Genomic DNA, 53,433 nt, shown 5'->3' with positions numbered 1-53,433 from the left:
ACGCGCTGCGGCGCGCTTTTGATCGCGCGCGGCGAGAGGCTATTGAGGCGCGGAGCGGCGTCCCGCCGCGAGCTCTTCCTGCCAGATCGCGCAAAGCCAAAAGCTATAACAGCCCGAGCGTTCGCCACCCGGACGCGCTGCGGCGCGCTTTTGATCGCGCGCGGCGAGAGGCTATTGAGGCGCGGAGCGGCGTCCCGCCGCGAGCTCTTGCTGCCAGATCGCGATAGAAGCGAAAAGCTCGCGTCGGGACGGCGCTCCTACACTCAGGGAGTGCTGGCGGCATCGCGGACGTTTGGCCCATGCCACAATCGTCGGCATGAACGACACCTTCTTGCACTTCGAAGATTCCGTTGAAGCGCTGGTCGAGCGCGGTCTGGTGAGCTTGCGCGGAGCATCGCCGGCCACCGCCTCTCTTCTTGATGATGCAAAGCTGGCCGAGCGAGTAGGAAAAGTAATCCTCGCCAGTGATTTCGCGACAGAAACCCTGCGCAGGCAGCCGGACCTACTGGTGTCGCTGGCGGGCGATGACGGTGCCGCTGCCGTCCCACCGCCGATTCTGCAGCCCGACGATTCTTCGCGTTGGCAGGAGCAGCTCCGCCTCTACCGCACTGCGGAATCTACGCGCCTGATTTGGCGGGACGTGCATGGTCTTGACGACGTGGATGCGACCTTGGCGGGCAGTACGCGTCTGGCGGAAATCTGCTTGCAGGCCGGCCTCGAAGCGCTGGAGCGCGAGTTCGCCGCGCGACATGGCGTAGTGCGCGCCGCCGAGGGCAGCGAGCAGCGGCTGGTGGTATTCGGCTTGGGCAAGCTGGGCGGCGGCGAACTGAATTTTTCTTCCGACATCGATCTGGTCTACGCCTATCCGCAAGGCGGCGAGTCCGACGGCCCACGGCCACTAGCGGCCGAGGACTATTTCGCACGGCTAGGTCAGCGCCTGGCAAAACTGCTGGACGAACCGACCGTGGATGGCTTCTGCCATCGCGTGGACCTGCGCTTGCGGCCCTTCGGCAACGCCGGTCGCGTGGCGTTGTCGTTCGCCGGCATGGACCAGTATTTCCAGCGGGAGGGTCGTGACTGGGAGCGCTACGCCTGGCTCAAGGCACGCGCGGTCGCCGGCGATATCGAAGCGGGCGAGCGTTGGCTGCAATCGTTGCGGCCGTTCGTTTATCGCCGCTATCTGGATTTCACCGCGTTGGATGGCTTGCGCGAGATGAAGGCCGCCATCGCCGCCGAAGTGGCGCGGCGCGAACTGGCTGACGACATCAAGCGCGGCCCCGGCGGCATACGCGAAATCGAATTCCTGGTGCAGGCGCTGCAGCTGATTCGCGGCGGCCGCGAGGCCACGCTGCGCGAACGCCGGCTGCAACATGCGCTGCAAGCCTTGGTCGAAACACGGCAGGTGCTGCCGGAAGATGGCGCGGTGCTAGCGTCGGCGTATCGTTTCCTGCGCCGTCTCGAGAACCGGCTGCAAATGCTGCGCGACGCGCAGACGCATGCACTTCCGGAACACGCGACCGACCGCGAGCGGATCGCGCGCGGCCTTGGTCATGGCGATTGGCAGGCGCTCCTGATCGCGTTGGACGCACATCGGGAACGCGTAAACGGCGAGTTCGCCGAGCTGCTGGCGGTCGAACGGCACGAGGCCGCGCCAGACGCATTGAATGGGTATTGGCGGGCACTGCCCGAGAATGGCGATGCGCAAACGCTGGCGGCAGCAGGTTTCATGGACGCGGCCAGCGCTGACGCCGTACTGCGCGATTTCGCCCAATCTTCGGGCGTACGTGGCTTGTCCGATTCGGCGCGTACGCGACTGGATCGCGTAGTGCCGGCACTACTGGAAGCCGCCGTGCGGTCCACGCATCCCGATGCTGCGTTGAAGCGCGTACTGACGCTGCTGCAGGCGATCCTGCGCCGCGCCAGTTACCTTGCCTTGCTCGACGAACAGCCCAGTGCTCTCGCTCGATTGGTCGATGTATTGGCCCGAAGCGCGTTGTTGGCGGAGCGGCTGGCCTTGCATCCCCTGCTGTTGGACGAGCTGCTGGATATGCGCGTGTCCGGGCCCATGCCGGACCGTGGACAGATGCGAGCCGAGTGCGAAAGCGCGGTGCAGGAGGACGATCCGGAACTCGCGCTGCGTTCGCTCAGCGAGCGGCGATTGGCGCTGAGTTTCCGGACCGCATTGGCCACGCTCGACCAACGCCAGCCGCCGCGTGACAGTACCCGCCAGTTGGCGTGGCTGGCCGATGAAGTCGTGCGGGTGGTGCTGCGGATGGCGGAGGCCGAAGTCGCCGCGGCACATGGCCAGGTACCGGATGGTCGTTTCGCCATCATCGGCTATGGCAGTTTGGGAGGCGAAGAACTGGGCTTCGGTTCCGATCTGGATCTGGTTTTTTTGTACGATGCCGACAGTGCGGCGGTGTCCGATGGTGCTCGCCCGTTGGAAGCGGGGCGGTGGTATGCACGCTTGGCACAGAAGATCGTGGCGCTGTTAGGTGCCGAGACTGGCGCGGGGCGCCTCTACGAAGTGGATGTGCGCCTGCGTCCGGATGGCGCCAAGGGATTGCTGGTTTCTTCGCTGTCCAGCTACGGTGATTATCAGCGCGATCGCGCATGGACCTGGGAACACCAGGCGCTGGTGCGCGCCCGTGGCGTCGCGGGAGATGCAGGTTTGTTGGCAGCCTTCGAGACTATCCGCAGCCTCACTTTGTCGCGGCCAAGAGAGCGGCAGCAGCTGCGCGATGACGTGATGAAAATGCGCAAGCGCATGCGCGAGGAACTGGACCGCTCGGATGCGGCCCGTTTCGATCTGAAGCAGGGCGAGGGCGGTTTGGTCGATCTGGAATTCCTGTTGCAGTACTGCGTGCTGCGGGAGTCGTCCGCGATTCCTGCGCTGTTGACGCCACGTAATACGGGCTCGTTGATTACTGCCCTGCACGCCGGAGGCTGCATTGACGCACCCACCGCTCATGCGTTGGCCGAGGCGCACGCGGTATTCCTGGCGGAAGGATTGACCTGCACGCTCGATCGCCGTCCACGATTGGTACCTGAGAGCGATGCGATTGCCGCAGCGCGCTTGGCGGTGAGGACGGCGTTGCATTCGCATGATCTTGAATTCGGCTCATCGTAGAGCCGAACTGCGTCTCGCGATGGCGCCGAGCCAGTGGCATTGAAGCCGTCGCAACGGCAAGCGACAACGAATAGCTGCCTAAAGCGCTTTTTGTAGAGCCGAGCTGCGCCTCGCGATGGCGCCGAGCCAATGGCATCGAGGCCGTCGCAACGGCAGGTGACAACGAATAGCTGCTTAAAGCTCTCTCTGTAGAGCCGAGCTTGCTCGGCTGCTTTTTCGCGATCTACTCAAGTGTGCAGGCGAAGAGCAGCGGAGCAAGCTCCGCTCTACGACGACCTTGGTGCTGTAAGCCGCAACCTGCTAGCGACACTCAAAGCAGTTGTCGCATAATCGAGTCATCCGCATGACTGGCGCGGCCGGAGGGAGCACCCTCAGGGAGTGCGGATCTTTGTCGCCGTGCGCCTGGGCATCCGCATTCCATTTCATTTCTGGAGATCGCCGTGCCCGACATTTCCCATTTGCTCGCTTTTTCGTTGGTCTCGCTGGGCATGGTGCTCACGCCAGGACCCAACATGATCTATCTGATCTCTCGCTCCATCAGCCAGGGTCCGATGGCCGGATTGATATCGCTGGCCGGCGTGGCGTTGGGTTTTGTGTTCTACATGCTATGCGCTGCATTCGGCATCACGGTGTTGGTGATGGCCATTCCCTACGCCTACGATGCATTGCGTTTTGGCGGCGCGCTGTATCTGCTGTATCTGGCATGGCAGGCGGTGAAGCCCGGTGGTCGCTCGCCATTGCAGGTGCGCGAGCTGCCCAAGGATAGTCCGCGCCGGCTGTTCGCGATGGGCCTGCTGACCAACCTACTGAATCCGAAGGCGGCAGTGCTGTACCTGTCGCTGTTGCCGCAGTTCATAGTGCCTGAGCAGGGCAGCGTGTTGACGCAATCGATGGCGCTTGGATTCACGCAGATCGCGGTCAGCGTGACGGTCAACGCGATGATCGCGTTGATGGCAGGATCGATTGCCGCGTTCCTGGCGTCACGTCCACTATGGCTCACCGTCCAGCGCTGGTTGATGGGTACGGTGCTGGCCGGCCTTGCCGTTCGCATGGCGACGGACGCGCGGCGGTAGGAATTCTCTTTGACCGGTAGGAGCGCCGTCCCGGCGCTCCTACATGAGGCGATGCGCGGCGTTACGACATCCGCAGTTTCTCGCGCACGATAGCGGCGACGCGAACTGTTTCGCGCAACGGCTCGACCTGGAAGTCGGCCAGTGCGCCATCCATCGCACGGATGCGTCCGCTGCGCAGCAGCGCATCTAGAAAGCGACGTGGGCGGCCGCGGACGCGTGCGGGATCGAAGACGTGCACGGGCACACGGGTGGCGCAGGCTTCGGAAATCATGTTCACCGAATCGGGCGAGCAAACGATTCGATCCGCCCAGGCCAGCAAACCGGCGTATGGATTCTCCCCGTCGGCTTCGTCGCACCAGACCAAGCCTGGCGTTTCGACAAAGCGGTGGCGAAGTGGCCCGATGACTTTTTTGGAGGTGCGTCGCGAGGTAGTAACGAGCAAGCTGCCGCCGTCGCGTGCCAATGCGGTTTCCAATCTCGCGGACAGCATCTCAAAGGCGCCGCGGTCAAACCGCGCATGCGCACTGTTGCCGCCCAGCAAAACAGCTGTCCGCGGTTGCGGCAGATCGGCGAAGGCGGCGAAGTGCTGGCGCGCTTCCATCAGCCACGCATCGTCCACCGGATTCAGGCTGCCCTGCACCTGCACCACGTTGTGGCCTTGCAGGCCATCGTGTTCGGGTGCGATCACCAGGTCCCAGTGATGCGGATCGATCCGCGGGTCGAGTATCTGCACGGTTTTCGTGCCTAGTTCGCCCACTAGGCGGGTAGCCAACGCACCCTGGCGGCCGCAGCCGATGGCAACCTCCGGGGCTGCTGCGAGCGCATGGGCGAACGCCGTCCCGAAAGCCTGCTGGGCGGCTGGCCCTCGTCTGGGAGCCCACCAGCGCCACGGCGCGTGCGGGGCCAATTTCCAGTGTTTGACCGACCCGTCGAACTCCAATGCGTGCGCCAGAGCCTGTGCTTGACGCAGATTGCCGGCGTTGCCGTCGGTCAACGTCCAGAGACGTGCGGAATCCAAGGCTGGGGCAGGTGTTTGTTCCATCTATTAAAACAATCCGTTCCGGAGCGGTTGCATCTTGCCATAGCCAGGACGCTCTACACTGGCTGCTTGTTCGCGGCGGTCGCAATCCGATCACCGAATTCCCACTCTCTAGGAAATGGCATGTCAGAAGTTCTCGACTCCACCGCTTTGGATCAGCTGTTCCGTACCGCTCGCACTCAGAATGCCTTCCTCGATAAGCCGGTGGAGGATTCGCAGCTGCATGCGCTGTACGACCTGCTGAAGTGGGGTCCCACCGCGGCGAACTCGACGCCGGCGCGCTTTGTGTTCGTAAAATCGCAGGCCGCCAAGGCCAAGCTGGGCCCGGCGCTGGATGCGGGCAACTACAAGAAGACCATGGCCGCTCCAGTCACTGTGATTGTCGGCTATGACCTGGATTTCCACGAGAAGATCAACTATCTGTTTCCGCACGTGCCGGATGCCAAGGATTGGTTCGCCGGTCCGCGTGAAGCCCGCTACGAGCGAGCGATTCGCAACGGCAGCCTGCAAGGCGCCTATCTGATCCTGGCGGCGCGTTCGCTGGGGCTGGATGCCGGGCCGATGTCCGGGTTCGACAACGCCCAGGTCGATGAAGCCTTCTTCGCGGGTACCGCCATCAAGTCCAACTTCCTGGTCAACCTGGGATATGGCGATCCCGCGGGCGTGTTCCCGCGGCTGCCGCGACTCAGTTTTGACGAAGCTTGCCGTATCGATTGACCTGCCGCGCCATACCCCTCACACCAAGGAGATACCTCATGCGCAAGACCCTGCTCGCCGCCGCTCTGCTGGCCTTCGCCGGTTCCGTTTTCGCGGCTCCGGTCACCTACAAGATCGACCCCAATCACACCGACGTACTGGCGCAGTGGAGCCACTTCGGCTTCTCCAATCCCAGCGCTCATTTCGGCAAGGCCGACGGCACCATTGTGTACGACGCCGAAAACGTGTCCGCTTCCAGCGTGCAGGTGACCTTGCCGCTGTCCGGTCTGAACAGCTTCGTCGCCGACTTCGACGCGCACCTGCGCAGCGGTGATTTCTTCGACGCTGAGAAGTTTCCCGCCGCCACCTTCAAGAGCACCAAGGTGGAATCCGCCGGTAAGGGCAAGCTGAAGGTCACCGGCAATCTGACCATCAAGGACATCACCAAGCCGGTGGTGCTGGATGTGACGCTGAACAAGGCCGGTGAGCAGCCGATGGCCAAGCGCGCCGCGATCGGTTTCGACGCCACCGCCACCGTCAGCCGCACGGCCTTCGGCGTGGGCAAGTACGTGCCCAACGTCAGCGATGAAGTGAAGCTGCGCATCACCACCGAGGCGCTCGTGCCCAAGGCCGAATAAGTCTTCCGCGGCTGAGGTTCCTCTCAGTGCGCAACATGCGTTTTGCCGCCGCCCCCCGATTTCGTGGGGCGGCTTTTTTTCGCCTGTATGCGCTCACCGGAGGCCGCGCGGCACAGGTGGTAAACTCGCGGTCCTCGTTTCCCAGCTACCCACGCCGCCATGAGCCAGACCGCCGACGCGCCCGCCAATGCCGAGAAGCGCTACACCGTGCACCGCGCCGACCTGCCGCTGAGCTGCCCGTTGCCGTCGATGGCGTTGTGGAACTCGCATCCGCGCGTTTATCTGCCTATCGAGGACGCACCGGGCGGTGATGTGCAGTGCCCTTACTGCGGTTCGCATTTCGTCCTCGCTGATTAGGATCCACTAACGCTTATGGCGTTTGCCGCTCTAAGCGTTAGCAGGCCTTGTCGAAGGGTTAGGCGCCGATGCGTCGCCTGACGGTCATCCAGCTGTTGCCGGCGCTCGAGTCCGGTGGCGTCGAGCGATCCACGATCGAGATTGCTGAAGCGCTGGTACGCGACGGACATCGCGCCATCGTGGTGTCCGCTGGTGGCCGCTTGCTGCCTGTGCTGGAAGAGACCGGGGCAGAACACATCACGCTGGATATCGGCCGCAAGTCGCTGCTGACGCTGCGCCATATTCGCGCGCTGCGGGATTTATTCCAACGTGAGCGCGTGGATATCGTGCACGCTCGCTCGCGCCTGCCCGCGTGGCTGGGTTGGAAGGCCGTGAATGCGATTGCATCGGCGCAACGGCCACGTTTCGTCACTACCGTGCACGGACTCAATTCTCCGGGCATGTACAGCGCCGTGATGACCTATGGCGAACGCGTGATCTGTGTTTCCGATACCGTGCGCCGTTATGTACTGGAGCACTATCCGCGCACCCGGAACGAGAAACTGCGCGTCATCCCGCGTGGTATCGATACAACGCAGTTCCCACGCGTACCGTGGCCTGACCGCGCTACGCGGACGCAGATCGCTAGCCGGTTTCCACAGCTCGGTGGCGAAGGACCGTTGCTGTTGTTGCCCGGCCGCGGCACGCGCCTGAAAGGACACGCGGATGCGTTGCGTTTGCTGGCGGGTCTGCGACAGGCCGGCAGCGACGCCCGCCTGTGGTTGCCAGGTGCGCGCGAGCCGGGGCGCGAAGCCTATATTCAGGAGATGGAAGACGAAGCGCGAAGGCTGGGCATTGCCGAGGCAGTCTTGTTCGCGGCGCCTACCTCGCGCATCGCCGAAGCCTATGCGGCGTCGGATATGGTGCTGCAGCTCTCGCGCAAGCCCGAGGCCTTCGGGCGTACCGTGATCGAAGCGCTGTCGGTGGGCCGATCGGTAATGGGTTGGGCGCATGGCGGTGTCGGCGAGCTGCTGGCGGAGTTGCAGCCGCAGGGCGCGGTGCCCGCGTTCGATGAAAACGCACTGCTGAGCACTTGCCAAGCGTTGCTAAAGCATCCGCCATCGCCTTTGGCTACGATGGACGCCTATACGTTGCGTGCGATGCAGGACGCCACGCTAGCCCTCTACTGCGAACTCGCCGATGACTCAAAGCCACGTCCTTCCCACTGATTCCGTCGCTCGCCGCCCCGCGCAGGGCTGGCGCTGGGCGCCGGCGTGGATACTGACCTTCGTGGCCTTGTGGCCTGCGCCGGGCTATGCCGAAGGGGTGATGGTGCTTGGCGCGATGGCGGCAATCGTTCGGTTGTTGTTCGCACGGTTCCGCGGCGGCACACAGTTGCTGAGCGGGCCGGCCTGGGCACTGACCAGCGCGTTGTTCTTCGCTTACTGGCTCCCGCAGCTGATCTCGGCGGTAGATTCAGTGGACATTGGCCGGGCCTTGCGTGAATCGGTCGTGGATTTGCGTTATCTGCCATTCCTGTGGCTGACGGCTGCCGCAGTAGCCAACTCACGTGGCCGTCGTGTCACGCTGGGCGGCCTGGCAGTCATCGTCGCTATCTGGACCTTGGATGCGTTGGTGCAGGTGGTATTCGGCACCAGTCCACTGTTCTGGGGGTTGGATCAGTTGAAGCAGCTGGTCAGCGATCACGGCATGTGCACGCCGGAAGAAGTGGCGCAGCTCGATCGCCTCAGTGGTTTCATGGGGCCGTGCAACCTGAAACTCGGCGTGGTGATGGCCAGCATGTCGCCGTTCCTCATGTTCGCGGCTGCCAAACGCTTCGGTGCCGTGGGTTGGTTATTGTCGGCGGCCGCCGTTGGCATCGTGGTGCTGCTGGCGGGCGCACGCGCCGCTTGGATTACCTATGCACTGGTACTGCTGTTTTCCGGCTGGCGACTGCTAGGTTGGAAGCGGCTGCTGTCGGTGTTCGCCTTTGGCGCTTTGGTTCTGGCTGCATTGGGTCTGACGTCGGTGCAGTTCCGGGAGCGCTTGCAGCGCACCACGCATGCATTGACCGCGGACGAAGCGGGTGTCGACGCGGCACTCTCAGGACGCGGCCAGATTTGGAGCGCGGCGTGGTGCATGGTGCGGCAGCATCCCGTCAATGGGGTGGGCGCGCGCAGCTTCCGCGAGGTTTTCCCGGCCTGCGATCCCGCCCCGGGCGGCAACCCGATCTGGGGAGGCGGCCCAGCATTGCATGCGCATCAGATCGTGCTGGAAATCCTGAGTGAAACCGGTGCGATTGGTTTGTTGCTATGGCTGGCGGGTGCGGCGCTGGCTTGGCGCGCTTGGCGCTTTGCGACCCCTGTGGCGAAGGAACGGGCGCGTCCGGCAATGCTGGCGCTGGCGGTGACCGTGTTTCCCATCAACACCCATCTGGCGTTCTATTCCACTTTCTGGGGCGGGTTGTCGCTGATGTTGGCCGCGCTGTACGCCGGCAGCCTGCTGGCACGCGATGAAGAAGAGGCTCAGGCCAATAGCGCGTAGTCTCAACCTCGATCGTAAAACGCGCTGCGCCCACCCGGCTGGCGCTTGAAGCGACGGTGGATCCATAGATACTGCGCCGGCGCTTCCCGCACCATCGCCTCGATCTGCGCGTTGACCCGCGCACTGTCAGCCACCGGATCGGACGAAGGAAATTCTTCCAGCGGTGGCGCCACGCGCAATATGTAGCGGCCGCCTTCACGACGATGGAAGAACGGCACCACCGCGCATCCGGTCAGACGCGCCAGCTGATGCGTGGCGGTAATCGTAGCCGCGGGCACGCCGAAGAAGGGTGCGAATACCGTGTCCTTGCCGCGCATGTCCTGGTCCGGCGCGTACCACAGAAAGCCGCCTTGCTTCAGATGGCGCACGGCACCACGAATCTCTTCGTTGGTGAACATGTGCACCGCGTAACGCAGACGGCCACGTTTGACCGCCCATTCGAACACCGGGTTCCGGTGGCGCCGGTACATGCCGGCCAATGGCACGTAGTCGCACATCAGGCGGCCGCATAGCTCCAGTGTCATGAAATGGCCTGACACCATGAGCACGCCGCGGCCCTGATCGCGTAGCGCTTGCAGATGCTCCAAGCCTTCGATGCGCAGCCCGCGCCGCATCGGCGCTACCGGACCCCACCAAGCGCGGATGAACTCGAACAGCCCGATTCCCAGCGCTTCGAAGCTTTCATCCAGCAACTGTTTGCGCTGCGCGTCGTCCCAATCGGGAAAACACAGCCGCAGGTTTACCTCGGCAGCGTGCCGCCGCGACGAAGCCAAATAAGGTGCCAACCCACCAACGAGCCGCCCCAGGAGCCGTTGCAGCGGCCACGCCAGATGCGCCGCGGCAACCATGACACCGAGTGCCAACCACATCGGCCAGTGCCGGGGAGATAAAGGAGGGCGTTCAGTCTTGTTTGCATCGGCCATGGCGTAATTCTAGCGGCTTGGAACCTGTTCAAAGTCTGTCGCGAGCGCAGCCGTGTGGCGCGTGGCGGAGCGCAGAAAGCGCAGTGTACGTACCAATACGTGAGCATTTCGAGCACCGCACGCGCGCCACACCGTATCAAGTACTGGGCAGGCTATGGCAAGCGCAGCAAGACTTTGAACAGGTTCTTACCTATCCTTATCCCGATGGGGAGCGACCTGACCGAAAAATTGCTGCGCGGCCTGTATTCGGTCGTGCTGTATCTGTTACTCCCGGTTACGGTGTATCACCTGATATGGCGCGGCTTTCGCTTCCGGGAATATTTCCAGCGCTGGGATGAACGCTATGGTGTTTACGACCAAATGCCGCCCAAGGCCGATATCTGGTTACACGCCGTCTCCGTGGGCGAAGTCAACGCCGCGGCACCTGTAATCGACGCCTTGCGTCGTCAGCGCCCGGACCTTCGCTGGGTCGTCACCACCATTACGCCCACAGGCTCCGATCGGGCTCGCGCCTTGTGGGACGAAGGTGTCCAGCATGTCTATGTGCCTTACGATCTGCCCGGCGCGGTAGGTCGCTTTCTTGACCACTACAAGCCCAGGGTGGCATTGGTGATGGAAACCGAACTGTGGCCGAATCTATTGTTCGGCTGTCAGGATCGCGGCATTCCCACCTATATCCTCAATGCGCGGCTGTCAGCGCGTTCGTTGCGTGGCTACAGCATCCTGCGGCCACTGATCGCGCGTGCGCTGCGCACCGTCAAACGAATCGCAGCACAGTCCGCCGCCGACGCCGAACGTTTCGTTGCGCTGGGTGCCGTGCCGGAGCAGGTGGCCGACATCGGAAATCTCAAATTCGACGTGCGCGTGCCGGACAACGTGGACACATTGGCTGCCGAGTTTCGCCAACATATGGGACGCGCACGGCCGGTATGGATCGCAGCCAGCACGCATGAAGACGAGGAAGCGGCGGTGTTGGATGTTCACCGCCAGCTACGCGAGCGCTGGCCGGATCTATTGATGCTGTGGGCGCCGCGCCATCCCGAGCGTTTTCCGCGCGTGCTGGAGCAGGCGCAGGAAGCCGGTTTTCGCACCGCCGCGCGGCGTGCGTCCGGGTGGCCGGAGGAGACGACCGATGTTTTCGTCATCGACACCTTGGGCGAACTGACCGCGTTCTATGCCTGTGCCGATATCGCATTCGTCGGCGGTAGCCTGCAGGCCATCGGGGGGCACAACCTGCTGGAGCCGGCAGCAGTGGGAACACCCATGGTGACGGGCCCGCATCTGCATAATTTCGCCGAGATTTCCAAGCAACTGCGGGAAGCCGGTGCGCTGGATATCGAACCTGATGCCAACGGCATTGCAAGAGCGCTCGAGCGGCTATTGGCTGACGTTGCGCTACGCACGGCGATGGCGAAAGCGGGGCGCTCGCTGGTGGAGCATGGACGCGGAGCGTTACCACGCACGCTGGACCTGATCGCACCTGATCTGCCTTCGCCTGGCACGATCTAGTACATGGCGTCGTCAGAGGACCAATTTGCCGGAGCCGGATTTTTCGCAGGCCGAGGCCGCGTCTTCAACATGTCGTCCTAAACGAACAACGGCGAGCCAAGGCTCGCCGTTGGATATCGCATCGGAAGCACGCTGCAATCGCAGCGCGATGCCTTACTGGACGACCGGAATCGGCGCCAATCTTGCTTCGGCGTCGGCGGTGAGCAGCCGGTTGATATCCTGCAAGTCGTTGACATCCAGCGTGCCGGCAGCCTGCTCGAGCGACAGGCGATTCTGCAGGAACTGGTACTTGGAGCTTGCGTATTCCACCTGCGCCTGGAACAGCGTGCGCTGGTTCTGCAACACGTCCAATACGGTGCGGGTACCCACTTCCAAGCCCACCTGCGAGGCATCCAACGCAGCCTGCGCGGATACCACGGCCAGACGGCGTGCTTCCACTTCGCTCACACCCGCAACCAGTGCTTGGTAGGCGTTGCTGGTGCTGCGCACCAGCGCGCGCTTCTGCTGTTCGTAGGTGTCTTGTGCGATATCGCGCTGGGCGAGGGCCTGACGTACCTGCGACTGGGTGATGCCGCCGGAGAAGATCGGCACGCTGAGGGTTACCCCGATCGTCTGCGAATCGCCGTCGAAAGACTGGTTGCCCACCGGGCTGGAACCGCCCCAGGCCGCATCACGGCCGTAGGTGCCGCGCAAGGCGAGGGTTGGGTAATGGCCGGCACGGGCGCTGGAGACGCCGTATTCGGCGGATTGCACCTGATATTCGCTGGATTTCAATGCCGGATTCTGCTCGACCGCGCGGGCAACCCAGCTCTCTGCGTTTTGCTCAGGCGGCAGCTCGGGGCGGAAATCGTCAGGCAGGCCCTTGAGGTTGACGAGCGGCTGGCCCGTGATCTCGGTCAGTGCACGGTAGGCATCATCCAGCGCGTTGCGGGCCAGGATAGTGTCGGCTCGCGCGCTGTCGTACTGCGCGCGCGCTTCGTGCACGTCGGTGATCGGGGCAAGACCGACGTCAAGGCGCTTCTGCGCGTAATCGAATTGCTTCTTCGACGCGGCTTCGTTGGTCTCGGCGGCAGCAAGCGACTCGATGCTTACCAAGACGTTGAAGTAGGCCGCCGAAGTCCGCGTGATCAGGTCATTGTTGGCAGACGCCAGATCGTAGTCCGCGGCCTGGCTGATGGCCTTCTGGCCTTTCAGGTTGGCGATACGGCTCCAATCGAACAGGGTTTGGCTCGCCACCAGGCCGTAGGATCGCGACGTGCTGCTGTCGGTCCATGAACCGCCATCGGGCTTGGACTTGCTGCGAGTCAGGCTCGCGTCGCCACTGATCTGCGGCAACAGCGCTCCGCGTGCCTGCACGGCGCCTTCCTTGTTGAACAGGCGGTTGGATTCTGCGGCGGACAGCTGCGGATCGCCGGTGCGCGCCAGCTCATAGGTCTGCAACAGATCGGCAGCGTTGGCGGTAAACGGCAATGCCAGGGCGAGCGCGAGTACGAGGGGGCGACGGCTCATGCGGTTTCCTTTTTGTCTCTATTAGAAAACGAACTGCGGGGCCGGGGCGGCACCGACAAGGTAGGGGATATCGGTCTCAAACAACGATTCGATGCGCGGTCCGTTGACATCGTTGACCTGCAGCACGGATTCCATGGCCGGCGAGCGGCCGCGAACGACGAACAAACGACCGCCAGGTCGCAGCCATTGCGCGAAGCGTGCCGGAATAACCGCCACCGCGCCGGTCACGCAGACTGCATCGAAACGGCGGTCGGTTTCGTAATGCAACGCATCGGCGGTTTCGATGCGGATATTGCCGCCCAAACGGTGGGCATCCAGACGCGCGCGTGCAGCCGCAGCGAATTCGGGTCGAATCTCCAGGCTCACCACCTCGCGAGCCAGGCTGCCCAGGCATGCGCTGAGATAACCGCTGCCAGTGCCGATTTCCAGCACATCCTCATCGGCCTGCAACTTCAGCGCTTGCAACGTGCGCCCCTCGACGACCGGCTTCATCATCTTCTCGCCATGACCCAGCGGAATTTCCAGATCGGCGTAGGCCAACGCGCGATGTATTTCGGGTACGAAGACCTCGCGCGGCACGCTGGACAGCGCTTCCAGCACACGGCCATCCAGTACGTCCCAGGGACGCACCTGCTGTTCCACCATCATTTCGCGGGCTAGGGTGTAATCGATCGTCATAAGGTCATCCGACGCGGGGAGCTGGGCCGCACAGTTTACCGGGCCCGGCCTTCATATCGCTGCGCAAGGATCGCGGCTTGAGCCCGGAGCGCGCAGTGCCGGAAGTCACCGCCACCTCCGGTGCCATCGCCGGTTCCACTTCCGGGACCGAAGTCTGGAGGGCCTCAGCGTGGTCCATAGGCCCGCAGGAACATATCCACCGTGGCGTCGATATGGCTGCTGACGTCGCCGCGCGCCGGCTTGTCGCACAGGCCGCACATCATCCGGCCATGCAGTTCGCCCTTGATCAGGGTGAAGAACTGTTCTGACGCGCGCATTACATCCGGGATGTCCAATTCCCTGTTGTCCACCCGCGCCTGAAGAAACGCCGAAAACGCATCATGGGTGCGCTGCGGGCCGGCCTCCCAGAAGATCCTCTTCAGCGTGTCGTCGGTATTGCCCGGCGTCAGCATCATCCGATGGGTGCTGATGGCTTCGTCGCTGGTGACCAGCGCAAAGAACGCAGTCGCGATGGCTTTCAGCTGATTGCGCAGGCTGCCTTTCAGCTCCAGCTGGAAAAGATCCTGGGGCAGCATCTCTTCGCACTTTGCCTGGATAGCCGCACGGAACAACGCTTCTTTATCACCGAAATGGCTATAAACGGTCAGTTTGGACACGCCGGCCTCAGCCGCGATCTGGTCCATGCTGACGCCGGCGAAGCCCTCGCGCGCGAACAGAAGCTTGGCAGCCTCCAGAATGGAAGCGCGTTTGCTCAGGTCCTTGGGGCGGCCGGGACCCGTGGCGGATTTGGTGTCGCCTTTGCGGCTGGCGGGGGAAACAGGACTGACCATATTCGAATACTAGACTACCCGGTTCGATATTTATACTATACCGCCAAGTCCACTAATTATCGAATCGCGACGGAGCGGTTATGCCAAGCATGCGCTGGAACAGTTTGTTCTTATTCATCGTGGTTGGACTTTCCGCCTGCGGGGGCGGCGATAAGCCCGCCGAAGCGCCCAGGCCGGCTTTGGTGGTCACGCCCGGAGGCGGCGCCGAAGCCGCATTGTCGGCCTATGCCGGCGAAATCCGCGCACGGGAAGAAAGCGCTCTGTCCTTCCGGGTCGGCGGCAATCTGATCCGGCGCAACGTGGATACCGGCGCGCAGGTTCGGCGCGGCGAAGTGCTGGCGCTGCTTGATCCGGGCGACCTGAGCCTGCAGGCGCAGGCCGCGCAAGCGCAACTGGCTGCCGCCGAAGCTGATCTGGCCCGCGCCCGCGGGGACCGCGACCGCTTCGCCAAACTGGTCGACGAACAAATGGTCAGCCGCTCCGCCTACGACGCGCAGGTCGCGGCTTACAAAGCGGCCGAAGGCCAGGCCCGTGCTGCCCGCGCGCAAATGGACGTCGCCCAGAATCAAGCCGCGTACTCGCAGCTGCGCGCGCCCCGCGATGGCGTCATCGCCAGCCGCCAGGCCGAAGCAGGTCAAGTGGTTTCCGCCGGACAGACCATCTACACCTTGGCGGCGGACGGCAGCCGTGAGGTGGCGATCGGTTTGCCGGAGAACCGCATTCGCGACTTCAGCGTAGGCCAGCCGGTCTTGGTGGAATTGTGGAACGACCCGGAGCGGCGTCTGTCCGGCGTCATCCGTGAAATCTCTCCCGCGGCCGATCCGCAGACCCGCACTTATGCGGCGCGTGTCAGCCTGGCGGGCGACGCCGCCGAAGCGGTCGAGCTTGGCCAGAGCGCACGCGTTTACGTGCAGGAGAACGGCACCAAAGCAGCGCTGACGTTGCCGCTGTCGGCAATACAGCCTGGGAAGGACGACAGCACGGCGGTGTGGGTGGTCGACAGGCAGACCGGCAAGGTCAGCCTGCGACCGGTAAAGCTCGGACGTTATGGCGAAACCAACGTACCGGTGTTGTCTGGGGTGGCGGCGAGCGACTGGGTGGTTGCCGGCGGCGGGCACCTGCTGCGCGAAGGGCAGGCAGTGACGCCGGTGGACCGGAACAACCGGCCGCTGCTGAAACCGGCGGGAAACTCAACTGCCTCTGCAAAGGCGGAATGAGCCATGCGCCGTTTCAATCTATCCGAGTGGGCGCTGACCAATCGCAGCCTCGTGCTGTTCGCGATGATCGTCCTTGGCCTGATCGGCGCCTGGTCGTATCGGCATTTGGGCCAGTCCGAAGATCCTCCTTTCACCTTCAAGGTGATGGTGGTGCGGACGGTGTGGCCGGGCGCCACGGCAGAGGAAGTTTCCAGGCAAGTCACCGAGCGCGTGGAAAAAGCGCTGATGACGACTGGCAAGTACGAGTTCATCCGCTCGTACTCCCGTCCCGGCGAATCGCAGGTGATCTTCGCCGCGCGCGATTCCCTGGGCGCCAAAGACATACCCGAACTCTGGTACCAGGTGCGCAAGAAAGTCGGCGACATCCGCGCGACATTGCCGCAGGGCGTCATCGGACCGTTCTTCAACGATGAGTTCGGCGACACGTTCGGCAATATCTATGCGCTGACCGGCGAAGGATTCGACTACGCGGTAATGAAGGACTACGCCGATCGCGTGCAGTTGGAACTGCAACGCGTCGATGACGTGGGCAAAGTCGAGTTGGTCGGGTTGCAGGACGAGAAGATCTGGATCGAGCTGTCCAACACCAAGCTCGCCACATTAGGTATCCCGCTGACAGCCGTGCAACAGGCGATCGACGAACAGAACGCCATGACCAACGCAGGCTTCTTCGAAACCGTCAGCGACCGCGTGCGGTTGCGCGTCAGTGGCGAGTTCGAGTCGGTGGAAGAGATCCGCGATTTCCCCATCCGCGCCGGCGGTCGCACCATTCGCTTGGGCGACATTGCCGAGGTGAAGCGTGGCTTCGCCGATCCGGCTGCGCCAAAAATGCGCTTCATGGGCCAAGAGGCCATCGGCATTGCGGTGGCGATGAAGGACGGCGGCGACATCCTGAGGCTGGGCGAAACCTTGGAGCACGAATTCCAGCGCCTGCAAAAAACCCTGCCGCTGGGCATGGAGCTACGCAAGGTGTCCGACCAGCCGCACGCGGTCCAGGAGTCGGTCGGCGAGTTCGTCAAAGTGCTGACCGAGGCGGTGGTGATCGTGCTGTTGGTCAGCTTCTTCTCGCTGGGCCTGCGCACCGGCCTGGTGGTGGCGGTGTCGATTCCGTTGGTGCTCGCGATGACATTCGCGGTGATGCATTACTTCGGCATCGGCCTGCACAAGATATCGCTGGGTGCACTGGTGCTGGCGCTGGGCTTGTTGGTGGACGATGCGATCATTGCCGTGGAAATGATGGCGATAAAGATGGAGCAGGGCTTCGACCGTCTGAAGGCAGCGAGCTTTGCCTATGAATCGACCGCGTTCCCGATGCTGACCGGCACGCTGGTGACCGCGGCTGGTTTTCTCCCCATTGCCACCGCGGCGTCCAGTACCGGCGAGTACACGCGCTCGCTATTCCAGGTGGTCACTATCGCACTGGTGGTGTCGTGGATTGCGGCGGTGCTGTTCATTCCATACCTGGGCGACAAGATGCTGCCGGACCTGGGTCAGCCACGGCCGGTCAAGCCCGGCTCGCTGGCCGCGCGCTGGCACTCGCTGCGCACGAACCTGGCCGATCGCTATCCGGCCTTCTCCAGCGTGCTGGCACCCAAGGCTCATGACGCGCATGACCATGATCCGTATCAGCGACCGTTCTATCAGCGATTCCGAAAATTGCTTGACGCTTGCTTGCGCCATCGTTGGCTGGTGATTGGGCTGACCGTGGTCGCGTTCGTGTTGTCCATCGTGATGTTCCGCTTCGTCCCACAGCAGTTCTTTCCGGATTCGGTGCGTCCTGAACTGATGGTAGATCTGGAGTTGCCCGAAGGCAGTTCGTTGCGGACCACCGAGGCGCAAGCCAAGCAGCTCGAGAAGCTGCTGGCCAAGCGCGATGGTATTCAGAACTACGTCGCCTATGTCGGTACCGGTTCGCCACGCTTCTATCTGCCGCTGGATCAGCAGCTGCCACAAACCAACTTCTCCCAGTTCGTGGTGTTGACCAACGACGCCGTTGCGCGCGAAGAGATACGAGAGTGGCTGATCAACGACGTGGCGCCGCAGTTCCCGCAGCTGCAGTTCCGCGTAACCCGTTTGGAGAATGGTCCGCCGGTCGGCTATCCCGTGCAGTTCCGGGTGTCCGGCGAGCACATCGAGCGGGTGCAGGCACTCGCGCAGCAGGTAGCGGAAAAGGTGCGTGCCAACGCGCATGTTTCCAACGTCAATCTGGACTGGGACGAACCCAGCAAGATCGTGCGTCTGAACATCGATCAGCAGCGCGCTCGTGCGTTGGGTGTCAGCACCGCCCAAGTGTCGCAGTTCCTGACAGGCTCGCTATCCGGACTCTCGGTCAGTACGTATCGCGAAGACAACGAACTGGTTGAGATCCTGTTGCGCGGTCCGGAACAGGAACGCATGCGCTTGGACTTGTTGGGCAGCCTGGCGGTGCCGACCAGCACCGGCGGCAGCGTGCCGTTGTCGCAGATCGCCAACCTGGAGTACGCCTTCGAAGACGGCATTATCTGGCATCGCGATCGTCTGCCGACCGTCACCGTGCGCGCCGACATCCGGGACAACCTGACGCCGCCCACGGTAGTGGCGCAGATACTGCCCACATTGGAAGAAGTCCGTGCGCAACTACCACAGGGATACTTGCTGGAAACCGGCGGTACGGTGGAGGACTCCGCGCGCGGTCAGGACTCGATCAAGGCGGGCATGCCGCTGTTCCTGCTGGTGGTCGCCACCTTGCTGATGTTGCAGCTGCGCAGCTTCTCGCGTTTCGCGCTGGTGATGCTGACTGCGCCGCTGGGCTTGATCGGCGTGACCTTGGCGCTGCTGATCTTCCGTGTACCGTTCGGTTTCGTTGCCTTGCTGGGAACGATCGCGCTGGCGGGCATGATCATGCGCAACTCGGTGATCCTGGTGGACCAGATCCAGCAGGACATCGACGCCGGTCACGATCGCTGGCACGCGATCATCGACGCGACCGTGCGCCGCTTCCGTCCCATCGTGCTGACCGCGTTGGCCGCCGTGCTTGCGATGATCCCGCTGTCGCGCAGCGCCTTCTTCGGCCCGATGGCCGTGGCGATCATGGGCGGGCTGACAGTAGCGACCGTGCTGACGCTGCTGTTCTTGCCGGCGCTGTATGCGGCATGGTTCAAGGTGAAGCCGGACGAGGCGGTGGGTTGAGCCGAGCAAGCTCGGCTCTACGGAAGGATGCGGCGGTTGATGGTCGGCGGTTTGTCGTAGAGCGGAGCTTGCTCCGCTGCTTTTCTCCACCAGGCCACCATCCATGAGTGTTTCGCGGAGAGCAGCCGAGCAAGCTCGGCTCTACAACGGGTCGGTTGATGCTTGATGGCGTCTCGTAGAGCGGAGCTTGCTCCGCTGCTTTTCTCCACCAGGCCACCGTCCATGAGTGTTTCGCGAAGAGCAGCCGAGCAAGCTCGGCTCTACGGAAGGACGCGGCAGTTGATGGTCGGCGGTTGGTCGTAGAGCGGAGCTTGCTCCGCTGCTCTGTCCATCAAGCCACCATCCACGAGTGTTTCGCGAAGAGCAGCGGAGCAAGCTCCGCTCTACGTGGGGGGGCCGGCTTTTTGCGGCGGAATCCGTGGCGCGGATTACGCCCTGCAACCTGTCAGTCCCGCAACTCCGCCACATAACAATGCGCCTGCATCTGTTCGATGACGGCTTGTGCGGCGGCGCTGGTGGAAATGCCGCGGCCGTTCGGCGCCAGATCAGCGGTGAAAGCCTGGGCATTCAGCGCGCCATCGACGGCGCGTTCCAGGCAGTCGGCTTCGTCGTACAGCCCCAGAGAATGGCGCAGCAGCATGGCGCAGCTCAGGATGGTGGCATAAGGATTGGCGATGCCCTTGCCGGCGATGTCCGGTGCGGAACCGTGGATAGGCTCATACAGGCCGATCTTGCCATCGCCCAATGACGCCGAAGGCAGTAGCCCTAACGAACCGGCCAGCATCGATGCCTCGTCGGTCAGGATGTCGCCGAACATGTTCTCGGTGACGATCACATCGTACTCGCGCGGCTTGGACAGCAAGTGCATCGCCATGGCATCGACCAGCACGTGCTCAAGCTTTACATCGGCGAACTCTTCGCGACCGATTCGAGCGGTCACATCGCGCCACAGGCGAGAGGTTTCCAAGACATTCGCCTTGTCGACTGATACCAGATAGCCACGGCGCTGCCGTGCAAGCTTGAAGGCACTGCGCACCACGCGCTCGATCTCGGCCGTGCTGTAGGTGCACAGGTCGCTGGCGCTTTCCGCGCTTCGGGTTTTCTCACCAAAGTAAATACCGCCGGTCAGCTCGCGCACCACCATGATGTCCACGCCGGTGAGCAGATGCGGCTTGATCGGCGACGCGTTCAAGGCGGCGGCATGCGGACGTACCGGCCGCAGATTGGCGAACAGGCCAAGTCCTTTACGCAGCGCCAGCAAACCTTGTTCCGGTCGGACCTTGGCGTTGGGGTCGGACCACTTAGGGCCGCCTACCGCACCTAGCAATACTGCATCGGCCTTACGGCAAGCCTCCAGTGTCGCCGCGGGCAGTGGTTCGCCGGTTTTGTCGATGGCGATGCCGCCGATGTCGTATTCACCGAACTGGAAAGTGTGGCCATAACGGCGCGCGACGGTACGTAGTACCGAAAGCGCTGCAGCGACGACTTCGGGGCCGATGCCGTCGCCCGGCAGAACGGCGATCTCAGCGTGCATAGCGGGTTGCCTCATAGGTTGCGATGTCGGAATGGCGGGCCAGCAGATAGCCCATTTCATCGACCCCTTCGATCAGGCAGGTCTGAGCAAAGGAATCCAGCGGGAAAGTAAATACGGAGCCGTCAGGAGCACGCAATTCACGTGTCGCGATATCGACGACCAGTTCGTCGTCGGGCCGCGCCATCAGCGATTGCACGATCTCCTCTTCCAGCACGATCGGCAGCAGTCCGTTCTTCAGGCTGTTGTTGCGGAAGATGTCGGCGATTTCGCTGCTGATCACCGCGCGTAGGCCAAGATCCGTGAGCGCCCAGGGCGCGTGTTCGCGCGAGGAACCGCAGCCGAAGTTTCGGCCGGCCAACAGGATGTTGCGGCCGGCATTCTCGGGCTGGTTGAACGGAAAACTGGGATTGGGCGAACCATCGGCCTGCCAGCGCCAATCGTTGAAGGCGTGCTTGCCCAAGCCGGTGCGCTCAGTGGTGGACAGGAAGCGCGCGGGAATGATCTGGTCGGTGTCGATGTTGGTTTCGCGCAGGACCACGCTCTTCGATTTCAGTGCCTTGAAGCCGGACATCACGCTACCTCCTTCTGGCCGACGAACAGTTCGCGCGGGTCGCTGACCCGGCCATTCACCGCTGCCCAGGCTGCCGTCAAAGGCGAAGCCAGCAGCGTGCGCGAACCAGGCCCTTGGCGACCTTCGAAGTTACGATTGCTGGTGCTGACCGCCAGTTGGCCGGGCGCCACCAGATCGCCATTCATCGCGATGCACATCGAGCAGCCGGGTTCGCGCCATTCCGCACCGGCGGCACGCACGATCACATCGATGCCTTCGGCTTCGGCCTGACGCTTGACCTGCTCGGAGCCGGGCACCACCAGCATGCGTACGCGCGCATCGACCTTGCGCCCGTTCAGCACCGACGCGACCTCGCGCATGTCGCTCAAGCGGCCGTTGGTGCAAGAGCCCACGAACACCACATCCACCGGCGTGCCCGCCAACGCATGGCCGGATTCGAATGCCATGTAGTCGAGCGATTTCTGCGCAGCGGCGTCGTTCGCGGCCGGAATGGGTTTATCCACTGCGATGGCAGTGCCGGGATGCGTGCCCCAGGTCAGCGTCGGGCGAATGTCGCGCGCATCGATCCGGACTTCCACATCGAAGTGCGCACCATCGTCGCTGTGCAGCTGCGACCAGCGTGCCTTGGCGGCTTCGAATGCTTCACCCTTCGGCGCGCGCGGCGCGTTGGCCAGCCAGGCGAACGTGGTGTCGTCCGGCGCCACCATGCCGGCGCGGGCGCCAGCTTCGATGGACATGTTGCACAGGGTCATGCGCTGTTCCATGTCCATCGCGCGGATGGTCGAACCACGATATTCGATGACATGGCCGGTGCCGCCGTTGACGCCGATCACGCCGATGATGTGCAAGATGACGTCCTTGGCGCCGACGCCGGGCGACAGCTCGCCGTCGACGGTGATCGACATGGTCTTGGCCTTGCGCTGCAGCAGGCATTGCGTGGCCAGCACGTGGCCGACTTCGCTGGTGCCGATACCGAACGCCAGCGCGCCGAACGCGCCATGCGTGGAGGTGTGGCTGTCGCCGCAAACGATCGTCATGCCAGGCTGGGTGAAACCCAGTTCCGGTGCGATGACGTGGACGATGCCGCGATGGGCCGAACCCAGGTCGAACAGTTCGATGCCGTATTCGACGCAATTGCGCGCCAGCATATCCACCTGGGCTTCCGACGCTTTCGTGTAGTACGGCAGCTTGCCGTCGGCGCCGGCCGGCAGCGTCGGGGTGGAATGGTCCATCGTCGCCTTGGTCAGATCGGGACGACGTGGCTTCAGTCCGCGCGAGGCGAGCTCGGTGAAGGCTTGCGGCGAAGTGACCTCGTGAATCAGGTGCAGGTCGATGTACAGCACTGCGGGCGCGACGTCGCTTTCGGGCGTGACGACGTGGGCGTCCCACAGTTTGTCGAACAGAGTACGTGGTGCGATGGTCATGCGTGGTTTCCGGTGGTGCTTTGCATAGTCGAGGCGGTTCCTGATTCTTCTTACGCTGCTGCCATCTCTTGCTGTGCAGCGCGACGCTGACGCAGCAGACGGTTGGCGACATCCAGCCAAGCCAAGGCGCTGGCTTCGATGATGTCCGGACTGGTGCCGGTGCCTTCGTATTCCTGGTCCTCGTAGCGAACACTGAGGTTGGCTTCGCCACGCGCATCCGCGCCCAGGCCGACACTGTGCACCTGGTAGCTCTCCAGCTTCAGGTCCACGCCGGTTGCCGAAGACAGTGCGGCGAACAGTGCATCGACAGGGCCGTCGCCCTCGGCTGACTCGGCGACGCGCTCGCCGTCCGGCGCCGATAGCTCGACCTGCGCGCTGGCACGGTGACCCACATCGCTGACGGTCATCGAGGCCAGGCGATAACCTTCGGTGCTGGCGCCGTCCTGCATCATCGCCTGCAGGTCGGCGTCTTCCACCACGCGTTGGCGTTCGCACAGCGCCTTGAAATCGGCGAAGACCAGATCCAGTTCCGATTCTTCCAGCAGGTAACCCAGCGCACGCAGACGCTGCTCGACCGCGGCGCGACCGCTGTGGCGGCCCAGCACCATCTGCGAAGACGGCCAGCCCACGTCTTCCGGACGCATGATTTCGTACGTCCCGCGGTGACGCAGCATGCCGTGCTGGTGAATGCCCGCTTCGTGTGCGAAGGCGTTGGCGCCGACCACGGCTTTGTTGCGTTGGACCGGCATGCCGACCAGTCGAGACAGCAGCTGCGAGGTGTAGACGATGCGCTGGGTGTCGATGCGGGTATCCGCATCGAAGAAAGCGCCGCGTACCTTCAACGCCATGACCACTTCTTCCAGCGCGCAGTTGCCGGCACGTTCGCCAATGCCGTTGACCGCGCATTCCACTTGCCGCGCGCCGCCTTCGATGGCGGCCAGTGAATTGGCGACCGCCAGGCCCAGATCATTGTGGCAGTGCGCGCTGAACACCACGTTCTTGGCCCCAGGCACAGTAGCAATCATGCGTTGGAACAAGCCGCGGATTTCGTTTGGCGTGGTGTAGCCAACGGTATCCGGAAGATTGATGGTGCCTGCGCCCGCCGCGATGGCCGCGGCGATGACCTCAGCCAGGAAATCCTCTTCGGTACGCAGCGCGTCTTCGGCGGAGAACTCGACGTCGTCGGCGAAGGTGCGCGCGTAAGCGACATTCTTGATCACCGAGTCCAGCACCTGCTGCTTGCTCATGCGCAGCTTGTGTTCCCGGTGCAGCGGACTGGTGGACAGGAATAGATGGATGCGCGGCTTGGCCGTGCCTTCCAGCGCGCGTGCGGACACCTGGATGTCGTTCTCGCGGCAGCGCGACAACACGCACAACGTGGTATCGCGCAGCTCCTTGCCGATCAGGTCGGCAGCTTCGCGGTCTGACTGCGAACTGGCGGGAAAACCCGTCTCGATGACATCCACGCCGAGCTCGGCCAGGGTGCGTGCCATCACCAGCTTTTGCGACGGCTGCATGCTGCATCCGGGAGACTGTTCACCGTCACGCAGCGTGGTATCGAAGATACGGACGTGGGCGGGATTGGGTGTTTGCGATGATGTATTCACCAGGTAGATTCCTCTTCTACTGCTGCTACTGCGACGGAGAGGCGACGGGCCTTCGACGGTGCTGCGGGGATGGGGGATAGGGAAAGGGCAGCTGCGGGCGCAGGGGTAAGCGAAGGTTCCCCTTCCGCGGTACGCCGACGGGGTTTGCGCGGCGGGCGTGGACGAACTTCCGACAGCAAGCGCGCCAGAACGGCCGCATCAATATTACCGCCGGAGACCACCGCGCATTTGCGGCGTCCGGCGACGCGGCGTCCGGCGGCCAGCGCCAGCGCGCCGGCACCTTCGGCAATGACATGTTCTTCCAGTGCCAGACGCACCAATGTCTCGCGCAACTCGGCTTCGCGGACGATGACGATGTCGTCCAGGAAATTGGCGCACAGGCGACGCGTGATGAAGCCGGGAACCTTGACGCGCACACCATCGGCCAGCGAGGCCACAGGATCCTTCGGTGCGGTATCGCCCTTCAGCGCGCGCACCATCGAGTCCACGCCTTCCACCTGCGCACCGACAACACGCACGCCCTGTGATTTCAGCGCCAAGGCGACACCAGAAGCCAAACCGCCGCCGCCGATGGGAACGATGACCACGTCCGGTGCATACGGTGCGATCTCGATGCCGACAGTGCCTTGGCCGGCGATCACATCCGGGTCGTCGAACGCGGACAGGAACCGATAGCCATTTTGTTCGGCCAGCTCTTTGGCGAACAAGAACGCTTCGTCATAGCTGTTGCCATGCTGACGCACGGTCGCACCCCAGTGCGCCACACCGGCGATCTTGGTTTCCGGTGCGCCATGCGGCATCACCGTGATTGCCTGCACGCCCAGACGATACGCCGCCCAGGCCAACCCTTGTGCATGGTTGCCGGCGGAAGCAGCGATCACCGGGCGCCGGTCGCCACGTTCACGTCCCGCCAGCAGTGCATTCAAAGCGCCGCGTACTTTGTACGAACCGGTGCGCTGCAGGTTTTCCAGCTTCAGCATCACACCAAAACGCTCAGCGTGGTGCAGCGGCGTAGGCGGCAGATAACGCCGCAGACGCGCTTGCGCCGCCAGCACATCACCCACGGTGACGACGACGTCGCCGACGTCCGGGTCGTTGCTGGCGGGGGCTTGGCTGTCAGGCACTTGGGTGCCGGGAATGGAGAATGGGGAATGGGGAATGGAAGCGTGCTGATGACGGTGGGAGAAGACGCCTCCGGACAGTGGAAGCGGCAAACGACGCTTCGTGTGCAGCTGGACGGGCACGCAGCCCATCAGCAACTCGGAAATTTCCATTCCCGATTCCCGATTCCCGATTCCCGCTTCTGTACACCATCACAGCACAGCCTCCACCATCTCCACCACCGTGATCTCAACCGACTCGCAGTCATAGATCTTCTGCATCTGCAGGCGCAGGGTTTCGGCGGGACGGTTGCCGTCCACCACTAATTGCAAGCGCCAACGACCGTCCGCGGCGGCGGGTTCGCCGCTGATTGCCTGCGGAGTGAAGCCGCGGCGTTCGGCCATGCCGATCACGCGCGTCAACGCGCCTTCGGCTGGCTTCAACACCAGGTCAAGCCGGTATCGCATGAGTCGTCGGCTCCGGGTTGGGTTTGGCGGGGTTGGAGTCCAGCATCGAGCTGTTGGCGTGATTGGGCGGCACCAGCGGCCAGACGTTGGCCTTGATGTCGATGGCCACATGCAGCAATGCGGGACCTGGCTGCGCCAACAGTTCCTTCAATCCATCTTCCACCTGGCTGCGCAGATCGATCCTGCGCGCCGGTATGCCGAACACCTGCGCCAACGCGGCGAAGTCAGGGTTGTCCGACAGGTCGATCTCGCTGTAGCGCTCGGCAAAGAACAGTTCCTGCCATTGGCGCACCATGCCCAATGCGCTGTTGTCCAACAGCACGATCTTCACCGGCAGCTTGCAGCGGGCGATGGTGGTCAGCTCCTGCACGTTCATCATGAAACTGCCGTCGCCACTGACCAGTACGACGGTGCGATCGGGACACGCGAACTGCGCGCCCATCGCCGCCGGCAGACCGAAACCCATCGTGCCCAGCGCGCCGCTGGTCAAGTGATTGCGTGGATGCTCGAACTTGCAGTGCTGCGCCACCCACATCTGATGCTGGCCGACGTCACAGGCGATGATGGCATCGGCTGGCGCTACTTCACTCAGACGCTTCAGCAAACCCGGCGCATAGATGTCGCTGCCCGGCGCGTCATAGCGGAAGCCGAATTTCTCGCGATGCTGGTAGCAGCGTTTGCGCCAGTCTTCGCAAGTGCTGCGCGCGGCCGACAACGCACGCAGGCTGATGGCGACATCGCCGGGAACCGCGATGTCGGCTTTCCTCAGCTTGGATATCTCATACGCGTCGGCATCCAGGTGCAGCACGCGCGCGAACGGCGCGAACTCGGCCAGCTTGCCGGTAGCGCGATCATCGAACCTCGCACCCACCACGATCAGCAGATCCGATTCCTGTACCGCCATATTGGCAGCGCGCGTGCCATGCATGCCCAGCATGCCCAGGTAATGCGGATGCTGGCTGGGCAGGGCGCCCAAGCCGCGCAGCGTCAGTACCGTGGGTATTTGGGTAACGTCGACGAACTGGCGGAATGCGTCCACCGCCTCTGCCAGCGCGATCCCGCCACCACCGTAGATCACCGGCTTTTCAGCACCGGCGATCGCCGCCAGGGCTTCGGCCAGCGCCACGTCTTCCGGTGCCGCCGGCGGGTCGATCGATGCAGGTACGTGGTCGGGCAGATGCGAGGCATCGGTCATCTGCACATCCTTGGGCAGATCGATCAGAACGGGACCAGGCCGGCCTTCGCGCGCGATACGGAACGCTTCTCTCACGATCCGCGGCAGATCGTCGACGCGACGTGCGATGAAGCTGTGCTTGACGATGGGCAGCGTCAGGCCGAACACGTCCAATTCCTGGAACGCATCGGTGCCCATCAATCCCGTGGCCACTTGTCCGGTCAGGCAGACCATCGGCACCGAATCCAGCATCGCGTCGGCGATGCCGGTGACCAGGTTCGACGCGCCCGGGCCGGAGGTGGCCACGCACACACCGACCTTGCCGCTGGCTCGTGCGTAGCCGTTCGCCGCCAGCGCGGCGCCCTGTTCATGCCGCACCAGGATGTGGCGCAGCTTGGAATCCACCAGCGCGTCGTAGAACGGCATGATGGTGCCGCCCGGATAGCCGAACAGCGTCTCCACGCCCTCGGCTTCCAGGGCGCGGGTCAGCCAGCGGGCGCCATTGCACGGGATCGTGGCAGTGGCAGCGGCGGCGTTCATGCGGCGGCGGCCCGGGCGCTGGCTGTGGCGTCATCGGCATCCGGCTGCGAGGCATTGGCCTGCAGCCACACCATCTTGGCGCGCAGCTTCTTGCCGACCACTTCGATCGGGTGGTCCAGGTCGGCCTGCTTGAATTTCTTGTAGTTCGGCAGGCCGGCTTCGTATTCGGCGACCCAGTTCTTGGTGAAGGTGCCGTCCTGGATGTCGGTCAGGATGTCCTTCATGCGCGCCTTGGTGCCGGCGTCGATCACGCGCGGGCCGCTGACGTAGTCGCCGTATTGCGCGGTCTCGGATACGAACTCCAGCATGCGGGTGATGCCGCCTTCATAGAACAGATCGACGATCAGCTTCAGTTCGTGCAGCACTTCGTAGTAAGCGATTTCCGGCTGATAGCCGGCTTCCACCAGCGTTTCGAAACCGGCCTGCACCAGTGAGGACGCGCCGCCGCACAACACCGCCTGTTCGCCGAACAGATCGGTTTCGGTTTCTTCCTTGAAGGTGGTCTTGATGATGTTGGCGCGCGCGCCGCCCAGACCGGCGGCGTAAGCCAGTGCCAGTTGCTCGGCGGTACCGCTCTTGTCTTGCTGGATAGCGTAGATGCAGGGCACGCCACGGCCGATCTCGTATTCGCGACGCACCAGTGCGCCGGGACCCTTCGGCGCCACCAGTACCACATCCAGGTCCTCGCGCGGTGTGACCAGGCCGTAATGCACGTTCAGACCGTGTGCGAACAGCAGACAGGCGCCCTGTTTCATGTTGGGTGCCAGCACGTCGTAATACAGGTTCTTCTGCACCATGTCCGGCGTCAGCACGGCGACCAGATCGGCATCCTTCACCGCGTCCGCGGGTGCCTTCACCACGAAACCGTCCGCTTGAGCCTTCGCCTCGGTCGGGCCGCCGGGACGCAGACCGACGGTGACATCAAAGCCGGATTCGCGCAGATTCAGTGCGTGCGCGCGGCCCTGGCTGCCGTAGCCGACGATGGCGATCTTGGGTTGCGGGAGAGAATTGGCGGTGGTCATGACGTGGAGTTCCTTGGAAGCGCGAGTTGGTGGATAGAAGTTGTTGGATGGAACTAGTAGGGATCGCTGGATAAAAACCGGCTGCAATAAAAAACCCCGCATCTTTCGGTGCGGGGTTTTGCGAATCTGGCGTTGTTTTCTGCTTACACGCCTGTTCGTCCCGCACCTGTGGGCAAGGTAATAAGGACGAGGACGAGAATGGAGGTCGCGGGCATCGCGGTCTTCACGGCGTCGGGCATTAGCGTGTGGCGTTGCAACATGCGACAAGAGAAACACGCCCGTTTGCGTCTTGTCAAGCAAGTCGGATCGATTTTCTGTAATGTCCTGACGACCGGCTTATTTGCTGGGTGATGGTTGCAAATGCAACCATGAAAAACCCGCAGAATCGCGGCCCCGCAATGCCTCGCAACACCACACGAAGACCATGCCTGAATACCGATCCAAGACCTCTACCCACGGGCGCAACATGGCTGGTGCCCGCGCGCTGTGGCGCGCCACCGGCATGACCGATGGCGATTTCCACAAGCCCATCATCGCCATCGCCAACTCGTTCACACAGTTTGTTCCGGGCCATGTTCACCTGAAGGATCTGGGGCAATTGGTTGCACGTGAAATCGAACGCGTCGGCGGCGTAGCCAAGGAGTTCGACACCATTGCGGTGGATGATGGCATCGCGATGGGCCACGACGGCATGTTGTATTCACTGCCCAGCCGCGAGGTCATCGCCGATTCGGTGGAGTACATGGTGAACGCGCACTGCGCGGACGCGCTGGTGTGCATCTCCAATTGCGACAAGATCACCCCGGGCATGTTGATGGCCGCGTTGCGGCTCAACGTTCCCACGGTGTTCGTATCCGGCGGACCGATGGAGGCCGGCAAGACCAAGCTGGCCGACCATAAGCTGGACCTGATCGATGCGATGGTGATGGCGGCCGATCCCAACGCCACCGACGAGATGGTCGCGGCGGTCGAGCGCAGCGCATGCCCCACGTGTGGTTCGTGTTCGGGCATGTTCACCGCCAACTCAATGAACTGCCTGACCGAAGCGCTGGGCCTGTCGCTGCCGGGTAACGGCACGGTGGTGGCGACGCATTCGGATCGTGAGCAACTGTTCCTGCGCGCCGGACGCGTGGCGGTCGAGCTGTGTCACCGCTGGTACGGCGCCGAGGACCCGACGGCGCTGCCGCGCGGCATCGCTACCTTCGAAGCGTTCGAGAACGCGATTACGCTGGACATCGCCATGGGCGGTTCCACCAACACCATCCTGCATCTGCTGGCTGCCGCCCAGGAAGGCGAAGTGCCGTTCGGCATGCGCGATATCGACCGGTTGTCGCGGCGTGTACCGCAGTTGTGCAAGGTGGCCCCGAACACGCAGAAGTACCACATCGAAGACGTGCACCGTGCTGGCGGGATCATGGCGATCCTGGGCGAGCTGGCACGCGGCGGCCTGCTGCACACCGATGTCGCCACAGTGCATGCAAAGACGTTGGGCACGGCGATCGCGCAGTGGGATGTCACCGGCACGCAGGACGAGAATGTGCACGTGTTCTACCAGGCTGGACCCGCCGGTATTCCCAGCCAGGTCGCTTTCAGCCAATCGACGCGTTGGCCTTCGCTGGATCTCGACCGCGCCGAAGGTTGTATTCGCGATGTGGCGCATGCCTACTCGCAGGAAGGCGGGCTGGCGGTGCTGTACGGCAACATCGCGCGCGATGGTTGCGTGGTGAAGACCGCCGGCGTGGATGAATCCATTCACGTCTTCGAAGGCACGGCACGTGTCTACGAAAGCCAGGACGCGGCCGTGGCGGGCATCCTGGGCGACGAAGTGAAGCCGGGTGACGTGGTGGTGATTCGCTACGAAGGCCCCAAGGGCGGCCCGGGCATGCAGGAGATGCTGTACCCCACCAGTTACCTGAAATCCAAAGGCTTGGGCAAGCAGTGTGCGTTGCTGACCGATGGCCGCTTCTCGGGCGGCACATCGGGTCTATCCATCGGCCATGCCTCGCCGGAAGCGGCGGCTGGCGGTGAGATCGGTTTGGTTCGCGACGGCGACCGCATTCGCATCGATATCCCGCAACGTGGGATCAACTTGCTCGTATCGGAAGAAGAACTCGCGATTCGCCGCGCCGAACAAGACACGAAAGGTTGGAAACCTGCGCACCCGCGCACGCGCAAGGTCACTACGGCATTGAAGGCGTACGCGCTTCTGGCTACAAGCGCCGACAAGGGAGCGGTGCGCGATCGAGCCATGCTCGACAGCGTTTGACGCCGATTGTCTCCGTCTCCAGATAAACACGTGGGCGCGCCTTTGCGGTGGTAGGAGCGCCGTCTCGCCGCGAGCTCTTCGCTTCTATCGCGACCTGGCGGGAAGAGCTCGCGGCGGGACGCCGCTCCGCGCCTCGGTAGCCCTTCGGTGTGCGAGATAGCGCGCGCGCCGCAGCGCGTCCATGTGATGAACAAAGGGCTTCAATCGCTCCTCGCTCTTATCGCGAGCTGGCGGGAAGAGCTCGCGGCGGGACGCCGCTCCTACAAAAGGGAATCAATGAACCCACTCCGAAGTCAGCACCTCGGCTTTGCTGCCCTCGGCTTTGACCTCGATCTTGGTGTCCGGGTCGTTTTCGCCGGGACCAAAGAACTCGTAGATGACGATGCCATTGCCTTGATCACTTTCGATGATGCGATTGGCTTTGAATGTGGGATTTGCACTTGCTAACACCGCAGCGACTGGTGCTGGCACTTGTTCGGCAATGATGTCGCGCTGAACCTCGACCACGGTCCACTTGCCGTCGACGCGAGTGATGTCCAATTCCAGTTCCGCGCCGTCGAGCAGGCCGGCCACGTCGTAGTAATCGTTGCCGTCGCGTTGCTCATGTTCGACAGCCGTCACCTGCAACTGCGGACGAGCGGCCTTTGCCGCTGCCAGAACGTCAGCGGGAACGTTCGCAGGGTCTTCGGCTTGCTTTCCAGTGGCCTGCACGCGGGTGGCGGGTGCATCGCTGGATTGCTCGGCGGGTGCGGGCGTCTTGCCGCAGGCCGCCAACGACAACGACAGCGCGACCAGGATGACGCGGGTGGGGCGGATAGTCATGGCAGGCTCCGGAGACGGTATTCGGAAGAATGATACCGGTGGCCAATGAACCTCTCTACCCGGGGAAGTCTTCCGCCTTCCTCCTCTAAAAGCCCGGGTGTCCTCCCGCTGGGCCAGCAAGTCGCCGTGCTGCTCAATTCCGCTCCGACGCGGCCGCTATCGATAGCGACGTCCCGGGAGGGAACACCATGTCGTTATCCATCGCCATCGATCCGGCGAGCCAAGATGCCGTGGCCTTCGGCTGGCTGCCTGACGCTCCCGTCGGCTTATTGCGGCTGGATGCCGCCGGCACCTTGACCGCGGCCAATCGCGCCGCGCGCGACTTGCTGGAACTGACGGATGCATGTTCGCGGACCAGTAGCGCTTGCGTCTGGGGCTTGCCGATCGATGCGCTGTGCGCGGACGAAGGCGTCTGGGTAGCACCGGGCGACGATGCGGCGCGACGAGTGCGCTACCAACGCGACGGTGAAGGCTGGATGCTGTCGCTGCCGCACCCGGAAACCGCGGCATTGCTGCGTGACGTAGCCATGCTCAGTGCCGGCCAAGCGCAGGCGAGCGGCATATTGCCGGTGCATCCGCTGGCCCAGCGTTTGCAGGAGGCCGCCAACGAGCGGCAGCTATTGGAAGATGTCGGCGAACGGCTCAGCAACTGTGATCTCGAACTGATCCTGCCCGCCGGGCAGCCGGTCTCGCCGCTGCAACGCCGATTGTCCGCCGGCTTCGGCAACCTGGCCGAGGCCATCCGCCAGGCGGTGGCGTTGTCGTTGCAGATCGCCGCCGAAGTGCCGCATCTGGTCAGCGAGAACGACGAACTGCTCCGCCAATCGCAGGCGCAACTCTCGGCATTGGAAACGGTGCTGCAGGCGAGCCGACGGTTGATGGAAGGACTGCAAGGCGCCGGCGAGGAGCTGCATACCGTGATTGCGGTGGCGGCCAATGCCGACGCGAGTGTGCGCCGCGGAGCCGAGGCAGCGCGCGAACTGGGCACGGCCATGCGCGAAGTCGAACGGCGTTCGGAGCGTGCGGGCGAGGTGATCGAGGTCATCGATTCGGTGGCCTTCCAGACCAACATCCTGTCCATCAACGCCAGCATCGAAGCAGCGCGAGCGGGAGAAGCAGGTCGCGGTTTTGCGGTAGTCGCGGTGGAGATTCGGCGGCTGGCCGAACGCGCCGCTTCGGCCGCGCGCGACGTACGCTCGATCGTTGGAGAGACGCGCGTGGCGCTGGAGGAAAGCGCTTCCGCGGCGCAGTCTACCGAGGACGTTCTCGGCGGCATCGGTCAACTGCTGGCAAGCGCCAGTACGGCGATGCAGTCGGTCGCGGCACGGGTGACCAAACAGGGCGACGAAATCGCCGCCATCGATCATGCGGTGGAAGATGTGGTGGGCTTGAGCCGCAGCAACCTGCAGCATGCCGGCCAGGTCGCGGAACGCAGCGAGGCGTTGGCAAAAGGCGCCGGTACATTGCACGACTGCGTCGGCTTGTTTCGGCTCCCTGACGATCCGATGCGCGTCCGGCGCCATGCGCGGGTGTATCAGTTGGCGCAGAACGCGGTTGCCCGTATCGGACAGACGCTGGAAGCGGCGATCGAAGCCGGGCGAACCGATGAGGAAGCCTTGTTTTCGCGCCAGTACGTTCCCATCCCCGGCGTTGTGCCGGCAAAGTTCACCACGGCTTTCGATACGCTCTGCGACGAACTGCTGCCGCCGGTGCAAGAACAGATTGCCACGATGCACCCCTGGATCGTGTTCGCCATTTGCGCCAATCCGGACGGTTACGTGCCCACCCACAATCTGCGCTTCAGCCAGCCATTGACCAGCGATGCGGCCGCCGATCTGGTAGGTAACCGCACCAAGCGCATATTCTCGGACCGTGTCGGCCGCAGCGTCGGCGCGCACACCGATCCGTATCGGCTGCAGATCTACCGCCGCGATACCGGCCAGATCATGTTCGATCTGTCGGTTCCTATCTTCGTCGGTGATCGCCATTGGGGCGGCTTCCGCGTGGGTTATTCGCTGGAATAGAGCTGAAACCGGGTGGCTATGTGGCAGATCGCCAGTTTTTTCGCCCTCCATCTCTTTGCTGCGGCGCGGCAGGGTGTCGATGAGGACGGGGCTCGCGGCCAGCGGGGTGGACGAAACGCGGAAGAACGCCAAGGCAAGAGCGTATATAGCGCTTGGCTCCAGCCGGGCAGCATGATTCAATGCTCCCCGAAGCGGGGGTATCGGGCTAACGCCACGATTGAGACAGACCCTTCGAACCTGATCCGGTTAAGACCGGCGTAGGGAAGCTTCGCAGGAACAATGTGTAAGGAGCTATCGCCCCAGGGCGAAGCGCCCGGCTGAAGCCCTTTCCACATGACCTCCTTGCGCCGCCGCTTCGTCCCGCCGCCTTTGGACGAACGCCATGAATGCCATCCCCACCAGCCTGCTGCAGCAAACCGAGCAGCTTTCCGAATCCGTTACCCGGCCGATTCCCGGTTCGCGCAAGATCTTCGTTGAAGGTTCCCGCCCGGACCTGCGGGTGCCGATGCGCGAGATCGTGCAGAGTCAGACGCCAACCATCTTTGGTGGCGAAGAGAATCCTCCGGTCACTGTCTACGATACGTCCGGGCCCTACACCGATCCTGATGCCCGGATCGATCTATCCACCGGCTTGCCGGCGCTGCGCGCCCGTTGGATCGAAGAGCGCGGCGATACCGAGCCGCTGAGCCAATTGAGTTCGGAATTCGGCCGTGGCCGCGAAACCAATGCGAAGCTGGCGGCCGTGCGCTTTCCGGGTCGGCTTCTGCCGCGGCGTGCCAAAGCCGGCGCCAACGTCAGCCAGATGCATTACGCAAAAAAAGGCATCGTGACGCCGGAGATGGAATTCGTCGCCATCCGCGAAAACCAGCGGCTGGAAGCGGTGCGCGATGCGTTGCTGTTGGCGCAGCATCCGGGCGAAAGCTTCGGTGCCAGCATCCAGAACATCATCACGCCGGAATTCGTCCGCGACGAGATCGCACGCGGGCGCGCCATCCTGCCGAACAACATCAACCATCCCGAAAGCGAGCCGATGATCATCGGCCGCAACTTCCTGACCAAGATCAACGCCAACATCGGCAACAGCGCAGTGTCCTCCGGTATCGCCGAAGAAGTGGAGAAGCTGGTGTGGTCGATCCGTTGGGGCGGCGACACCGTGATGGATCTTTCCACCGGCAAGCACATCCATGAGACCCGCGAGTGGATCATCCGCAATTCGCCGGTGCCGATCGGCACCGTGCCGATCTATCAGGCGCTGGAAAAGGTCGATGGCCGCGCTGAGGAACTGACCTGGGAAATCTTCCGCGACACCTTGATCGAACAAGCCGAACAGGGCGTGGATTACTTCACCATTCACGCGGGCGTGCTGCTGCGCTATGTGCCGCTGACGGCCAAGCGCGTCACCGGCATCGTTTCTCGAGGCGGCTCGATCCTGGCGAAGTGGTGCCTGGCGCATCACAAGGAAAACTTCCTCTATACCCACTTTGAGGACATCTGCGAAATCATGAAGGCCTATGACGTGGCCTTCTCGCTGGGTGATGGTCTGCGCCCCGGCTGTATCGCCGATGCCAACGACGCTGCTCAGTTCGGCGAATTGGAGACATTGGGCGAGTTGACCAAGATCGCGTGGAAGCACGACGTGCAAACCATGATCGAAGGCCCCGGCCACGTGCCGATGCAGCTGATCAAGGAAAACATGGACAAGCAGCTGCGCGAATGCGGCGAGGCGCCGTTCTATACCTTGGGGCCGCTGACCACCGACATCGCGCCAGGCTATGACCACATCACCAGTGCGATTGGCGCTGCCATGATCGGCTGGTTCGGCACGGCGATGCTGTGCTACGTCACGCCCAAGGAGCACCTGGGCCTGCCCAATCGGCAGGACGTGCGCGACGGCATCATGGCCTACAAGATCGCCGCGCATGCGGCCGACCTGGCCAAGGGCCATCCGGGCGCGCAGGTGCGCGATAACGCACTATCCAAGGCGCGCTTCGAGTTCCGTTGGGAAGACCAGTTCCATCTGGGCCTGGACCCTGAAAAAGCCCAGGAATTCCACGACGAAACCCTGCCCAAGGATGCGCACAAGGTGGCGCATTTCTGCTCGATGTGCGGCCCGCATTTCTGTTCGATGAAGATCACCCAGGACGTACGTGACTACGCAGCCGAACACGGCGTCGACGAAACCGCGGCGCTGGACGCCGGCATGGCGGAGAAGTCAGCGGAGTTCCTGGCGCAGGGCGCTCAGGTGTATCGTCCCAGCTGAACCGGGTCGGCGGCGTGCATTTTCTGTTGCCATCGGCTGTCATGATGTTGGCCCTCCCGGTGTGGGCCGGGACGGCGTGGATCATTAGGAATCTGATTTACGATCCGTCGCGAGCGAAGGGAGGCGATCTGTGGCGGAGCGGAGCACGCGCGGCGCATCTAGTACGTGAGTATTGCAAGCACCGCACGCGGGACGCCTGCCGAGCGCAGCAGGATCGTAAACAGGTTCTAACAGGAGGGTGAAGATCATGCATGTCTCGTACCGTTCCGTTGTTCGCTGGTTGGCCATTGCGGCTGTCGCGTTGTTAGCAGGTTGCGCCACCGGTCCGCGCATCAGTAGCGATGTGGATCCCACGGCCGATTTCTCCCGCTATCGCACCTTCTCCTTCTATTCACCGCTCGCCATCGAGAGCCAGGGCTATACCACTCTGGTCAGCGGCCGAATGAAGGCGGCCGCGCGTGCGCAGATGGAATCCCGCGGTTACACCTATGACGAAAAATCGCCGGACCTGTGGGTCAACCTGAATGCCTTCATGCAGGAAAAGACCGACGTGGTGAGCACGCCGGAAGTCGACTACGACTACTACTACAGCTATCGCGCGCGGCGATATGTGGCAGTGCCTTACTGGCGCGACCGGACGGACGTCTATCGTTATACCGAAGGCACGCTCAACGTCGATCTTGTCGATGCTCGGCAAAATCGGCTGATATGGGAAGGCGTTGCGGTGGGGCGGGTCGCCCGCGCCAAACCGGAAGAGCGGGCCGCGCGCATCGACTCGGCCATTACCGACATCTTCGCGCGCTTTCCTTATCGCGCCGGTTCCGGTGCGCCGGCGGTGGCGCCATGAGTGGCGGTGGCGGGGTTTCCGTCGCCAAGGCCGGCATTGGATTCGGCACTGCCCTGGCCATCACGATTTCGTGGAGCGCCAATAAGTCATTGCTGTGGGCGGTCATCCACGGTGTGCTGTCGTGGATATACGTCGCGTACTACGCGCTGGTCTACCACTTCAAATAGGGCGTGCACTTCAAGTAGGGCGTGTCCCGGCGGTGCGCCTTTCGCCGCTTCCGGTTCGCGCCGGGCGAGAACCGCAGTCCTAGGGTCGTCCGCGAATAGTCAGGCAAAAAATTCGCGCCGGAGGGCGCGAATGTTGGGGCTTTTTGTAATAGGACGTCGGCGGGAGAGAGGGGTTGGCCTGTGTGTTGCTCCCGTTCAGGGGGAACACACAGAGCACTGTAAAATGCGCCGGCCAACGGCGCTTTCCCCCTATCGCTGTCATGGTTTGCCGAGTTTGCCGGATTGATTGCCGATAGGCATTCAGACACATGACGAGTGGGGATGCCGTGCGCACCATATTCCCCCATGTCGAAGCCTACCGATCCTCTCGCCCCCTTGCTGTCTGAGCGCCTGCAGATAGGGGATTGCGTGGTCGACATTCCGCTGCGCGAGGTGAAGGCACCCGGCTCGCGCCGGGCTGTGCGGGTAACGCCGAAGTCAATGGGTGTATTGCTGGTGTTGGTGGAGAACGCTGGCAAGGTAGTGAGCCGCGACGCATTGCTCGCTGAAGTCTGGCCAGACACGCTGCCCACCAACGATGTGGTCACGCAGGCCATCACCCAACTGCGCAAGGCTTTCGCCGGGGACCGGAATCACCCGAACTACATCGAGACCATCGCCAAGAGTGGATACCGTTTGCTGGCGCCGGTGGAATGGAAAGCTACCGAGGCAATCCAAGCCCCACAGGCCGGTGTGTTGGCCAATATCGAGAAAGAGCGGCAGGCACCGGACGAAACAACGGGCGTCTTACACCTGCGTGCGGAAGAGGCCGTCTTAGTGCCGGCACGTGCCCCGTATTGGAAACGATGGATATTCCTGGCCGCCGGCGTTGCACTGGCTACGGTAGTCGTCTGGAGTGGGTGGCGGTGGTGGCAATCCGCAGGCCCCGCGGGCACGGCTGCCGACGTTCCCCGACAACTTACGGCGCCTCCACGCCCCTATCAGCTGATTACCTCGGCACCCGGCTTCGAGTTCTCGCCTACTTTGTCGCCGGATGGATCGCTGATGGCGTATTTGGCCAGTCCAGCCGAAGAAATCGTAGGGTCGTCGATCCTGGTTCAGGCCACCGATCAGAGCCAGCCACGACCGTTGACGCGTCCACCGACAGGCGCATGGGACAGCAATCCCGAGTGGTCGCCGAATGGACGGGAGATCGCATTTCTTCGTCGTGTGCCCGGAGAGGACTGCAAGATCCTGGCGGTGTCCGTGGCCGGCGGCGACGAACGCGTCCTCGGTGAGTGCGACCGGCGCAACCGCCCAAGCTTCGACTGGACGCCGGATGGCAGCGGTTTGATATTCAGCAGTTCAGCCCCTGGCGATGGCCCACCGGGTCTACGGATACTCGATCTGACAACAGGGCAGTGGAGCCGTCTGCAGTACGGCGCGACCTCCGCTGATGTGGATTTCGCGCCGCGCTACTCGCCCGATGGCCGCTGGATCGTCTTCATACGCAACACACCACTTGGCGATCTATGGCGCATACCGGCCAGCGGCGGCCGTGCTGAGCGGCTGACCCGCCAATATGCGGAACTCCGCGGCTGGGACTGGACACCTGATGGCCGTGCCATCGTGTTCGGCCGACGCGTTGACGGCCATACACGGTTGTACTGGTTGTCGCTGGCCAGCGGGCAGATTCGCGATCTGGGAATCGAGGATGCGCAGGCACCGGCGATGGCTGCGCGAGTGCCTGCGCTGGCATTCGTGCAACGCAAGCCGCATTTCGGGCTCTACCGTGTCAGCACCGAAGCCGGCGACGGTTCCGAACCGCAGCGACTCTTTGCTTCTTCCGGCCGCGACACCTTGCCCGCGGTGGCGCCGGATGGACGACAGATTGTCTTCACTTCAGACAGGTCGGGCGAGTTCGCCCTGTGGTGGGCGGACATGGAGCGGCCTGCCTCCTTGCGTTTGATCGAAGGTGTCCGGCCGGACTCGCGGTATCTGCCGGTGTGGTCGCCTGACAGCCGCCGCGTCCTGGTAATCGGAAGTGATGCCGCTGGAAACTTTGGTGGGTACGAGGTCAATCCAGGGAATGGGCAAGTGGTACGGCTACGGATTCCCGCGGACGCTGGCGATCTGTTGACTGCCGCCTATCTGCCCGACCCGGACCGACTCCTGCTGATAACGGGACGTAGCGACGGCGGACAGAGATTGAGCTTGTTCGACCGCGGCGGCGAGAAGTGGCAGTCGCTCGCCGCGCTTGACGGCGTGTCGCTGGCAAAGCTGGACTTGTCGCAAGACCGAATACTGTTCACCTATGCCGCGCGCGACGGGTTGTGGCAGGCGGACCTGGCGCTGTCGCCTGACAGCGTCCACCGCGTGGAAGACAGTTTTCCATCCAGCCAGCGCTACCGCACCTGGACCGTTTCCGAAGACGGTCACATCGAATATCTGGAGCAGCTTGCTGGCTGCTTTGTCAGCTTGCGTCACATAGGAGTTGGGCGTTCCCACCCGGTCCCTCGCTGCGTTCAACCAGCACACCTGGCATCAGTGAACGGATTCAGCAGCAGCGCGCGCAATCGGGCGGTTTACGTTCCCATGGCGCAGGATGACGGTGCGGACATTGGCTTCATGTCATTGCCGCCGCTGATGGAGCCGCAATCGAAGGCCGGGCAACCTACTGATCGGTAAAAGAAAACGCCTTTCGTGATTCTTTCGGAAAGGCCTTCGGCAAGATTTCGTACAAGTCTCCAGCAAATTTCCTGAACTGGTTCCACTACTCGGGCACATGGAATGCCCGATTTATGCAAAGTGGAATGAGCGATGGAGCAAAAGCAGTGGAGCGACCGTGGCCAGCAGATCCGGCTGGAGCAATCCGAACCGACCGGCCAAAGCAGCTGTGTAGGGGTTTCCCGGCTAGGTAGCGTCCAGGTATCCGGAGACATGTTCTCCGTTTGGATACAACTGCGCGGCGCATCGTGGGTGGAAGCGAAGGAAGGCAAGTTCCGTCTGCGGCCAGGGCAATGGATCGCGCTCGAGCGCGATTCCAAGCCCCTGATCCAGACCGACCGCCACGGCGTTTGTATCGGATTGACCCTGAGTGCGGAGGTGCTGCGCGGCATGGTACCGCTGGCGGATAGCACGCTGTACGCGGGTCGTGGACGCATTCCCCGGCGTGACGGTCGCATCGCCTTGAAGCTGTGGCGCCAAGCCGCAAACCGCTTGTCCGACCGCAAAGAAAATAATGACGTCGCCGCATTGCGCCCGATCCTGTTGCACCTGGTCAACATCCAGCAGGAACTCGATGCCTACATCCAACGTTGCCCGGGCCGCTCGCGTAACCGTAAACGGCAGGTGTTCGGCCGACTGCAGCGGGCGCGCCTATATCTGGAAGGAAACTGCGATCGCGTGGTGCGCGTAAGCGAGCTGGCGGAACTGACCAGTTTCTCCAGCTGGTACTTCTCGCGCACCTTCTACACCTTGTATGAAGAGAGCCCACAGGCCGCCGCTGCACGTATGCGGCTGGAGCGTGCGGCGGAGTTGCTGGGCAGCACCTCCATGATGATTGGCGAAGTCGCCGCCGCGTCCGGCTTCGACAACTGCTGCAGCTTCGCCCGTGCCTTTCGCGCGCGCTTTGGTGTGTCGGCATCGCGCTACAGGACCGTGTTGAATCACTCCAGGACAGACTCGGCAAAGTCACCGGGCCGCGCACGCAAAGCAGAGATCCTCACCGGAACGTAACTTTGGAGCGTGTTTTAACACGCCAATAACGATTACTCCGGAGGAGAGATTCAATGAACTATCGCAACCCGCGTTTCGCGGTGCGAGCCGGCCTGCTGCCGGCTGGTATCGCGCTCGCATTGGCACCGGCATTCGCCGGCGCTCAGGAGCAGGCTGAAGGCAGCGCCCCCACAACGTTGGATCGAATTGAAGTCACCGGTTCGCGTATCCGACAGGTCGATACTGAAACCGCTCAACCAGTACTCAGCATTTCGCGCGATGAAATCGAGAAGCAGGGCTTCCGGTCCGTCGCCGATATCCTGCAGAACATCTCCGCTGCGGGCTCGCCGGCGATCAGCCGCTCGCAGCCGCTCTCTTCCGGTGAAATGGTCGGCGGTTACTACATCGATCTGCGCAACCTGGGCACGCAGCGCACGCTGGTGCTGGTCAACGGCAAGCGCCTGGGCGCTAGCGTCAGCGGCTATCAGGACGTCTCTCAGATTCCCACTGTCATGGTCGAGCGCATCGAAGTCCTGAAGGACGGCGCTTCATCGATCTACGGCTCTGACGCCATGGCTGGCGTGATCAACATCATTACCCGCAGCAACTTCGAAGGCGCGGAAGCCAGCGCCTACTACGGCCAATACAGCCAAGGCGACGGCGACAAGGAAGCCTACGATTTCGTGATGGGTTTTTCCGGTGATCGTGGTTCGCTGACCGTTGGCGCCGAGTACTCGAAAGAAAAAGGCGTGTGGGCCAAGGATCGCTGGTTCAGCCAGTCCTCCCGTACCAATCGTCATCCTACCCAGGGCTGGACAACCGTCAGCCAATGGGGCTCGTTGATTGACCCCCGGGATCCCACCGACCCAGACGACGACATCACCTACGTACTGGATCGCGGCGCAAACCCGTACGACTTCGCCAACTACCATCTGCTAGACGGCACGCCGATTACCGGCGACGTCAGCAACTCCAACGAACAGATGCATCTGCTGACACCGACGGAGCGCCGCTCGGTATTCGTCAACGGCAAGTTCGATATTACGGAGAACGTTCGCTTTGCTACCGATCTGCTTTACACCAAGCGCTCTTCGGAAGCGCAGGTAGCTGGCTATCCGCTGCAATCGGGCGCCTACGACCTGATGATGTCGGCTGATAGCTACTACAACCCGCTGGGCAATCAGTGGAATCCGGGCGCAGGCCAGGAAGTGGGCTTCGTGCACCGCGGCTGGGAAATGCCACGCGTTTCCACCAATGAACTGACGACGTTCCGTTTCACTGGCGCCTTGGAAGGCTCCTTCCAGTTTGCTGACAAGTACTTCGACTGGGATGTCGGCATGCTGTACAACAATGCCGAAAACATCCAGATGCAGACCGGAAACTTCCGCATCTCCGCGGTGCGGGCGGCAACAGGTGAATCGTTCCTCAACCCGAATACTGGACGTGTGGAATGTGGCAGCGCCGCCGGTTTGGCGGCGGGCACCAATCCGGCGTATGGCGCTGGCCCAGGTGGCTGCGTGCCGTGGAACCCGTTCATCGCTGCCGGTCGTTCTGGTGATGGCGGCATCACTGGCAATGAAGATTTGATCGCGTTCCTGTTCCCCACCACCCACAACCGCGGCGAAGTGGAAACAAATAGCTATTTCGCCAACCTGACGGGCGCGTTGTTCACTCTGCCTGCCGGTGATCTGGGTTTTGCGGTGGGTTACGAATACCGCAAGGAAAAGGGCGAATTCAACCCGGACGCACTGTCGCAAACGGGCGACTCCACTGATCTGGCTGCTGGCCCGACACGCGGCGGATACGACGTCAACGAGCTCTATGCTGAGCTGAGCATTCCGGTGCTGGCCGACCTGCCAGGTGCGCAAGAACTGACCCTGAGCCTTGCCACGCGTTATTCCGACTACAGTACCTTCGGCGATACGCTCAACAACAAGTTTGGCTTCAAGTGGAAGCCGCTTGACCAGTTGATGGTGCGCGGTACCTGGGCTGAAGGCTTCCGTGCTCCGACCATTGCCGATCTGTACGGTGGTGGATCGCAGTCTTTCGAATACTTCACCGATCCCTGTGACACCTTGTTCGGCGATGCCGCTTCGAACCCGGCGACGCTGGCCCGCTGCGCGCAAGACATCGCCAACGCGGCCAACTTCCGTCAGCTGAAGCAAGGTTTCGTCGTGGCCGAAGGCCCCGACGAGCAGAGCCCGGTTCCGTTCAATTCCGGTTCCAATCCCAACCTGACGCCGGAAACCTCCACTTCCAAGACTTTGGGCGTTGTCTGGAGCCCAACCTTCGCGGAAGGCCTGAACCTGTCGCTGGATTGGTGGGCGGTCAAAGTGGAAAACACCATCGTCGAAGATACCCCGACGGATCAGTTGAACGACTGCTACATCCTCGGCATCGCCGAGCGCTGCAACAGCTTTACGCGTGATGCCACTCGCGGCTATGTCAACAACCTGTCCTACGGCGGCCGCAACGCCGGCTATCTGGATACTGAAGGTTATGACATGGAAGCGACGTATCGCTGGGATAGCGACTTCGGCCGTTTCGATTTCAACTGGCAAACCACCTACGTCTCCAAGTACCACCTGAAAACCACCAACGACACCGGTGTGCCGGTGACCGTCGAGAATGGCTTCAGCAGCTACTTCCGCGTTCGTTCGAACCTGAGCACCAACTGGACGCTGGGTGAGTTCGGTATCGGTTGGAACATGCGCTATTACTCCGGTACCAAAGAGCGCTGCTACTACGCCGACGAGTGCACGGATCCGAACTACCAGTCGCCGGATCCGACCAAGAACTACGGCATGAATCGGATGGGTGCCAATACCTTCCACGACATCCAGGTTCGCTGGAATGCCCCGTGGAATGCCACCATTTCGGTGGGCGCGAACAACGTGTTCGATCACTACGCCGCTCCGGCGTACTCGGCACCGAACTCGCAGTACTCGTACTACGGCGGCTTCGACATTGGTCGTTTTGTCTACATGCAGTACAAGCAGACTTTCTGATCCTTGGATCTAAGACCTGTCGCTACACCGCTACGGCCCCGCAAGGGGCCGTAGTGTTTTGTGGCAGACCATCCGCCGCTTACCCTGCAACATCCGGAGGTGGCAACCGATGTCGGTTCAACGAATCTCAACGCAGAGAGACGGCCGGCCATTTCGCTCATTTGGCCTGGATCATAGCCACCCAAGCACGTGGCTTCAGGCTTTACTCCCAGCAAAGCCCCCCTCACACTTGATGGGTAGCTGCCGCTGAGACACCCATGAAACTGCCGGCCCCGTTCATCCAATTGCCCATCAGCTTCGACGCTGCCGCTCTGGCGCGGGAGATTTCCCAGGTCGAAGACGCTCATTGGCGGCCGCACCCGGGCGGTATGCCGGGCAATAGCGCGCTGACGTTGATTACGACCGAGGGCGATCCGGATAGCGATGAGACTGCCGGAAAGATGCGGCCGACGCCGTGGTTGCTGCGGCTGCCTTATCTGATGCAGGTGTTGGAAGCGTTGGGGGCCACGTGGGGGCGGTCGCGTCTGATGCGGCTTTCCGGGCAATCGGAAGTTTCCCCGCATGTGGACGTCAACTATTACTGGCGCGAGCGCATGCGGGTGCATGTGCCGATCATCACGACGCCGTCGGTGCGTTTCCACTGCGGCGACAGCGAAGTCAACATGGCGGCCGGGGAGTGCTGGATTTTCGATACCTGGCGTCGGCACTGCGTGCTCAACCATGGCGACGACACTCGTATTCACCTCGTCGCGGATACGGTCGGTGGCGAACGCTTCTGGGATCTGGTGGCGCAAGGCCGCACCCCGGAACAACGTGAGCCTGGATGGCAGCCGAAGCGCCTGGATCCTCGCGCCGGCAACGATGTGCCGGCGTTGGATTTCGAATCGTTCAATGTTCCGATAGTGATGAGCCCGTGGGAGTTACGCGAGCACATCGTGTTTCTTCTCAATGATGCGGAGAATGTTCCACAGCTGGTGGCGATCCAGGCCGCGCTGCAGCGGTTTTCCCACGCCTGGCATGCGCTCTGGTCTTGCCACGGTGCGGATGCTGCCGGCTTTCCCCGATATCGAGAACTGTTGGAACGAACCCAGCAGGACCTGATTGGCAAGGGAGTCGCTCAGATCGCCCTCCGAAATGGGGGAAGGTTGATGCAGGCGCTCAATGCGCACGTGTTCACGGTAGCCTTGAACGAACCGAAAGCGGTGCCGACCACCGCGTCGCGCACGGATTTGCCGGCGGAACCTATGCGGCAACCAGGAGCGCCGGTCCGCGCATGAAGGATCCGTTGTTCGACCGCCCGGTTTTCATTCTTTCCTCTCCCCGGTCCGGTTCAACCCTGCTGTTTGAAACGCTGGCGCAGGCGCCGGAATTCTTCACCATCGGCGGCGAGAGCCACCTGATGATCGAGCAGGTTCCCGGCTTGGCCCCAAGGGACAGGGGCTTCGACTCGAACGTACTCACCGAAGCCGATGCCTCCCCGGAACGAGTGCAGTTGCTGCGAAGCCGATTCTGGGCGGGACTTCATGATCGCGCCGGCCGCCGGCCCGACACCGGTACGGTGCGGATGCTGGAAAAAACACCGAAGAACGCCTTGCGGATTCGATTCTTGCAGTCGGTATTTCCGGAAGCCCGGTTCGTTTTTCTTTATCGGGATGTGCGGGAAACGCTGGGCAGCATGATCGATGCGTGGCAGTCGGGCCGTTTTAGGACTTATCCCGGATTGCCAGGCTGGCCCAGCCACCAACCTTGGTCGCTGCTGCTGGTACCCGGCTGGCGGGAACTGATCGCGCAGCCGCTCCATCAGATAGTCCGCGTGCAGTGGGAGCGCACCTTGAACGACATTCTGGATCAGCTTGAACCGCTGCCGCGCGAACGCTGGACCGCGCTGGACTATGCGGACTTCCTTAAAGACCCAGCGACCGAGATCCAGCGCATCTGCACGGCACTGGATTTGAAATGGGATCGCGAACTGAATCAGGCGTTGCCGCTGTCGCGTTACACCCTGACCTTGCCCGAGCCTGACAAATGGCGCAGGCATGCTGAGTTGATTGAGCCGTTGTTGCCAGGATTGGCTCCGACCGTTGAGCGTGCGCGTCGAGCGGTGGAGGCGGGAAGATCGCCAACCTGATGTCTGACTATCGTCAAATTTCCGATCCCTTCTCCCTCCGGGGCGATAGCGCACGGTTTGCGCGCCATTGGCGCGCGTGCGGTAGAGCGACCGCGCCGCTGGCGCGGGCCGGGGCGTGGAGCAAGATGCCCTAAGAGCCTTGATACGGGGAGGACGAGGGAATGGCAATGACTCGCGAGACTACTTCGCTACAAGCGGACACGTCATGCCCTCATCCGTCGCTGCGCGCTGCCTCGCTCCGCGCCCCGGCCCTGCGCAGCGCGCAGGGCGTTCAAGCATGCACGAGCCGATGGCTCGTAAGCCGCATTCCTTCACCCCGGAGGGAGAAGGGAACAACCTTCGCCCATTCGGCCGTTGCGCCGAGCTGCACGAATAAGGGAAATTGATTCGGGTCCATTTCAAATCGAACTGGCTCCGAATCAATTGGCTGGATCAACCCTCTTGCTTACACCGCTCGATCGCTTCCACCAACACCTGCTTGGCGGCCGCGGCGTCGCCCCAACCATCCAGCTTGACCCACTTGCCTTTCTCCAGATCCTTGTAGTGCTCGAAGAAATGGCCGATGCGCTCCAGCCAGTGCGGGCTGACCTGGTGGATGTCGTGGATGTGGGTGTAGCCGGCGAACACCTTGTCCACCGGCACGGCGAGCAGTTTTTCGTCGCTGCCGGCCTCGTCGCTCATGCGCAAGACGCCGACCGGACGGCAGCGGATGACCGAGCCGGGAATCAGCGGCAGCGGCAACACCACCAGTACGTCGGCCGGATCGCCGTCGCCGCATAGCGTGTTGGGCACGTAGCCATAGTTGCAGGGATAACGCATGGGCGTGGAGAGGATGCGATCGACGAAGATCGCGCCGCTGGCCTTGTCCACTTCGTATTTGACGGGCTCAGCGTCTTTCGGGATTTCGATGATGACGTTGATTTCGTCAGGCGGGTTCTTGCCGGAAGTGACCAGGTCCAGGCCCATTCGCTCGCTCCAGAGGGGTGCAGGTGATAGAAGGCCGGTATTTTACGCACATGGGTGTTGCGCCGCAGCAGGGCCGGATGGCGGCCTGAAGGGTGCCGTTCGTCGGCTAAGCGACCTGGGTGAGCGCCGGACGGCGTGTTTGTAGCCAAGCGCTCAGCTTCCAGACCTCACAATCCCGCGCCTATGAGCCCCCGCCTGCGCTGCCTGCTGCTATCGATTGCCGCCGTGTTGACCACCGCCAGCAGCCTCGATGCGGCGGCGCGGACGGTCTATCGCTGCGTGCGCGCAGGCACGGTAAGCCTGGCGACCGCGCCAGAACCCGGTTCCCGCTGCACCGCCAAGGAGCTGGATGACAACGCTGTCCAGACTCCGAATCTTTGGGGTTCGATGGGGGTATTCAGCGGCACCCTTTACGAGCGGGAGCAGGATGGCCAGCTGGTCTACAGCACCCGCAACCTACCGGGCTCGCGGCCCTACCTGAAGTTCACCGTGGCGACTCCGCCGGGCGAACCGGCGCATCCCGGCCTGGGCAAAATAAGTGCGCCGCGCTTGAACATGTACTCAAAGGAGTTCGCCGCCGCGGCGAAGCAAACCGGAGTGGAAGACGCGTGGCTGCGCGCGGTGGCGCACGCCGAGAGCGATTTCGATGCCAAAGCCGTGTCGCCCAAGGGCGCCCAGGGCCTCATGCAGCTGATGCCGGAGCTTTCGAAGGAATATGGGGTTGGCGATCCGTTTTCGTCGTCGGAATCCATCCGCGCAGGTGCGCGTCACTTGAAATCGCTGGTCCGGCGCTACAAGGGCGACCTGAAGCTGGCGGCCGCGGCGTACAACGCCGGCGTGGGCGCGGTGACACGCTACGGTGGCATTCCGCCCTATGCGGAAACGCAGGCGTACGTGGAGAAAGTAGGCGCACTCCATCAGAGCTATTTGCAAGCCATGGGCAAGCGTTTCGTGGAACGGCCAGCGGAATAGCTTTTCGTCCTTGTTTCCGGCGAAAACACCTTCTTTTAAGGCTTTTTTCACGCGGATGAGACGTAGGGCGCCTATCGTGGGCCATGACTCCACCACGGCATGCAAATGCGAGGAGGCTTGTCATGAAAACTCGACGCGTATTCAGCGCACCGGACATCAATACCGCGGAAGAGGCCCTGAACGCGGCTATCCGTGCCGGTATTCGGCCTGACCACACCGCATTGGTGGGCCAGTCGGCGATAGAAATGGCGCTGGTTCCCGATGGTCAGAAAGAAGCCTCTCCCACGGATTTCGTTCCGGCTGCGTTGCGCGGTATCGCCGGCGGCGGTGCTATCGGACTGCTCGGCGGATTGCTGGGCATGGCGATTCCCGCGGTTGCGATTCCGGTGACGGGTGTCGTACTCACCACCTTGGTCGGCGCAACGGTAGGCGGTTGGTCCGCGGCGTTGGCCGGCTCTGCTGTGCCGAGCGATATCCGGCGCGACTACGAAAAAGAAATCGAAGCCGGTCGGCTGCTGGTCGTCATCGATGAGGAAGATGAAACGGTTCTGGAGCGTGCCAGCGAAGCGGTAGCGAAAACCGGCACTGAGCGGCTGAAGATGGTCCATCACGGGTTGCTGCATTGAGTGCTGGTGAGCTTGTCGCCGGCGTCTTTGCAGGATGCCTTTGTAGGGCCGCCGTTCCGATGGTAGTGGCGTCCCGCCGCGAGCTCCTGGCTTCTCACGCGATCTGACAGGAAGAGCTCGCGCCGAGACGGCGCTCCTACAAGCAATAGAAGAGGCCCGCATGCGCAGGCAAGGCCCGCATGCGGCGCCTGAGCCACCGCCGGTACCGGTTACCCGCTCCCCGATTGGGTTACGCTTCTCCGGATTCATGCGCCGATGTGCGCTGGCATCCGGGAACGCTGTTTGGATATCCACTACGACTTAGCTGACGCCATTGGCCGTACGCCGTTGCTGCGGCTGCGGCAAGCTTCCGAGTTGACGGGATGCGAGATCCTGGGCAAAGCCGAATTCCTCAATCCCGGGGGTTCCATCAAGGACCGCACGGCGTTGGGCCTATTGCTGGATGCCGAGCGCCGTGGATTGCTGCGTTCGGGCGGTACTGTCGTGGAAGGTACCGCCGGCAATACCGGTATCGGCCTGGCACTGCTGTGTGCAAGCCGCGGTTATCGCACGATCATCGTCATGCCGGAGACGCAGAGCCGCGAGAAGATCGATGCGGTGCGCGTGACCGGAGCGGAACTGCACCTGGTTCCGGCGGTTCCTTATGCCAATCCAGATCATTACGCACACGTTGCCCGGCGCATGTGCGAAACATTGAACCAAGCGGATCCTGGCAGTGCCTGGTTCGCCAACCAGTTCGACAACACCGCCAATCGCGACTTCCACGAAGCCACCACCGGTCCTGAAATATGGGAACAAACCAGTGGCCGCATCGACGGATTCGTCTGCGCCACCGGTACCGCCGGCTCGCTCGCCGGCATAGGCCGTGCGTTGAAGATGCGCAACCCACAAGTGACGATCGCGCTGGCCGATCCCACGGGTTCCGCCTTGGCACACTACATCAATGCCGGTGAGCTGAAAGCCGAAGGCGGGTCTATCAGCGAAGGCATCGGTTCCAGCCGCGTCACGGCCAATTTCGATGGTGCGCCGATCGATGTGGCGTGGTCGATTCCCGACGACGAATCGGTGCCATGGGTGCATGCGATGATGACGGGCGAAGGTCTGAATCTCGGTGGATCCAGTGGCGTCAACATCGCGGGTGCGATTCGCCTGGCGAACGCGTTGGGCCCCGGCCATACGATCGTTACTTTGCTATGCGATCCCGGGACGCGTTATCAAGCAAAATTATTCAATCCCGTTTTCTTACGTTCGAAAGGACTGCCTGTGCCTGCATGGCTGGAGCGCGCGTTTCCATGAATCTTCCTTTGCATTTTGGTTTTATCGGCGCGCTGGAAGCCGGACTGATCGCGTTCGTGATTGGCGTGCTTTGCTACGGGTTGTGGCAATGGCTATGCCGTTTGCTGCATTGGTCCATCGGTCACGCGATCGGCTGGGCGTGCGTCATGGCCGTGGTGATCGGTGCGGGATGGGACGCCTGGAGCATGTTCTCCCTGGGCATGATGAAACTGGAGTCGCCCTTGTATGCGCGCTTGGCGTTGCAAGGTATCCACGATCCCGATGGGCTGGGTTCGCGCGTGATCTGCGAACTCGTCGGTGCATTGTCCGGCGTCGTGATGGGTTGGCAATGGTTCAGCCATCATCGACGTGAAGAGGATGTTTCAAAAACCGACGAAACGACAGGCACGTAACGGGAAAATTTCGAAAGCGTCACGCAACAGATGAAGTGATCACATTGCCCTCACGACTCGATAACGACGGTTTATAAGAAAAAATCAATCAGGTGGTTAAGGCAATGTGCACGCGTGTTTTGGGGCGCATAGGCGATTCAGGCGAACATTTGCATCGTTGGGCCGTGCGTGACGGAACGCACTCCCAAACCGACGGAGCAACGACGATGAACAACCAAAACCGTAAACCGCTGATTGGCTTGATCGCTCTCACCGCCGCCCTGGCGATGCCACTGGCGCTTGCGCAGGAAACGACTGATAGCAGCGCAGCTGCCCAGACTCAGACCACCGATCCGCAGACTCAAGACGCGACAGATGCGACGTCGACCGACGCAACCGGTGCAAGCACAAGTGGTAGCGCGACCGGTGCGGCCACGCAGTCGGCGCAGGAGTCGGGTGCATCGGGCAACGTGCGCGGAGGTAAAAATGATTGGGCCTCGCTCGACGTTGATGCCGATAGCATGATCAGCAAGGAAGAATCCGCAGCCAATCCTGGCTTGTCGCAGATTTTCGATAAGGCCGACGCCGATGCCGATGGCAAGCTGACCGCGGATGAGTACAACAGCTTTGTAAGCAAGAACTACGGCGAGCCTCAGAAGTAATCGGGCAATCGCAGACGCAACGATGTTCGTGATGTTCGTTCGGCAATAGATCGGTCGAACAGGGAAGGGCGGCGGTGCCGCCCTTTCTTTTCCAGCTTCTGCAAAAGACTCGGGACAGTTCTTCGAAAGGAGAGATGTTATGCGGAACCACGAACGTCGTTTACTGATCGTCACTGCATTGTGCGCCGCATTCGCCATGCCGGCGGCGTACTCGCAAACCGGAACGCAAGCCGCGTCTCCCGAATCCGAAACCGCATCTCCCGCTCGTGACAACACAGCGCCTGCACCCGTAAGTTTCGAGGAGCTGGATGCAAATGGAGATGGCGCGATCAGTAAAGAAGAAGCGGCCATTGATCCTGCGCTGGCCCAAGCATTCGAAACACTCGACAAGGATGCCGACGGAAAATTATCCCCAGCCGAATATGCGGCCTATAACGTGGCGGGCGCGCGATGAAGCGCATGAAGTGAAGCTCGAAATCGCCGACATCTGTTCTTAACAGCAACTGCGCGAAGCTTGGGATGTAAGCCCGATCCACTTAAAAGATCCCACGTGAAAGATCCCCCTGTTGAGGAGAAGAACCCCATGAAAGTCGTCAAGCCCCAATCCTTGAGCCTGGTCGTTGCCTTGGGTGCATTGCTGTCTGGTGCGGCGTTGCTGTCCGGCTGCAATCCCTCCGATAACGACACCACCAATGTCGAGCCGCCTGCACCGACAGAGGCTACTCCACCACCCGAGACCACGCCGCCTCCGACGGACACAACGCCGCCGCCAGCCGAAACCACACCGCCGGCCGATCCGAATGCGCCGCCGGGCTCCGATCCGACCACACCGGATCCGGCTAATCCCAACGCGCCGCAGACCACGCCTAGCGAAACACCGCCTCCTCCGGCGGATGGCGGAACACCGCCGCCTAACGGCTAACAGCGGGCAAGCTCGTACTGTCGTCAGCCATCGCGAGCAATAGCCAAGCCATGGCGTAACCAGGTGGCCAGGGCACGAAGGAACTCAGCGTCCTTCGTGCCTTTGTCGCTGGTATGCTGCTGCCCCTCGACGGAAACAGGATCATGAGATGGGCGGCGATATACAGTGGGTTGGCTTTGATGGCGACGATACGCTGTGGCGGAGCGAAGACTACTACCGCCAAGCGGAACAGGATTTCGAGCACATCCTGAGTGGCTACATCGACTTGGCCGACTCGCGCACGCAGCAGCATTTGCTGGCGGTGGAGCGCCGTAACCTGAAGATATTCGGCTACGGTGTGAAAGGCATGACGCTGTCGATGCTGGAAGCTGCTATCGAGCTGACCGAAGAGCGCATCAGTGCAGGCGATTTGCATCGGGTGATCGAGATCGGCCGGGCCACGCTGCAGCATCCTGTCGAGCTGATTCCAGGTATGCGCGAAGCCGTCGAGCAGATTGCCGGCCGCTATGAGATCGTGCTGATCACCAAAGGCGATCTTTTCCACCAGGAAGCCAAGATCGCCCAGTCCGGCTTGGCGGATTTGTTCCGCCGCGTCGAGATCGTTTCCGAGAAAGATGCGTCTACCTATGCGCGGGTATTGCGCGAACTAGGAACCGCGCCCGACGCGTTCGTGATGGTGGGCAACTCTCTGCGTTCCGACATCGCGCCCGTTATCGAGCTTGGCGGTTGGGGCATCCATATGCCGTATCACGTGACCTGGGCGCATGAAGCCGAACACAGCGTGCTGGATGACGAGCCGCGGCTGTTGACGGTGGAACTGCCTGCACAGATTCCTGCTGCGTTGGCGAAGATCGGTCTCAGCCGGGTGGCCTAGCGATTCATGTGGAGCGGAGCTTGCTCCGCTGTTCCGCTGCGATTCCGGACAAGAGCAGCGGAGCAAGCTCCGCTCTGCGAGAAGCACATTCAACGGCTTCACCGGCCGGATAAACGCAAGTTGTACGTTACCGGGCTGGTAACGTTTCCAACGCGAAAGGTTAAATCACGGTTCACTCGATACGCGTCATTTTCGTCACATGCCCGCACCTGCGGGTGAACGGAGAACGAGATGACAAGCTTTTCCCTCACGCGGTTTTTTGCACCTGCCGTACTTGCCATGGGGTTGGGCTTGGCCGCCTTTGCGCCTGCGCCCGCGCGTGCCAGCGATGACCTGGTTCGCGTCCTGGTGGACGTGGCGGACATCGTTTATCACTCAGGTCAGCCTTATTACCGGCATGGAGGATACGGATACAACGACCGCGTGATCATCGTGCGCGATCGCTACCACCGCCCGACCTACTACCGCTACGCTCCCCGAGTGGTGTATCACGCACCGCCGCCCTATGGCCGCGCCCACGGCTATTACCGGAATTCGCCGCGCTACGACAATCGTTACGTCCGCTATGACCGGTACGATCGCCACCGCTATGACCGCAACCGTTACGATCACCGCGACCGCGATCATGATCGCTGGGATGACGATCGTCGCGACCATCGCGGTGACCGCCACCACAAGAAAGGCCGTCATCACTACGACGATTGAAGACGGCGCTGGTAGGAGCGGCGTCCCGCCGCGAGCTCTTCCCGTCAGATTGCGATGAAAGCGAAGAGCTCGCGCCGAGACGGCGCTCCTA

At 62.4% G+C, this 53,433-nt stretch carries 44 protein-coding genes and 2 riboswitches; of the genes, 29 read left to right on the top strand and 15 right to left on the bottom strand.

The features are described from left to right. Positions 1 to 316: 316 nt before the first annotated feature. Together glnE and AADW18_RS17435 are read left to right on the top strand one after the other, a co-directional pair. Complete coding sequence (gene glnE / locus AADW18_RS17440; protein ID WP_337344673.1) at positions 317 to 3,130, top strand: bifunctional [glutamate--ammonia ligase]-adenylyl-L-tyrosine phosphorylase/[glutamate--ammonia-ligase] adenylyltransferase; 2,814 nt, start codon at positions 317 to 319, stop codon at positions 3,128 to 3,130. 333 nt (positions 3,131 to 3,463) lie between these two features. Further along, a riboswitch (ZMP/ZTP riboswitch) is annotated at positions 3,464 to 3,545 on the top strand. A 25-nt stretch (positions 3,546 to 3,570) separates the two neighbouring features. Then, a complete protein-coding gene (locus AADW18_RS17435) occupies positions 3,571 to 4,203 on the top strand; it encodes a LysE family translocator (RefSeq protein ID WP_337344672.1) in 633 nt (210 codons plus the stop codon). Positions 4,204 to 4,264: 61 nt separating this feature from the next. Here the strand turns inward: AADW18_RS17435 and AADW18_RS17430 are convergent, their stop codons facing one another. Further along, the gene (locus tag AADW18_RS17430; RefSeq protein WP_337344671.1) at positions 4,265 to 5,245 is read right to left on the bottom strand and encodes a mitochondrial fission ELM1 family protein; all 981 of its coding nucleotides are present in this window, start codon (positions 5,243 to 5,245) and stop codon (positions 4,265 to 4,267) included. A 120-nt stretch (positions 5,246 to 5,365) separates the two neighbouring features. On the opposite strand from AADW18_RS17430, the gene AADW18_RS17425 reads away from it, so the two are divergent. The 5 genes from AADW18_RS17425 to AADW18_RS17405 all read left to right on the top strand — a co-directional run bounded on the left by AADW18_RS17425 (position 5,366) and on the right by AADW18_RS17405 (position 9,456). Continuing rightward, complete coding sequence (locus AADW18_RS17425) at positions 5,366 to 5,959, top strand: malonic semialdehyde reductase (protein ID WP_337344670.1); 594 nt, start codon at positions 5,366 to 5,368, stop codon at positions 5,957 to 5,959. A 38-nt stretch (positions 5,960 to 5,997) separates the two neighbouring features. Next, positions 5,998 to 6,576: a YceI family protein gene (locus AADW18_RS17420; RefSeq protein WP_337344669.1), complete on the top strand. Its 579-nt coding sequence runs from the start codon at positions 5,998 to 6,000 to the stop codon at positions 6,574 to 6,576. A gap of 159 nt (positions 6,577 to 6,735) precedes the next feature. Next, positions 6,736 to 6,933: a zinc-finger domain-containing protein gene (locus AADW18_RS17415; protein ID WP_337344668.1), complete on the top strand. Its 198-nt coding sequence runs from the start codon at positions 6,736 to 6,738 to the stop codon at positions 6,931 to 6,933. A gap of 68 nt (positions 6,934 to 7,001) precedes the next feature. Beyond that, positions 7,002 to 8,141 (top strand): glycosyltransferase, encoded by a 1,140-nt coding sequence (locus tag AADW18_RS17410; RefSeq protein WP_337344667.1) that lies wholly within the window; start codon positions 7,002 to 7,004, stop codon positions 8,139 to 8,141. After that, positions 8,113 to 9,456: an O-antigen ligase family protein gene (locus AADW18_RS17405; protein WP_337344666.1), complete on the top strand. Its 1,344-nt coding sequence runs from the start codon at positions 8,113 to 8,115 to the stop codon at positions 9,454 to 9,456. The genes AADW18_RS17410 and AADW18_RS17405 overlap by 29 nt, the downstream gene beginning before the upstream one ends. A 2-nt stretch (positions 9,457 to 9,458) precedes the next feature. Here the strand turns inward: AADW18_RS17405 and AADW18_RS17400 are convergent, their stop codons facing one another. After that, the gene (locus AADW18_RS17400; RefSeq protein ID WP_337344665.1) at positions 9,459 to 10,379 is read right to left on the bottom strand and encodes an LpxL/LpxP family Kdo(2)-lipid IV(A) lauroyl/palmitoleoyl acyltransferase; all 921 of its coding nucleotides are present in this window, start codon (positions 10,377 to 10,379) and stop codon (positions 9,459 to 9,461) included. Positions 10,380 to 10,583: 204 nt separating this feature from the next. On the opposite strand from AADW18_RS17400, the gene waaA reads away from it, so the two are divergent. Beyond that, the gene (waaA, locus tag AADW18_RS17395; RefSeq protein ID WP_337344756.1) at positions 10,584 to 11,888 is read left to right on the top strand and encodes a lipid IV(A) 3-deoxy-D-manno-octulosonic acid transferase; all 1,305 of its coding nucleotides are present in this window, start codon (positions 10,584 to 10,586) and stop codon (positions 11,886 to 11,888) included. A 153-nt stretch (positions 11,889 to 12,041) separates the two neighbouring features. Here waaA and AADW18_RS17390 read toward each other — a convergent pair whose 3' ends face one another. The 3 genes from AADW18_RS17390 to AADW18_RS17380 all read right to left on the bottom strand — a co-directional run bounded on the left by AADW18_RS17390 (position 12,042) and on the right by AADW18_RS17380 (position 14,905). Next, a complete protein-coding gene (locus AADW18_RS17390) occupies positions 12,042 to 13,397 on the bottom strand; it encodes a TolC family outer membrane protein (protein WP_337344664.1) in 1,356 nt (451 codons plus the stop codon). Between the two features lie 21 nt (positions 13,398 to 13,418). Then, on the bottom strand, positions 13,419 to 14,075 hold the full coding sequence (locus AADW18_RS17385) for a protein-L-isoaspartate O-methyltransferase (protein ID WP_337344663.1): 657 nt from the start codon (positions 14,073 to 14,075) through the stop codon (positions 13,419 to 13,421). Between the two features lie 164 nt (positions 14,076 to 14,239). Next, a complete protein-coding gene (locus AADW18_RS17380) occupies positions 14,240 to 14,905 on the bottom strand; it encodes a TetR/AcrR family transcriptional regulator (RefSeq protein ID WP_337344662.1) in 666 nt (221 codons plus the stop codon). Positions 14,906 to 14,985: 80 nt separating this feature from the next. Here AADW18_RS17380 and AADW18_RS17375 point away from each other — a divergent pair, with 80 nt between their 5' ends. After that, on the top strand, positions 14,986 to 16,122 hold the full coding sequence (locus AADW18_RS17375) for an efflux RND transporter periplasmic adaptor subunit (protein ID WP_337344661.1): 1,137 nt from the start codon (positions 14,986 to 14,988) through the stop codon (positions 16,120 to 16,122). Between the two features lie 3 nt (positions 16,123 to 16,125). After that, complete coding sequence (locus AADW18_RS17370) at positions 16,126 to 19,290, top strand: efflux RND transporter permease subunit (RefSeq protein WP_337344660.1); 3,165 nt, start codon at positions 16,126 to 16,128, stop codon at positions 19,288 to 19,290. A 445-nt stretch (positions 19,291 to 19,735) separates the two neighbouring features. On the opposite strand, the gene leuB is transcribed toward AADW18_RS17370, so the two are convergent. The 8 genes from leuB to ilvC all read right to left on the bottom strand — a co-directional run bounded on the left by leuB (position 19,736) and on the right by ilvC (position 28,730). Beyond that, entirely contained in the window at positions 19,736 to 20,824 is a 1,089-nt protein-coding gene (leuB, locus tag AADW18_RS17365; RefSeq protein ID WP_337344659.1) for a 3-isopropylmalate dehydrogenase, read from the bottom strand. Continuing rightward, complete coding sequence (gene leuD, locus AADW18_RS17360; protein ID WP_337344658.1) at positions 20,814 to 21,395, bottom strand: 3-isopropylmalate dehydratase small subunit; 582 nt, start codon at positions 21,393 to 21,395, stop codon at positions 20,814 to 20,816. The genes leuB and leuD overlap by 11 nt, the downstream gene beginning before the upstream one ends. Beyond that, positions 21,395 to 22,819, bottom strand: a complete 1,425-nt coding sequence (gene leuC / locus AADW18_RS17355) for a 3-isopropylmalate dehydratase large subunit (protein ID WP_337344657.1) — start codon at positions 22,817 to 22,819, stop codon at positions 21,395 to 21,397. Before leuC ends, leuD begins: the two co-directional genes overlap by 1 nt. A gap of 50 nt (positions 22,820 to 22,869) precedes the next feature. Continuing rightward, complete coding sequence (locus tag AADW18_RS17350) at positions 22,870 to 24,426, bottom strand: 2-isopropylmalate synthase (RefSeq protein WP_337344656.1); 1,557 nt, start codon at positions 24,424 to 24,426, stop codon at positions 22,870 to 22,872. Beyond that, positions 24,423 to 25,550 (bottom strand): threonine dehydratase, encoded by a 1,128-nt coding sequence (locus tag AADW18_RS17345; protein ID WP_337344755.1) that lies wholly within the window; start codon positions 25,548 to 25,550, stop codon positions 24,423 to 24,425. The genes AADW18_RS17350 and AADW18_RS17345 overlap by 4 nt, the downstream gene beginning before the upstream one ends. Positions 25,551 to 25,739: 189 nt before the next feature. Then, complete coding sequence (locus tag AADW18_RS17340; RefSeq protein WP_337344655.1) at positions 25,740 to 25,994, bottom strand: ACT domain-containing protein; 255 nt, start codon at positions 25,992 to 25,994, stop codon at positions 25,740 to 25,742. Further along, entirely contained in the window at positions 25,978 to 27,708 is a 1,731-nt protein-coding gene (ilvG, locus tag AADW18_RS17335) for an acetolactate synthase 2 catalytic subunit (protein WP_337344654.1), read from the bottom strand. The genes AADW18_RS17340 and ilvG overlap by 17 nt, the downstream gene beginning before the upstream one ends. Continuing rightward, positions 27,705 to 28,730, bottom strand: coding sequence for a ketol-acid reductoisomerase (gene ilvC / locus AADW18_RS17330; protein ID WP_337344653.1), 1,026 nt, complete (start codon positions 28,728 to 28,730; stop codon positions 27,705 to 27,707). Before ilvC ends, ilvG begins: the two co-directional genes overlap by 4 nt. A 424-nt stretch (positions 28,731 to 29,154) precedes the next feature. Between ilvC and ilvD the strand changes: the two genes are divergently transcribed. Next, positions 29,155 to 30,996 carry a dihydroxy-acid dehydratase gene (ilvD, locus tag AADW18_RS17325; protein WP_337344652.1) on the top strand — a complete coding sequence of 614 codons (1,842 nt, stop codon included), beginning with the start codon at positions 29,155 to 29,157 and terminating at the stop codon, positions 30,994 to 30,996. Positions 30,997 to 31,269: 273 nt separating this feature from the next. On the opposite strand, the gene AADW18_RS17320 is transcribed toward ilvD, so the two are convergent. Beyond that, a complete protein-coding gene (locus AADW18_RS17320) occupies positions 31,270 to 31,818 on the bottom strand; it encodes a hypothetical protein (RefSeq protein WP_337344651.1) in 549 nt (182 codons plus the stop codon). 188 nt (positions 31,819 to 32,006) lie between these two features. Here AADW18_RS17320 and AADW18_RS17315 point away from each other — a divergent pair, with 188 nt between their 5' ends. From AADW18_RS17315 to AADW18_RS17275, 9 genes are all read left to right on the top strand, one after another. Next, positions 32,007 to 33,842: a methyl-accepting chemotaxis protein gene (locus AADW18_RS17315; RefSeq protein WP_337344650.1), complete on the top strand. Its 1,836-nt coding sequence runs from the start codon at positions 32,007 to 32,009 to the stop codon at positions 33,840 to 33,842. Between the two features lie 183 nt (positions 33,843 to 34,025). Beyond that, positions 34,026 to 34,124, top strand: a riboswitch (TPP riboswitch). A gap of 100 nt (positions 34,125 to 34,224) precedes the next feature. Further along, the gene (gene thiC, locus AADW18_RS17310) at positions 34,225 to 36,102 is read left to right on the top strand and encodes a phosphomethylpyrimidine synthase ThiC (protein WP_337344649.1); all 1,878 of its coding nucleotides are present in this window, start codon (positions 34,225 to 34,227) and stop codon (positions 36,100 to 36,102) included. A 247-nt stretch (positions 36,103 to 36,349) separates the two neighbouring features. After that, positions 36,350 to 36,949 (top strand): DUF4136 domain-containing protein, encoded by a 600-nt coding sequence (locus AADW18_RS17305; RefSeq protein ID WP_337344648.1) that lies wholly within the window; start codon positions 36,350 to 36,352, stop codon positions 36,947 to 36,949. Continuing rightward, positions 36,946 to 37,116: a hypothetical protein gene (locus AADW18_RS17300; protein WP_337344647.1), complete on the top strand. Its 171-nt coding sequence runs from the start codon at positions 36,946 to 36,948 to the stop codon at positions 37,114 to 37,116. Before AADW18_RS17305 ends, AADW18_RS17300 begins: the two co-directional genes overlap by 4 nt. A gap of 345 nt (positions 37,117 to 37,461) precedes the next feature. Further along, complete coding sequence (locus tag AADW18_RS17295) at positions 37,462 to 39,783, top strand: winged helix-turn-helix domain-containing protein (protein WP_337344646.1); 2,322 nt, start codon at positions 37,462 to 37,464, stop codon at positions 39,781 to 39,783. A gap of 132 nt (positions 39,784 to 39,915) precedes the next feature. Next, positions 39,916 to 40,833 carry a helix-turn-helix domain-containing protein gene (locus AADW18_RS17290; protein ID WP_337344645.1) on the top strand — a complete coding sequence of 306 codons (918 nt, stop codon included), beginning with the start codon at positions 39,916 to 39,918 and terminating at the stop codon, positions 40,831 to 40,833. Between the two features lie 53 nt (positions 40,834 to 40,886). Further along, positions 40,887 to 43,820, top strand: coding sequence for a TonB-dependent receptor (locus AADW18_RS17285; RefSeq protein WP_337344644.1), 2,934 nt, complete (start codon positions 40,887 to 40,889; stop codon positions 43,818 to 43,820). Positions 43,821 to 44,077: 257 nt separating this feature from the next. Then, complete coding sequence (locus AADW18_RS17280) at positions 44,078 to 45,097, top strand: aspartyl/asparaginyl beta-hydroxylase domain-containing protein (protein WP_337344643.1); 1,020 nt, start codon at positions 44,078 to 44,080, stop codon at positions 45,095 to 45,097. Then, on the top strand, positions 45,094 to 45,948 hold the full coding sequence (locus AADW18_RS17275) for a sulfotransferase (RefSeq protein WP_337344642.1): 855 nt from the start codon (positions 45,094 to 45,096) through the stop codon (positions 45,946 to 45,948). Before AADW18_RS17280 ends, AADW18_RS17275 begins: the two co-directional genes overlap by 4 nt. A 432-nt stretch (positions 45,949 to 46,380) precedes the next feature. Here the strand turns inward: AADW18_RS17275 and ppa are convergent, their stop codons facing one another. Then, complete coding sequence (gene ppa, locus AADW18_RS17270; protein WP_337344641.1) at positions 46,381 to 46,914, bottom strand: inorganic diphosphatase; 534 nt, start codon at positions 46,912 to 46,914, stop codon at positions 46,381 to 46,383. Between the two features lie 183 nt (positions 46,915 to 47,097). Between ppa and AADW18_RS17265 the strand changes: the two genes are divergently transcribed. The 9 genes from AADW18_RS17265 to AADW18_RS17225 all read left to right on the top strand — a co-directional run bounded on the left by AADW18_RS17265 (position 47,098) and on the right by AADW18_RS17225 (position 53,342). Continuing rightward, positions 47,098 to 47,886, top strand: coding sequence for a lytic transglycosylase domain-containing protein (locus tag AADW18_RS17265; protein WP_337344640.1), 789 nt, complete (start codon positions 47,098 to 47,100; stop codon positions 47,884 to 47,886). Between the two features lie 122 nt (positions 47,887 to 48,008). Continuing rightward, a complete protein-coding gene (locus AADW18_RS17260; protein ID WP_337344639.1) occupies positions 48,009 to 48,512 on the top strand; it encodes a hypothetical protein in 504 nt (167 codons plus the stop codon). 255 nt (positions 48,513 to 48,767) lie between these two features. Next, complete coding sequence (locus AADW18_RS17255) at positions 48,768 to 49,808, top strand: cysteine synthase A (protein ID WP_337344638.1); 1,041 nt, start codon at positions 48,768 to 48,770, stop codon at positions 49,806 to 49,808. Continuing rightward, positions 49,805 to 50,200 carry a hypothetical protein gene (locus AADW18_RS17250; RefSeq protein ID WP_337344637.1) on the top strand — a complete coding sequence of 132 codons (396 nt, stop codon included), beginning with the start codon at positions 49,805 to 49,807 and terminating at the stop codon, positions 50,198 to 50,200. The genes AADW18_RS17255 and AADW18_RS17250 overlap by 4 nt, the downstream gene beginning before the upstream one ends. A 206-nt stretch (positions 50,201 to 50,406) precedes the next feature. Next, positions 50,407 to 50,841, top strand: a complete 435-nt coding sequence (locus tag AADW18_RS17245; protein ID WP_337344636.1) for an EF-hand domain-containing protein — start codon at positions 50,407 to 50,409, stop codon at positions 50,839 to 50,841. Positions 50,842 to 50,980: 139 nt separating this feature from the next. Next, on the top strand, positions 50,981 to 51,295 hold the full coding sequence (locus AADW18_RS17240) for a hypothetical protein (protein WP_337344635.1): 315 nt from the start codon (positions 50,981 to 50,983) through the stop codon (positions 51,293 to 51,295). 129 nt (positions 51,296 to 51,424) lie between these two features. Further along, positions 51,425 to 51,763 (top strand): hypothetical protein, encoded by a 339-nt coding sequence (locus AADW18_RS17235; protein WP_337344634.1) that lies wholly within the window; start codon positions 51,425 to 51,427, stop codon positions 51,761 to 51,763. Between the two features lie 148 nt (positions 51,764 to 51,911). Then, entirely contained in the window at positions 51,912 to 52,637 is a 726-nt protein-coding gene (locus AADW18_RS17230; protein ID WP_337344633.1) for an HAD family hydrolase, read from the top strand. A gap of 231 nt (positions 52,638 to 52,868) precedes the next feature. Next, positions 52,869 to 53,342: a hypothetical protein gene (locus AADW18_RS17225; protein WP_337344632.1), complete on the top strand. Its 474-nt coding sequence runs from the start codon at positions 52,869 to 52,871 to the stop codon at positions 53,340 to 53,342. Positions 53,343 to 53,433: the final 91 nt, after the last annotated feature.

This window comes from Pseudoxanthomonas sp. CCNWLY206-1 (assembly GCF_039710385.1).
GTDB lineage: Bacteria > Pseudomonadota > Gammaproteobacteria > Xanthomonadales > Xanthomonadaceae > Pseudoxanthomonas_A.
This window is presented reverse-complemented; position numbering and strand designations above follow the sequence as displayed.

What these genes read in the sequence shown, in the direction of transcription:
- ilvD (WP_337344652.1), top strand. Translation starts at nt 29,155, where the DNA reads ATGCCTGAATACCGATCCAAGACCTCTACCCACGGGCGCAACATGGCT.
- glnE (WP_337344673.1), top strand. Translation starts at nt 317, where the DNA reads ATGAACGACACCTTCTTGCACTTCGAAGATTCCGTTGAAGCGCTGGTC.
- leuB (WP_337344659.1), bottom strand. Translation starts at nt 20,824, where the DNA reads ATGCACGCTGAGATCGCCGTTCTGCCGGGCGACGGCATCGGCCCCGAA.
- waaA (WP_337344756.1), top strand. Translation starts at nt 10,584, where the DNA reads ATGGGGAGCGACCTGACCGAAAAATTGCTGCGCGGCCTGTATTCGGTC.
- AADW18_RS17375 (WP_337344661.1), top strand. Translation starts at nt 14,986, where the DNA reads ATGCCAAGCATGCGCTGGAACAGTTTGTTCTTATTCATCGTGGTTGGA.
- AADW18_RS17300 (WP_337344647.1), top strand. Translation starts at nt 36,946, where the DNA reads ATGAGTGGCGGTGGCGGGGTTTCCGTCGCCAAGGCCGGCATTGGATTC.
- AADW18_RS17280 (WP_337344643.1), top strand. Translation starts at nt 44,078, where the DNA reads ATGAAACTGCCGGCCCCGTTCATCCAATTGCCCATCAGCTTCGACGCT.
- AADW18_RS17265 (WP_337344640.1), top strand. Translation starts at nt 47,098, where the DNA reads ATGAGCCCCCGCCTGCGCTGCCTGCTGCTATCGATTGCCGCCGTGTTG.
- AADW18_RS17320 (WP_337344651.1), bottom strand. Translation starts at nt 31,818, where the DNA reads ATGACTATCCGCCCCACCCGCGTCATCCTGGTCGCGCTGTCGTTGTCG.
- AADW18_RS17260 (WP_337344639.1), top strand. Translation starts at nt 48,009, where the DNA reads ATGAAAACTCGACGCGTATTCAGCGCACCGGACATCAATACCGCGGAA.
- AADW18_RS17405 (WP_337344666.1), top strand. Translation starts at nt 8,113, where the DNA reads ATGACTCAAAGCCACGTCCTTCCCACTGATTCCGTCGCTCGCCGCCCC.
- AADW18_RS17230 (WP_337344633.1), top strand. Translation starts at nt 51,912, where the DNA reads ATGGGCGGCGATATACAGTGGGTTGGCTTTGATGGCGACGATACGCTG.
- leuD (WP_337344658.1), bottom strand. Translation starts at nt 21,395, where the DNA reads ATGTCCGGCTTCAAGGCACTGAAATCGAAGAGCGTGGTCCTGCGCGAA.
- AADW18_RS17410 (WP_337344667.1), top strand. Translation starts at nt 7,002, where the DNA reads ATGCGTCGCCTGACGGTCATCCAGCTGTTGCCGGCGCTCGAGTCCGGT.
- AADW18_RS17245 (WP_337344636.1), top strand. Translation starts at nt 50,407, where the DNA reads ATGAACAACCAAAACCGTAAACCGCTGATTGGCTTGATCGCTCTCACC.
- ilvG (WP_337344654.1), bottom strand. Translation starts at nt 27,708, where the DNA reads ATGAACGCCGCCGCTGCCACTGCCACGATCCCGTGCAATGGCGCCCGC.
- leuC (WP_337344657.1), bottom strand. Translation starts at nt 22,819, where the DNA reads ATGACCATCGCACCACGTACTCTGTTCGACAAACTGTGGGACGCCCAC.
- ppa (WP_337344641.1), bottom strand. Translation starts at nt 46,914, where the DNA reads ATGGGCCTGGACCTGGTCACTTCCGGCAAGAACCCGCCTGACGAAATC.
- AADW18_RS17275 (WP_337344642.1), top strand. Translation starts at nt 45,094, where the DNA reads ATGAAGGATCCGTTGTTCGACCGCCCGGTTTTCATTCTTTCCTCTCCC.
- AADW18_RS17390 (WP_337344664.1), bottom strand. Translation starts at nt 13,397, where the DNA reads ATGAGCCGTCGCCCCCTCGTACTCGCGCTCGCCCTGGCATTGCCGTTT.
- AADW18_RS17255 (WP_337344638.1), top strand. Translation starts at nt 48,768, where the DNA reads ATGTGCGCTGGCATCCGGGAACGCTGTTTGGATATCCACTACGACTTA.
- AADW18_RS17400 (WP_337344665.1), bottom strand. Translation starts at nt 10,379, where the DNA reads ATGGCCGATGCAAACAAGACTGAACGCCCTCCTTTATCTCCCCGGCAC.
- AADW18_RS17290 (WP_337344645.1), top strand. Translation starts at nt 39,916, where the DNA reads ATGGAGCAAAAGCAGTGGAGCGACCGTGGCCAGCAGATCCGGCTGGAG.
- AADW18_RS17340 (WP_337344655.1), bottom strand. Translation starts at nt 25,994, where the DNA reads ATGCGATACCGGCTTGACCTGGTGTTGAAGCCAGCCGAAGGCGCGTTG.
- AADW18_RS17380 (WP_337344662.1), bottom strand. Translation starts at nt 14,905, where the DNA reads ATGGTCAGTCCTGTTTCCCCCGCCAGCCGCAAAGGCGACACCAAATCC.
- AADW18_RS17425 (WP_337344670.1), top strand. Translation starts at nt 5,366, where the DNA reads ATGTCAGAAGTTCTCGACTCCACCGCTTTGGATCAGCTGTTCCGTACC.
- AADW18_RS17415 (WP_337344668.1), top strand. Translation starts at nt 6,736, where the DNA reads ATGAGCCAGACCGCCGACGCGCCCGCCAATGCCGAGAAGCGCTACACC.
- AADW18_RS17295 (WP_337344646.1), top strand. Translation starts at nt 37,462, where the DNA reads ATGTCGAAGCCTACCGATCCTCTCGCCCCCTTGCTGTCTGAGCGCCTG.
- AADW18_RS17370 (WP_337344660.1), top strand. Translation starts at nt 16,126, where the DNA reads ATGCGCCGTTTCAATCTATCCGAGTGGGCGCTGACCAATCGCAGCCTC.
- AADW18_RS17240 (WP_337344635.1), top strand. Translation starts at nt 50,981, where the DNA reads ATGCGGAACCACGAACGTCGTTTACTGATCGTCACTGCATTGTGCGCC.
- ilvC (WP_337344653.1), bottom strand. Translation starts at nt 28,730, where the DNA reads ATGACCACCGCCAATTCTCTCCCGCAACCCAAGATCGCCATCGTCGGC.
- AADW18_RS17305 (WP_337344648.1), top strand. Translation starts at nt 36,350, where the DNA reads ATGCATGTCTCGTACCGTTCCGTTGTTCGCTGGTTGGCCATTGCGGCT.
- AADW18_RS17430 (WP_337344671.1), bottom strand. Translation starts at nt 5,245, where the DNA reads ATGGAACAAACACCTGCCCCAGCCTTGGATTCCGCACGTCTCTGGACG.
- thiC (WP_337344649.1), top strand. Translation starts at nt 34,225, where the DNA reads ATGAATGCCATCCCCACCAGCCTGCTGCAGCAAACCGAGCAGCTTTCC.
- AADW18_RS17250 (WP_337344637.1), top strand. Translation starts at nt 49,805, where the DNA reads ATGAATCTTCCTTTGCATTTTGGTTTTATCGGCGCGCTGGAAGCCGGA.
- AADW18_RS17235 (WP_337344634.1), top strand. Translation starts at nt 51,425, where the DNA reads ATGAAAGTCGTCAAGCCCCAATCCTTGAGCCTGGTCGTTGCCTTGGGT.
- AADW18_RS17285 (WP_337344644.1), top strand. Translation starts at nt 40,887, where the DNA reads ATGAACTATCGCAACCCGCGTTTCGCGGTGCGAGCCGGCCTGCTGCCG.
- AADW18_RS17420 (WP_337344669.1), top strand. Translation starts at nt 5,998, where the DNA reads ATGCGCAAGACCCTGCTCGCCGCCGCTCTGCTGGCCTTCGCCGGTTCC.
- AADW18_RS17385 (WP_337344663.1), bottom strand. Translation starts at nt 14,075, where the DNA reads ATGACGATCGATTACACCCTAGCCCGCGAAATGATGGTGGAACAGCAG.
- AADW18_RS17315 (WP_337344650.1), top strand. Translation starts at nt 32,007, where the DNA reads ATGTCGTTATCCATCGCCATCGATCCGGCGAGCCAAGATGCCGTGGCC.
- AADW18_RS17225 (WP_337344632.1), top strand. Translation starts at nt 52,869, where the DNA reads ATGACAAGCTTTTCCCTCACGCGGTTTTTTGCACCTGCCGTACTTGCC.